The following is a 52,706-nucleotide window of genomic DNA, read 5'->3' as shown; positions in this document are numbered from 1 at the left end:
GCTCCCTGGCTGGAGCACTACAACACTCAACGCCGCCACAGCGCCCTCGGCGGGGAGTCCCCGATCAGCCGACTGGCACCAACCTGATGGCTCGGTACACCTAGAGGCCGAACGCCTCGGCGATCTCCGCGTGGTCCGCGGCCTCGGCCGTCTCCTCGGCCGTCGGCAGGGCCAGCCGGCGGCTCCCGTGCTCGGCGAGCGTGACCGTCACCTCGACCGCGCCCAGCGGGGTGCGGTACTGCACCAGGGTGCGATCGGCGTCGTCCACCGCGACCGAGCGCTCGTCCCGGAGGCGGTAGACCGTGGTGGGCCGGCCGTCGACGGCCTGCTCCCCCTCCCACCGGTACGGGCCGTCCAGGAAGGCCGCGGGCCGGTCGGGCCGCTCCGCGGCGAGGTTCTGCAGGACCTGCACCACGAGATCGAGCAGCGGCGGCTCGGGCTCACCGGACGACAGCGTCCGCCGCAGGTACGTCGCGTCGGGGGCCCCGGCGGCCGCCAGCGCCTCGGGGAGCCCGGGTACGTCGCCGGCCCAGAGGTCGTCGCGGTCGAAGAAGAGGGTGCGGGTGTCCCGGTCCTCGCCGGCCACCGTGGTCACCGCCTGGGCCTGGCCGACCGCGCGCCGGAAGTCGATCTGGCCGGTCAGCGTGAGCACCGCGTCGTCGCCGAAGGGCGCGGTCACGACGAAGTCGGCGCCGCCCTCCTCGTGGTTGCGGTGCAGCAGCTCGGCGAGGACGGCGGCGTCCTCCTCCGTGACCGGCTCCCCGGCCTGCCGCTCGCCGTCGGTGCACCCGGCCAGCAGGAGGAGGGCCAGCCCGGCCGCGCCCACCCGGGAGGCGAGCTGGCGGCGGGCGGGCATGGGGTCAGCGTAGGCAGCCGGTCGCCCCGGAGCGGGCCCGACGCGACGGGGGCATAGGAGGCTTTGCCGGCGTCTGGGGGTACCAGGACGCAGGCAAAGCCCCCTATGCCCGGTGGTGGCTCAGCGCTCGACGTCCCCGCGGATGAAGGCCTCCACGGCGTCGCGTGCCTCGCTGTCGCTGTACTGCACCGGTGGCGACTTCATGAAGTACGAGGACGCCGACAGGATCGGGCCGCCGATGCCGCGGTCCTGGGCGATCTTCGCGGCGCGGACGGCGTCGATGATGATGCCGGCCGAGTTCGGGGAGTCCCAGACCTCGAGCTTGTACTCCAGGTTCAGCGGGACGTCGCCGAACGCGCGGCCCTCGAGGCGGACGTAGGCCCACTTCCGGTCGCTCAGCCACGGCACGTGGTCCGACGGGCCGATGTGCACGTTGCCCGCGCCCATGTCGCGCTCGACCTGGCTGGTGACGGCCTGGGTCTTGGAGATCTTCTTGGACTCCAGGCGCTCGCGCTCGAGCATGTTCTTGAAGTCCATGTTGCCGCCGACGTTCAGCTGCATGGTGCGGTCGAGCTGCACGCCGCGGTCCTCGAACAGCTTGGCGAGCACCCGGTGGGTGATGGTGGCGCCCACCTGGCTCTTGATGTCGTCGCCGACGATGGGCACACCCGCGGCGGTGAACTTGTCCGCCCACTCCTTGGTGCCGGCGATGAAGACCGGGAGGGCGTTGACGAAGGCGACGCCGGCGTCCAGCGCGGCCTGCGCGTAGAACTCGGCGGCCTGCTGCGAGCCGACCGGCAGGTAGCAGACGAGCACGTCGGCGCCCGAGTCGCGCAGGGCGGCGACGACGTCGACCGGCTGCTCGTCGGACTCCTCGACCATCTCGCGGTAGTACTTGCCCAGGCCGTCGAGGGTGGTCCCGCGCTGCACGGTCACGCCCAGCGGCGGGACGTCGCAGATCTTGATGGTGTTGTTCTCGCTGGCGACGATGGCCTCGGAGAGGTCGCGGCCGACCTTCTTGGCGTCCACGTCGAACGCGGCGACGAACTCGACGTCGGACACGTGGTACTCGCCGAAGCGGACGTGCATCAGGCCCGGGACGGACGTGGTCTCGTCGGCGTCGCGGTAGTAGTGCACGCCCTGCACGAGCGAGGCGGCGCAGTTGCCGACGCCGACGATGGCGACCTTGACTGACCCCATGACTCTCCTTACTCCTGGACCGAGGTGGTCCGCTGGGCTCGGACCGGTGGTGGTCCGCTGCTGTCTCGGGCGGGCTGGCCCGCTGGTCGGTGGTGGTGGTGCATGACCGTCTGCTAGGTCGGGACGTGCTGCGCACCGGCCGGCCCGTCGTCCTCGCCCGCGCGGGGCGCCGGCCGGTCGCCGGACTCCGCCCGTTCGCTGTCGATGAGCTCGGAGAGCCAGCGGACCTCGCGGTCCACCGACTCCAGACCGTGGCGCTGGAGCTCGAGGGTGTAGCGGTCGAGCCGTTCACGGGTCCGCGCCAGTGAGGACCGCAACCCTTCGCGCTGCCGCTCCACGGTGCGCCGGCGGCCCTCGAGGATCCGCAGCCGCACGTCGCGCGCCGTGTGCCGGAAGAAGGCCAGGCGGACGCCGAAGAGCCCGCCGTCGTCGTAGGCCTCCGGGCCGGTCTGGCTGACCAGCTCGTGGAAGCGCTCCTTGCCCTCCGCGGTGATCGTGTAGACCACCTTGCCGCGTCGGCCGGTCAGCGGCGGTGCGTCGGCCGGTAGCAGGGCACGCGGCGCGGGCTCGTCGGTGGAGATCAGCCCGGCCGCCTGCATCCGCCGCAGCGCGGGGTACAGCGATCCGTAGGAGATGCTGCGCAGCCCGCCGAGCACCGCGGCGAGCTGCTTGCGCAACTCGTACCCGTGCATCGGCGCCTGGTGCAGCAGGCCGAGGATGGCGAACTCGAGCACGTCGCCCTCCCCGGTCGCGCCTGCAGTCGATGTATCGGCACGATACATCGATCGGTCCGCGCACTCCATCCCGAGGCGTGGGGCGGGTGGGTCACCCGGGGCGGGTAGCGTGCTCGGTCACCCCACGGACCAGGGCCTGGTGCGTACATTGGCCGCCGTGCCCGGACGTCGTTCCGTCGTGGACTACTCGCTGCAGCGGCGAGCCGTCCTCGCGGGAGTACGAACGGGGCGCACGGGGTTGTCCGAGGTGTGCGACGCCAGTCCGTACCTCTCGCGGGCGGCGAAGTACCACGGAGAGCCGACCGACGCCGCCTGCCCGGTCTGCCGACGTGAGCGCCTCACCCTGGTGAACTACGTGTACGGCGAGAACCTCGGGCCGGTGGCCGGCCAGGCCAAGACCGAGGCCGAGCTCGCCCGCATGGACGCCGCCCAGGACGAGTTCTCCGTCTACCGGGTCGAGGTGTGCCGCGGGTGCGGCTGGAACCACCTGGACTGCTCGTACGTCCTCGGTGCCGAACCCGAGCCGGGCCGCAGGGCCCGCCGCAGCCGGCGCCGGGCCGCTCCCGAGCGGTGACGGACCGGCCGGCTGCCGGCCCCCCACCGTGCCACCGGGCCCGCGACGGAGCGGGCCCTCTCCGCTGCCACAGCTGAAGACGAACCGCTGCGTCCGGGCAGGTGCCCGGCGTCGACCATGACAGCCCAGGAAGGGGTGTGCTCGTGCCCAGCCACGACGAGACCTCGCCCGTCGCACCGCGGGCCGGCTCGGTGCGCCGGCCGCCGGCCGCCCGTACCCGCAGCACCGGGGGCGGGGGCGGCACCGGCCGTCCCCCCGGCGGTGGTCGCCCGTCCGGCGGCGGGCGGCCGCCCGCGCGCGGCGGGACGACGGCCTCGCGCACCGGCTCGGGCCGTCCCCCGGGCCGGCCGACCGGGGCCAAGGGCAAGGCGGCGCGCAGCAAGAAGCAGCGCCGCGCCCGCCGGCTGAAGATCACCGCCGCGATCACGGGTGGGCTGCTCGCGCTGATGTGCGTCTTCGTCGGCGTGGTCTACGCCAGCACCGAGGTGCCGAGCCCCGACTCGGTGTCGACCAAGCAGACGACGGTGCTCTACTACTCCGACGGCGTGACCGAGATGGCGCGGCTCGGTGACGAGAACCGCACCAACGTGCCGCTGGCGGAGATCAGCGAGCCGGCGCAGCGCGCGGTCCTGGCCGCCGAGAACCGCAGCTTCTACTCCGATCCCGGCATCTCCTTCACCGGCATCGTGCGGGCCGCCTGGAACAACCTGACCGGCGGCTCCACGCAGGGCGGCTCGACCATCACGCAGCAGTACGTCAAGAACGCCTTCCTGACGCACGACCAGACGTTCAGCCGCAAGTTCCAGGAGCTGTTCCTGGCGATCAAGCTGGACAACAACTTCTCGAAGGAGCAGATCCTCGAGAACTACCTCAACACCATCTACTACGGCCGCGGCGCCTACGGCATCGAGGCCGCCGCCGACACCTACTTCGGCGTCCCGGCCGCGGAGCTCACCGCGCAGCAGGCCGCGGTGCTCGCCGTCCTGATCCGGAGCCCCTCCAACTACGACCCGGAGACCAACCCCGAGGGATCCCAGGACCGCTGGGGCCTGGTGCTCGACGCGATGGTCGAGGAGGGCTGGCTGTCCGCGGAGGAGCGGGCCGCCTCGGAGTACCCGGCGGTGCTGCCCAAGACCGGCTCCACGCTCGGCATGCCGGAGGGCCCCGAGGGCCACATCGTCCGGCAGGTCACCCAGGAGCTGCAGGACCGGTACGGCTACGACGAGCAGCAGATCAACGCCGGTGGCCTGCAGGTGACGACGACGATCAGCAAGCCGGCGCAGGACGCCGCCGTGGCCGCCGTCCAGGAGGTGACGGCGCCGCCGGAGCCGCAGGAGCTGCGCGAGGCACTCGTCGCCATCGACCCCCGCAGCGGCGGGGTCGTCGCCTACTACGGCGGCGAGAACGGCGTCGGCACCGACTACGCGCAGGCCAAGCGCCAGCCCGGGTCGTCGGTCAAGCCCTACGTGCTGGCCACGGCCCTCGAGCAGGGCATCGGGATCCAGGCCCGCCGCGACGGCAGCGACGACCAGGAGTTCCCCGACCGACCCGGCAAGCCGGTGACCAACTCCGGCGGTGCGAGCTGCCCGGCCTGCACGCTGACCGAGGCGATGACGCGCTCGCTGAACACCACCTTCTACGGCCTGGCCTACGAGGTCGGCCCGGAGAACGTGCGCGACACGGTCCTCGCGGCCACGGGGCTGCCGGACACGTGGGGAGGCAGCGACTTCTTCGCGGGCAAGACCGTGCTGGCCAACTCCGAGGGCCTCACCGGCTCGTCGATCGGCATCGGTGAGTACGAGATGCGCCCGTTCGACCAGGCGCAGGGCTTCGCGACGCTCGCCGCCGGCGGCGTCTTCCGCGACGCGCACTTCGTCGCGAAGGTGACCGACGGCGAGGGCGCCGTGCTGGTCGACCAGACCGCCGCCACCGACGGGGAGCAGGTCCTGCCGGGCGACGTCGTCAACGACGTCACCGTCGCGCTCAAGGACGTCGCCTCCTACTCCCGCCGGGCCCTGGACGACGGCCGCGAGGTCGCCAGCAAGACCGGCACCCAGGGGCAGGGCGAGAACAACTCCGACGCGTGGATGGTCGGGTACACCCCCTCCATCGCCACCGCGGTGTGGATGGGCAACGACTCCCCCAGCGACCCGATCGTCGACTCCCGCGGGCGGATCATCTACGGCTCGGGGCTGCCCGGCGCCATCTGGCAGCGCTTCATGGACGCCGTCCTCGCCGGCACCCCGGAGGAGGACCTGCCGGACCGGGCGCTGATCAAGGGCGACACCGGCGAGGGCGTCCCCGCACCGACGACCCAGGCGCCGCCGCCGGTGGAGACCCCGGCCGCGCCGACGACGACGAGTGCACCCACCACGACCGCCCCGCGGCCGGTGGACACCGACGGCGACGGGGTGCCGGACGACCAGGACTTCGCCCCGAACGACCCGAGCGTCCAGACGCGGCCGACCCAGCAGCCGCTCGACCCCGACGGTGACGCCGACGGTGACGGCCTCCCGAACCGGCAGGACCCCGCGCCGAACGACCCGGCCATCCCGGGCGACAGGAACAACCCCGGCGGGGGTGGCGGTGCGGGTGGCGACACCCAGCCCGGCACGCCCGGCCCGGTCGTCCCGCCGCCGCCCGGCTGACCGATCACGCACACTGCTGGCATGAGCAGCACCCCCACGGGCCCGTCCGCCACCGCGGACGGGCCCGTGGTCGTTCCACGTGGAACGACGCCGGCGTCCGCCCCGGACCGCGTGGTGCCCACCTGGACCGATCCGGTCGCGCGCCAGGCCAGCGAGGCCGTCGGCGGCCCGTGGGGCCGCTACGCCGTCACGGGCCGAGCCCTGTTCTGGACGCCGCTGCGGGTCTGCCTGCTCTTCGCCACCCTGGCGCTGGCGCTGGCGTGGGTGAAGCAGGCGCCGTGCGCCGACGGCGACTGGGCGGGCTTCGTCCAGTACACGCACTTCTGCTACTCGGACACGGTGCCGCTGTTCGGCCTGCACGGCCTGGACGACGGTGCCCTCCCCTACCTGGACTCCGCCGTCGAGTACCCGGTGCTCACCGGCGCCTTCATGGCGCTGGCCGCGGCGGTCTCGGGCGGCTACGACCGGGTGGCGGCGGCCTCGGGGCTGCTGCCCGAGGCCGCCCCGGTGCTCAGCTACTACGTGGTGACCTGCCTGCTGCTGACGGCGTGCGGGCTGCTCGTCGTGCGGGCCACCCTGGCCCTGGCCGGCCGCCGCCCCTGGGACGCGGCGATGGTGGGGCTCTCCCCGCTGCTGGTCGTGCACGCGTTCACCAACTGGGACCTGTTCGCCGTCGCGCTGGCCACCCTGGGCATGTGGGCGTGGGCGCGGCACCGCCCGGTGCTCGCCGGGGTGCTGCTGGGCCTCGGCGTCGCCGCGAAGCTGTACCCGGCCTTCCTGCTCGGCGCGCTCCTGCTGCTGTGCTGGCGGTCCGGGCAGCTGCGCCTCTGGGCGCGGACGGCGGCCGCGGCCGCGGTCGCCTGGGCGGCGGTCAACCTGCCGGTGGCGGTGCTGGCACCGGAGAACTGGACCCGCTTCTTCGCGCTCAACAGCACGCGGCCGGCCGACCCGGACTCGCTGTGGAACCTCTTCCTGCACGTGGCCGGGGACGGGTGGCTCGACGGCCCGCTGGCCGAGGGGCAGACCCCCACCGTGCTCAACGCCGCCGTCGCCGTCGTGCTGCTCGCCGGGCTCGCCGCGGTGGCCTGGCTGACGCTGGCCGCGCCGGTGCGGCCCCGGGTCGCCCAGGTCGCCTTCCTGCTGGTCGCCGTCTTCCTGCTCACCAACAAGGTCTGGAGCCCGCAGTACTCGCTGTGGCTGCTCCCGCTCGCGGTGCTGGCCCGGCCGCGGTGGCGCGCGCTGCTGGCCTGGCAGGCGACCGAGGCGCTGCTGTGGGTGCCGCGCCTGCTCTGGTACCTGGGCACGGACAACCGCGGTGTCGACGTCGAGTGGTTCTTCCTCGCCGTCACGCTCCGCGACGCGGCCGTCGTCGTCCTCATGGCGCTGGTGGTCCGGGACGTGCTCGACCCCGACCGGGACGTCGTGCGCACCAGCTGGCCGGGCGTGGACGACCCGGCGGGCGGCCCGCTGGAGCACGCCCCGGACCGCCGGGCGCTCCGCCGGTCAGCCCAGCGCGGCGCGTAGCAGCGCGATCTCCGCCGCGTGCCCCGCGGCGTCCCCCGGCGTCTCCAGGACGACCGGGCAGCCGGCCGCCCGCGCCACCTCGACCAGCACGTCCGCCGGGATCTCCCCGCCGCCCAGCGGCGCGTGCCGGTCGCGGCCGGAGCCCGCCGGGTCCCGGCTGTTGTTGAGGTGCACCAGGTCGATCCGGCCGGTGACCGCCCGGACGGCGTCGACGACGGAGCCCAGGTCCCAGCCGGCGGCCCAGCCGTGGCAGGTGTCCAGCACGAAGCCGGCGCCGAACCCGCCGATCGCCTCCCAGAGCCGGCCGAGGGCGTCGAGGTCGCGGGCCATGGCGTTGCCCCCGCCGGCGGTGTTCTCGACGAGCACGGGAACGGGGAAGCCGCCCTGCTCGGCCTGGCGGGCGAAGGTCTTGCGCCAGTTGTCGACGCCGACCGCGGGGTCGTCGCCGGCCAGCACGTGCCCGCCGTGCACCACCAGGCCGCGGGCGCCCACGTCGGCCGCGGCCCGGGCGTGCCCGGCCAGCAGGTTGCGGCTCGGTATGCGGATGCGGTTGTTCGTCGTCGCGACGTTCAGGACGTAGGGGGCGTGGACGAAGACGGCGACGTCGGAGCCGCGCAGCTCGGCGGCGTCCGGTCGCGGGCGCGGGGCCTTCCAGCCCTGCGGGTCCGCGAGGAAGACCTGCACCGCGTCGGCGTCGACCTCCGCGGCCCGGGCGAGCGGGCCGCCGCGGTCGAGGGCGCCGTCGTCGGTGAGGCCGGCACCCACGTGTACGCCGATCGGGTGGCTGCCCATGCTCATCTCCGCTTCGTCGACGAAATCCGCGTTTACCCGTATCGCCGAGGTCACATCATCGTTGAGGCTGTGACCGGGGTTACCCACCGGTGCAGCTGTGACGTCGACGTGGAGGTAGCAGAACATGGCAACGGGTCGCATCCGACGCTCGGCCCGCCGGGGCGTCGCCGTGGCCCTGCTGGGCTGGCTGGGCGTGACCGCCGCGTCGGTGGCGGCGACCCCCACCGCGAGCGCCGCCCCCACGGCGACCGTGCCGATCCGCGACCTCACCCAGCTCGTCGTGTCGATCGACCAGGGCGGCTCGGTCACCTTCGTCAACGAGCTCCAGGACAAGACGCTGCAGGTCGGTGGAGGGGGGCTGCTGCCGTCGCTGGTCAGCGTCACCGCCAGCACCGAGGTCACGCTCACCCTCCCGTCGGGGCAGCGCGAGCTGGCCCCCGGCGCGCGCGCCACCGAGCGGTTCGACCAGAGCTGCGTGGCCGGCTGCTGGCTCAGCTTCAGCTACTCGATGAGCTCGGGCGCCGCGCTCACCCAGCCGCTGGTCGACGCTGCCACCGCGCTGCTGCCGCCGCTGCCCCGGCCGCAGCCGCTGGTCGTGAACACCCTGCTGCCGCTGCCGAACCTCCCGGGGGTCAACCTGCCGCAGCTGCCGCCGGTGACGCTGCCGGCCACGCCGCCGCCGGCCGGGCCTGCGCCCGAGCCGGCGCCGGAGGCCCCGCAGGCGCCGTCGACCGGGCAGCCCGCGGCCCCGGAGGCCGGTCCGGCGCCGGAGGGCGTGGCGGGTGACCAGTACACGTACGAGACCGGCTCCGCCCCGGCCGCCCAGCTCCTGCCGGGGGCCCGCGCCGCGGCGGCCGCCGTCGACCCGTCCCGTTTCCTGGTGCCCGCCCTCACCGCCGAGGGCGCCGGGTCGGGGGGCGTCGCGGGCACCTACGACGGCGCGTCGGTCCCCGAGTTCGGGCAGCTGGCCGGGCTCAGCACGCCGGCGCCAGGTGGCGAGGGCGCCGGTCAGGTGCTCGACGCCGCGGGGGCGCAGCCGGTCGCCCTGCCCGCCGCGGCGCTCGCCGCCGTCGTCAGCCTGGCCGGGGCCACCGCGGCGCTGGTCCGCACCGCGCAGGCGGCCCGCGGGTCCCGCTGACCGCCGTCGTCCCCCGTCCGGGCAGCGCCTGGCCCGCCGGTCCCGGCCGCTGGTAGCCTGGGGACAGCGCGTTCCGGCTCATGCCGGGGCGCGCGACGCGTGTACGACCCTCCTGCTGCAGATGCCCTGCAGCCGCGAAGACCAGAGGAGGTGGGGTTCTCCGTGCGTCACTACGAATTGATGGTCATCCTCGACCCCGACCTGGAGGAGCGCACCATCGCTCCCTCCCTCGACCGGTTCCTGACCGTCGTCACCAACTCCGGTGGCACCGTCAAGACCGAGATCTGGGGCCGGCGTCGCATGGCCTACGAGATCAAGAAGCACGTCGAGGGCATCTACGCCGTCGTCGACATCCAGGCCGAGCCCGCCGCGGTGGCCGAGCTCGACCGGCAGCTGAACCTCAACGAGTCGGTCCTGCGCACGAAGCTGATGCGGCCCGAGGTCCACTGACCATGGCCGGCGAGACCGTCATCACCGTCATCGGCAACCTGACCGCCGATCCGGAGCTGCGCTTCACGCCGTCGGGCGCCGCCGTCGCGAACTTCACCGTGGCCTCGACGCCGCGGACCTTCGACCGCCAGTCGCAGGAGTGGAAGGACGGCGAGGCGCTGTTCCTCCGCTGCAACGTTTGGCGGCAGGCCGCGGAGAACGTGGCCGAGTCGCTGACCCGTGGCTCGCGGGTGATCGTCAGCGGTCGCCTCAAGCAGCGCTCCTTCGAGACGAAGGAGGGCGAGAAGCGCACGGTCGTGGAGCTCGAGGTCGACGAGATCGGCCCCTCGCTGCGCTACGCCACGGCCAAGGTCACCCGCGCCTCGCGCGGTGAGGGTGGCGGCGGCTTCAGCGGTGGCGGCGGCGGTGGCTTCGGCGGCGGTGGTGGCGCGAGCGACCCGTGGTCCACTCCCGCCGGCCCGTCGGACGAGCCGCCCTTCTAGAAGGACCTCGTCCTTCTCATCCCTCGCACGCTCGGGACGAGCCTCGGGACGAGGCCGTTCCAACATCTCACCAGGAGAACCCCGGTGCCCAAGCCCCCTGTTCGCAAGCCCAAGAAGAAGGTCTGCCAGTTCTGCAAGGACAAGGCGACCTACATCGACTACAAGGACACGACCCTGCTGCGGAAGTTCATCTCCGACCGCGGCAAGATCCGTGCCCGCCGCGTCAGCGGCAACTGCAGCCAGCACCAGCGGGACGTCGCCACGGCCGTGAAGAACAGCCGTGAGATGGCCCTGCTGCCCTACACCTCGACGGCGCGCTGATCATGAGCACGATGAAGCTGATCCTGACGCAGGAGGTCACCGGTCTCGGGTCCTCCGGCGACACCGTGGAGGTCAAGGGCGGGTACGGCCGCAACTACCTCCTCCCCCGCGGCCTGGCCATCAAGGCCACCCGTGGCGCGGAGAAGCAGGTCGAGTCGCTGCGCCGGGCGCGTGCCGCCCGGGAGGTGGCCTCGCACGAGGAGGCGCAGACCCTGGCCGGTCGCCTGTCCGGGCTCACCGTCCAGGTGCCGGCGCGCGCCGGTGACGGCGGTCGTCTGTTCGGCCGGGTCACCACCGCCGACGTCGCCGCGGCCGTCACGGCCGCCGGTGGCCCGGAGCTCGACCGCCGCCGGATCGAGCTGCCCAGCAGCATCAAGACCACGGGCCAGCACACCGTCACCGTGCGGGTGCACCCGGAGGTCACCGCCCAGCTGACGATCGAGGTCGTCGCAGGCTGACGTGCAGGACCTCCCTGGAGGGAGGTCGGCCACGAGGGGCGTCGGACAGCTGTCCGGCGCCCCTCGTCGCGTCTCCGAGCCGGCTTCTGCCGCCACGGGTCTCCGTGCGTGCCACCACGCCCTGAGGGCGTCCGGGCCTCTCGTCCAGCGTGCGCGGGCCTCGGTGGACAGGAGGGGTGCCTCTGCCGTCTCTGCCGCCCGCTGAGGGCCCGGGCGGCGCGCCCCGGGGGCCACCCGCCCCACCACCCCGGGCGCGGCCCCTGTGAGCCCGGTCCCACCGGCGGCGCACCGGCCGCCGACCCCCGCCGGCGGCCGACCGCGCACCGCTGTGACTCGTGGTGCGTGTCGCGGAAAATTCTTCCGTGGTTTTCCCCGTCCACACCCGGTGGGCAGGGTCCGTGCAGGTCAGCGGCGCTGACCGCGGGGACGGACGGTCGCTGTCCCCCGATCCCTCCACATGTCGACACGCCTCCGTCCACCGACTTGTCCACAAGTTGTGCAGATCGACGTGCACACCTGTGGTGGACGCGGTCTGCGGAGCTTCCTAACGTCCTCTCCGCCACCGAGCGGACGACCGGGATGTCGGACCCCTCCGGTAGGCAGGTGCCGAACAGACGTTCGGCACGGCGCCGTCCGCCGAGCTCGCGTACTTCCCCTGCGCGCGGTGGTGATGCGGGCGCGCCCGCAAGGAGATGGAGGTACCCCCGTGGCGGTGGCCGACGAGTTCAGCCGACCGTCCGTGACGGCGCCGGAGTACGACCGGCAGCCGCCCCAGGACGTCGCGGCGGAGCAGTCGGTGCTCGGCGGCATGCTGCTGAGCAAGGACGCGATCGCCGACGTCGTGGAGGTCTTGCACGGCAACGACTTCTACCGGCCGGCGCACCAGGTGATCTTCGACTGCATCCTGGACCTCTACGGGCGGGGGGAGCCGGCGGACGCGATCACCGTCGCCGCCGAGCTCAACCGGACCGACCAGCTGTCCAAGATGGGCGGCGCGGTCTACCTGCACACGCTCATCCAGTCCACGCCGACCGCGGCCAACGCCGGCTACTACGCCGCGATCGTGGCCGAGCAGGCGGTGCTGCGGCGGCTGGTCGAGGCCGGCACCCGCGTGGTGCAGCTGGGCTACGGCGCGGCCGGCGGGAAGGGCGACGTCGACGACATCGTCGACCGCGCGCAGCAGGAGATCTACGACGTCACCGAGAAGCGCATGAGCGAGGACTACTCGCGCCTCGAGGACGTGCTCCAGCCGACGATGGACGAGCTCGACGCGATCGCCTCCCGCGGTGGCACCGCCCGCGGCGTGCCGACGGGCATCCGCGACCTCGACGAGCTCACCAACGGCCTGCAGGCGGGCCAGATGGTCGTCATCGCGGCCAGGCCCGGTGTGGGCAAGGCCCTGGCCCTCGACACCCCGATCGCCACGCCGTCCGGCTGGACCACGATGGGCGAGATCGGTGTCGGTGACCGGGTGCTGGGCTCGGACGGCCGGCCGACCACGGTGGTGGCCGCGACCGACGTCATGACCGACCGCCCCTGCTTCGAGGTCCACTTCTCCGACGGTTCGGTGATCGTGGCCGATGCGCAGCATCAGTGGCTGACGGAGACCCGGGCCAGCCGCCGGTCCGCCCAGCAGGCGCGGACCGGCCGCAACGGGTACCGCAATCAGCAGACGTTCGCCGAGGTGCGGACGACCGAGGAGATCGCGCGCACCGTCCGGTGCGCCACCAAGGACGCCCGTCTCAACCACTCGGTGCCCAACTGCCGGCCCCTGGACCTGCCGCCGGCCGACCTGCCCATCCCGCCGTACGCGCTCGGCGTCTGGCTGGGGGACGGCACCTCCGCGGCGGCGCAGTTCACCAGCGCCGACCCCGAGATCGCGGTGTACATCGAGGCCGAGGGGCTCGTCGCCCAGCGGACCGGGGCGGACCGGCGGTACTCGTTGCGGCTTCCGGCGCAGGTCTCCGCGGAGATGCGGGCCTGCCCGATGTGCGGCGAGCTCTTCCTCCCGCGGACGTCGCAGGTGCAGACCTGCGGCAAGACGTGCGGTGGCGCGCTGCGCGCCAGTGGCGGCGTCGGTCGCACGGCCACCTGCCCCGACTGCGGTGGTCCCTCGGCCGGTCTGGCGCAGTGCCAGGCCTGCCGGAACGACCACGGCACCGTCAAGGCGCTCCTGCGCGGGCTGGGGGTGCTCGACGACAAGCACATCCCCCTCGCGTACCTCCGCGGGTCGGTGGCCCAGCGGCGGGCGCTGCTGGCGGGTCTGCTCGACACCGACGGCACCGTCACGCCGGGTGGGGCCGTGCAGTTCGCCGTCACCAACCGCCGGCTCGCCGAGGACACCCGTGAACTGGTCGCGAGCCTCGGCCACCGGGTGAAGCTGAGCACCAAGCGGGTGCGCGGGCGGACCGAGGCATCCTCGACCTGCTACACGCTCACCTTCAGCACCGACGACGAGGTCTTCAAGCTCGAGCGCAAGAAGTTGCTGCACAAGGAGCGAGGGGCGCGGACCTTCACCGCCCGCGGCGCCCGCTTCATCACCGACGTCCGGCCGGTCACCAGCGTGCCCGTGCGCTGCATCCAGGTGGACGCGCCGGACTCCCTCTTCCTGGCCGGGCGGAGCTTCATCCCCACCCACAACTCGACGCTGGGTCTGGACATCGCACGCTCGGCCACGGTGAAGCACCAGATGCCCGCGGTGATCTTCTCGCTGGAGATGAGCAAGCACGAGATCACCATGCGTCTGCTGTCGGCCGAGGCGAAGGTGCCCCTGCACCACATGCGCGCCGGCACGCTGTCCGACGAGGACTGGGCGAAGCTGGCCCGCCGGATGGGCGAGGTGGCCGACGCCCCGCTCTACATCGACGACTCGCCGAACATGACGATGATGGAGATCCGGGCCAAGGCGCGGCGGCTCAAGCAGCGCAACGACCTCAAGCTGGTGGTCATCGACTACCTCCAGCTGATGACGTCGGGCAAGCGCGTCGAGAGCCGCCAGCAGGAGGTCTCGGAGTTCTCCCGTGCGCTGAAGCTCCTGGCCAAGGAGCTCGAGGTCCCGGTCATCGCGATGTCGCAGCTGAACCGTGGCTCCGAGCAGCGTCAGGACAAGAAGCCGATGCTGTCCGACCTCCGCGAGTCCGGCTCGATCGAGCAGGACGCCGACATGGTCATGATGATCCACCGCGAGGACATGTACGAGAAGGAGTCCCCGCGGGCCGGCGAGGCCGACATCATGCTGGTCAAGCACCGCAACGGCCCGACCGCCAACGTCACCGTCGCCTTCCAGGGCCACTACAGCCGCTTCGTCGACATGGCCAACTAGCACCCAGCATGTAGGACGACGTGATTCCGTCACCGGCTACGACATGAGCGTCACCAGTAAACGACACCAATCCGTCACCAGTCGCGACGCTTGAGTGTCACCGGGTCCTGTGGACAAACGACATGGGGTGTCACTGGCGTCCTGCCGAAAGGTTCTGTTATGCCTGACCGCCCCCAACCGCGGGCGAGGCTCACGGATGCTGAGGGCAACGTCCAAGACGTCACAGATCGCCTGACGGGCGCGGACGCCTTCTTTGGCGCCTGGAAGCAGGACGTCGACACGCCTGACCCCACCGAAGCGGGCGCGTGGCAACGCACAGACGAGGGCCATGCGCCGGGTGATGGGCGCTCCGCCTACAGGGTCGTCTACAAGACGTTGCGGTTGGTGCCGTATCCGCCGGTCGAGATGACCTGGCCGAACATGCGTGTGTCTCTGTTCTGCGGCGACGTCGAGCGGGGTGGCATGCGCTTCGAGGAGACGATTCCGGGTCGGCGGCGGGACCAGCAGGTCATTCCTGAGCACGGGCGCGTACTGCATGCGCCACCAGCCAACCCCACCTACCTGAACTGTCCGAACCTGCACTTCCGAGTGGCTGGCTGGGAGGAAACTGTCAAGGCTGTGTCGGCCTTGGAAGTCATCTGGGTAGCAGATGAGCCCCACGAGCAGCCGCTCGCGTTGCTGGAGGCGGGACGAACCGCGGTCGCCCCGTTGCTTGCTCTCCTGGAGTTCGAGTTCGGACCGCGCCTTCTCTCCACGCGACTAACTGAGGAGGTTGGCGAGGCGTTCGACGACTGGCATTGGATCAGGCGCATCTACACGGGAAAGGTCTACGCCGAGTCCCAAGCGGCTTTCGTGCATCTGTCGGGTCAGGACTTCCTCGAACGTGCCCGTCCCTTGGTTCAGGTCAGCATGGACCTGCCCGCGGAGGAACGAGCCCGCCTCCGGCTGGCTTCGCGCTGGTACTGGATGGTGCAAGAGGAGATCGACCCGACACTCGCGTTCATCCAGTGGTGGATGATCGTCGAGACCTTGGAAATGCCAAAGACGACGGACGTCCGCCCAGTCAGCCTCCGCATTGCAAGCCTACTGGGATGCGATGTCGCCGCGGTGAAGCCCGTAGTTGGGCGACTGTTCGGCCTTAGGAGTCGTCTGGTTCATGGAGAAGAACGAGGCGTAAGCGCCGAGCAACTGCAAGCCGTGGAGATCATCGCAAGACTCTTGCTCGGCGCTCGCTCCGGAGTCACGAACACGCGAGATCGGGACGCAGCACAAGCGCTTCTCAGTTCGACGGCGCCCTAGGGGTGCGCGAACTCTGCGGCTGCACTGAGCGCGGGCTCTTCTTCAGTCAAATCGAGAAGTCCGGCGTTGGCGAGGCCGCCGGTGATCACACGGCGTCGTGTTTCGTTGGGTGCGGTGATCGCTTGGCCGGTGTAGGTCTGGTATGCGGCCTGATACTCGTAGGGCTTGAGGCCGCTGCGGTGAGCGTGAACCTGGGTTAGGTCACGGCGTGCTTGCACATGGTCGTGCAGGGGTTGAACCCTGCTCTCGCCGTGCTCGCGGACGATTCGCAGCCCGGCCATCCGGAGGCGCCGGTCGGCCTCCGTCAGAGCCTGCTGGAGTCGGTCGAGCGACCAGTCGAGCGCCTCAGCGAGGTGGTCGTTGAGTGTCGGTGTTGTCCGGTCGTAGAGCAGCGCGGTGACCGTGGCAGCGTCATCTGCTGCGACGGGGTCGACTTCAGCGTCGACAGCGGTCGTAGTGGTGACAGGAGGCGCCGCGAGCAGGGACCGAAGGGGCAGGCCGAGGTGGTTCGCCAGGCGGGCCAGGGTGGCTACTCGGATCTCGCCGGGGTCAGGGTCCCCGTTGAGGATGCGTTGCAGGCTCCGAACGGCGAAGTCGACGCGGAAGGCGAGTTCGCTAGGTGCCAGCCCGCTCTGCTGGAGGGCGGTGCGGATCGCGGCGACATCGAACAGCGAGTGGGGTTGGTCGTTCACTGAAGGCTCCGGACCTCGAACCCCAGCCGGTGAAGGATGCGGGTTGGGTTGCTGGTGTCGTCGTTGCGGAGGTTGCGGCCGTCGATGGGCAGGCCCAGGTCGCGGCGCGCGGCGATGAGGATTTCCAGGTGCCGTCGTTCGCCCTTGAGGTTGAGATACGAGTCGACGGCTGCGGCCCGTTCGTATCCGCGACGCACGAGTTGCGCGGCGAGCAGCGGTCTTGCCCCTTCGGGAATCGTGCGTCCCGCGATCCGGCCGGAGGACAGGGCCTTGCGAACGGTGTCAACGGTCGTGCCGTTCAGGGCGTTCGCGGTTACGCCGAGGAGGTAGAGAGTTGTCGTCGCCGCACGCTCCGGGCGGATGTACGCACGCAGGGCACGCCAGTCATCTTCCGTTGGGCGCGGTGCCTTCGTGCAGGACAGGACGCCGAGCAGCCGGTCCGGATGCGCCCGAAGGAGATGACCGCGAGCGAAGAAGGCGCTCTGCGTCGCGCGGATCGCCACAAGCATGGACGCCGTCGACGTCGCGGCGGCGGTCATCGCGTCCAGATGGGAGATGACCGCGGACTCGTCCGGCGTCACGGTCTGGGCCGCTCGATAGACCCGGACGTAGTCGCTGTCGATTGTCTGAAACCGGTGTGTCGAGTTCAGTTCGCGGCACGCGTAGCGGAAGGTCAGGAAGTCGCACTTCGGTAGGTGATCAAGGCTGTAGCCCTCGTCCAGGGCGCCGCGGGGTGTGAGGTTGACCGGCGGCTCCTTGTGCTGGTCGAGCCAGGTGTCCCAGTCGAGCGGGGTCGGGTCGATGCCTGCATCACGGAACCGCTGCGTGGCGACCGCTGCGTGGCCGGGTTCGCACACGAGCACGGTGGTCGTGGCCGTGGGTAGCAGGTCCAGGAGCCAGCCCACCACCCGTGGATGGGTCTGCTGGGCGTCGAGGACGGCGACGGTGGTGATTCCGTGCGCCGTTGCCCACATGGGTGCGTAGAGACGATGTTCGTCGTTGCGGACGCTGTTGGCTCCGACAACGCGGAAGTCCTTGCCCATGGCCTGCAAGAGGTCGAGCGCCACCCCACCGGGCCTCTTCTCGTGCGGTGAGAACTGGACCAGCACGGCATGCCGGTCGGGATGGATGCGATCCGCCAAGACGCGATGCGGGATCGTGCCGGTGGGGGCCTCGGTGATCCGGACGGTCACGCCGCCTCCTCCCCCAGCAAAGAACGGAGAGCGCGGACGTCTTCCGCGGTGAGCCCGGTGGCCTTCTTGCCCGACGGGTCGGTGCTCGGGAGGTACGCGATGTGCTTGCCGATCTGGTGCCACGTGCGGATGCTCCGTCGCGCGACCCGCTCGTTCATCCTTTCGATCACCTCGGGCTTGGTCGCGGCGAGGCGCGGATGCTGCGCCGCGGCGATCGCCTGGACGTCTTCGAGGTCGGTGATGACGTCGAAGGAGACCCACCGGGCAACGCGGCTGCGGACTTCGTCGGCCTTCTCCAGTTCGCGTCGCACATCGCACCCGACGAGAAGCATCGGGAAGGGCGCGCTCTGCCGGGCGGCCTGGTCCCACAGGTAGCGCAGTTGCTGGGCACCGGCCAGGCCGACGTGGTGGACCTCGTCGGCGATCAGGCCGATGCCGCCCTCGCACAGGCGGTCGACGAGCATGTTGGTCATCTGGCGTTCGGTGCCGCGCGCGGAGCGCTGGAACACGGCCTCGTAGACCTTGGCGGTCAAGTCTTTCGGGTTGGCGCGCAGCGGCAGGATGCAGTACCGCCAGGTGCGGCGGGATTCCGCGGCGGCGTACGCGCATGCCGTCGTCTTGCCGGTGCCTGCGGGGCCGTCGAAGCAGGTGATGTCGAGTTCCGCGTCCATGATGCGGAAGGCTGCGACGGCCTTCTGGAGGGCGAACGTCTGGCCGACATTGCCGGGGAGCGGCGGCAGGATCCCGGCCCGGCTGAGGATGGGGGTCACTGCGGTGGTCTGGCTGGTCATGAGGGTCTCCGATCGGTAGAGGTCAGAAGTCGAGGTCGTCGGTGCCGGTCCGGGCGACGACGGTGTTGCCGAGGACTTCGAACTGGGTGCGCTCACGCGCACGTTCGGAAGCCTTGCGGCGGGTCGTGCTCGGCGACTCGGCCTTCTTGCGCCGGGTCGTCGTTGGCCGTGCCCCGTAGGTGTTGTCGTCCGCGGTCGGCTCTGTGGCGGTTGCGGCAGCCTTGTGGGCTTCCACGGCGGTGGCGTCGCTTTCCGCGATCTCTTCCAGCGCCGTCCGGAAGGTCCGGATGGCCCCACGACGGTCAGCGGATCCCTGGGCTGCCTCGGCGGCATCGAGGTAACGGGTCCAGTGGGCCCGGCCGATGTAGTCGCCTTCTTGGGTGTAGACCTCGACGAACTCGACTCGGGTCGGCAGGAACCGCAGGATCACTGCGCGGCCCTCGACGATGCTGCGCCAGGGGAGCCCGAGGATCGCCTCGCCCGTTTCGGGGTCGTGCCCCTCCAGGACCCGGTCCGTCGACAGTTGGTAGAACCGGTTGTCCCACTGGACGCGGGCACGGTCGACAACGCGCGTCATCTCCTGCGTCATCGACGCGCGGATCGCCTGCGGATCGCCCTGCACCACGGGTGCGTCGTCGGCGCACCAAGCGGCGTAGGGGGTCCTACCGCCCAGGGCGCGGTGGGGCCGGTCGAAGTTGTAGTCGCGCAGCGCCTTCAACATCTCGTGCTGGAACGCCTGGATGGGCAGCAGGCCCGCGGAGGTCACGACCGGCTGCGGTTCGCGCCGCGGGTCGCGTGGCTGGTAGTCGCTGCGGTCGTAGCCGGGGAGCAGTGGCAGCACCTCGCTCTTGATGGTGCGGTGCCAGCGCTCGATCTTGCCGTTCTGCTGAGGGGTGTACGCCTCGGTGAACGAACGGCCCGTCCCTTGTTCGATGAGTCCCACGGTCATCGCGCGGGTGACCAGGTCACTCCCGCGGTCGGAGTGGAGCATCTGAGGTTGGCCGCCAACGAAGATCCCGTCCTCCGTGATGAAGCCCTCCGCCGCTAGTGCGACGGTCTCCACGGACTCTTCGGTGGTCGGGTTGTACGGGCTGATCGTGAAGGCCATCACCATGCGCGTGGCGGCGTCCAAGACCGTGGTCATCCACGGCTTGACGACCGAGCCGTCGTCCAGCCGGACCCACACCGGCAGCAGCGTGTGGTCGATAGCCCATTCGTCGTTGCGGGACTCGACGTGCCTCTCCAGGGTCGGCAGGCTTGCCCGGAAGGCTTCGTAGCCCCCGCGCGCTCCGGTCAGGAGCCGCTGGTCGTACTGCGTGGCGAAGTAGCGCTGCATCGTGCGCACTCCGATGCCGGGGTTCTCGCCCTTCTGGCACATCTGGTCGTGCAACTTGGCGACGGAGCCCTTGTGGCGCATCAACTGCACGGTGAGGTCGTCGTTCGGCTTCCACGGCGTGCGAGGGGCCTGCACGTAGCCGCGCTGGATCATCCGACGGATCCGGCGGGTCGAACATTCGAGTGCCGCCGCTGCTTTGGCGACGTCCTGGTTGCTCACAAATCCGTTCTCCTTCTGGAGCCGCAGGAGAGTCGTCAGCACGGACCGCTCCAACTCCGGGTTCTTGACGACCTTGGTGGAGGCCATCACGCGACACCGCCCTTCTCGCGGAGTGGTTCAAAGGTCGTCGGGGACAGTCGGGCAGTCAGACCGTTCAGGCCGACGAATCGTGCGAGGTGCATGCGGTTCAACGGCAGCAGTCGCACGCCCGTGAACAGGGACGGGTGCTGGGCCGCCCCCGCTGCGGCGTAGCGGCGGGCCTGGTGCAGCCAGCCCTCGGGCACCTTCCGCGTGGCGATGCGGGAGGTCTTCAACTCGTCGAAGAGCACCCGGCCGCTCTCGACGTGCTCCCAGGCGAGGTCGACGGTTCCGTCGCCGGTCTGGTACTCGACAGCAAGCAGCCGCCAAGGCGCGGTGGGAGCGAGCCGCGTCAGGTACTTGTGGGCGAGGCTCACTGCCTCCGCCGCGACCACGCGGCGACGGTTCCAGTTGGCGTCCAGCAAGTTCCGGGCCAGCCCGTGCATCCGCCCGAGCAACTCCTCGGGAGGCACGGTTGCCAGCAACGGCGCGTGTGTCGTCACCAGAGCGTGGGTCAGGACCCCGAGGTCCGAGCCGTCCCGGCCTGACAGCGAAGCGCGCAGCACGCGGCTTGGCCCGATCACAGCGACACCGCCGCGTCGAAGCGCGGGTTCTGCAGTGGCGTCCAGACGATCCGGGCGTGCCTCCGCCGCAGTCGGTGCAAGGGAGGGCACGATGGCGAGGTGGCGCCGGACGGCCCGCGCAGCCTCAACGCTGGCACCGCTGATCGAGTCATAGGTTGGATCATCGGTATCGCTCAGCGAGCGGCTGTTAGTCGTCACGCCTGCGGGGGACGCAGGCCCCCCATCGGGTGAACGCCGTGCGCCACGCTGAGCGGCAGGGCCGAGGTTGAGGTCTTCAGTCACGAGTAGGCCATCAGAAGGTCTCGGGTTGGTTCTGACCTGTGGCTCAACCGATGACACGTAGGTTATGGGGTGCAGCGAGTGCGGCGGGTTCAGGCGGTGAGCGCATTTCCGCAGGCGGAGTGCCCTACTGGCTCAACGTCTGCATGCCAGTCAGGTGAGCGATACCGATGACACTTCCGATCAGACACGTGGCGCCGGATGGCACCGAGATCCGTACGCCAGGTGATAAGCCGCTCCGTGGTGGCTCTCGGGGTGCACCGGCCATCGACGTCAACGGCAACGCACGGTGCGTCGACTGTCTGGCACTCCTGCTGCCGGACCGCGGTCGGAGCCCGTACTGCAAAGACTGTCGACAGGCGGCCATCAAGCAGGCGTGGAGGAAGCGCAACGAGACTCGCCGATCTGCTGCCGTGCGCCGGAGCCAGTTGCGCCAGGAGCCTCACTGGGAAGGCCCCGGATACACCCATGGCCGCTCGGGGCTCTACATCGACGCCGACCTGCTCGCAGACCTACGAGAGGCCGTCTCAGGGTTGCTCTCGGCTCACACAACGTGGGGGCATCTCGCAGCAGAGCCGTTCACTCCCGACAATGCCCGTCAGTATCAGCGTGCGCTAAAGGATTTGCTGGACGCGGCGTACGACGCGAACCTGTCCCTGCGGGGACCCTTCTGGCCGCGCACAGACCATGCCTCTCGGCGCCATGGCCCCCCGCAGTCGCCGCCGGGCGGTCGAGGATTGGCCCCCTCAGGGAATCCGCGCCCGGTCGAATCCTGAACCCACAGGATCCGTGTAGAAGGCGACGAGGAGGCTGCGCGCGGGCTCCTCCGCAGGGTGGGAGTAGGCCCGTATGGGGAAGCGCTCGAAGAGGGCCTTGGTCTCGTCCAAGGTCGCCTTACAGTCTGCGCAACCGTCCCGCCCGCAAGGGAGGTGGCCGAACCGCTTGTCCCAACCCATGTACAGGTAGGCCCGAGCCTCCGGGTCATCCGGAATCCTCAAGCGACGACCGCCCAAACCATCTCCTCTCGCGAACCCTTGTTGACCCTGGGCCTTCTCGTGCGGCATCACCGCGAGTTGCTACGGGACGGATCCGATGGCCGATCTGGCACGCACCCGCGCGCTGCGCGATGCCGCCAGCGCACGGAGCAGCACTTCCAGCCAGTCGTCCCCAAGGCGTTCTGCGACCACCCCCAGAATCGTCGGGTGCGTGCTGCTCGACCACAGGCTGGCGGCAATCTCCAGCATCAACCGCTCCTGCGAGGAGAACGTGGTCTCGCTGAGCATCTGGTCGAAGTCGACCTCTTGGCGCCTAGCGTCGACGTGCTTCCACACCCTGAGATCGAACGGGAACGCTTCCTCCGCGATGAGGAGCACAGCGGCGAACTCAGGGGACCGACGGGCAACCATCTTCCACTCCAATCAACTGCAGGGACGGGCAGAGGAGGACGGCGAAACTGGTCGAAGGCGCCGGAGACCCGGCCCGCACGGCAAACGCCTGCCGGGCGGAAGGGGAACGTATGTTCGAATCTGTTGGCGGTCAACGCAGGAGCCCACTGACAGGCCACATTCACCCCCTCGGGGGACATCCCGCCTTCCTCTGGCGAGTCGACTGTGGCCCAAGTGACCCGTTTGGCGGCACCGGCATGCCGCCCTGGTCGAGTACGAAGCCGACAAGACGTACAACCGATGCAGCGTGGCGGTCAGCCTCGTACCAGTCCGGCGCGGAGCACACCCGGCCCCAGGATGCGGCCATCCACCCTGGGGCCAGGCATCGCGCACGCTAATACCGGCCGCGGCGGCTCTCGCGCCAAGTCGGCGGGACGCCCCGGACACGGCGCCGCCACCCGTTACACCACCGCGGGCAGGATCCTGGCGACAACCTTCTCGATGACCTCGGTGATGCCTGCGGCGCGCAACGCCGACCGCACTGCGGCCCGCGACTTCTTGAAGTCGGTGTCAAGGGCCACGGTCGCATACCCCGCTGCAGCGACGGATGGCTTGTGCGAGTCGCTAGTGCGGGCGTTGTGCGGTGGGACACCAACCAGTGCCTGACCGCCCGGGCGCGGGACCAGGCCGAGCCGATTTCTAGCGAGTTCCCCGAGCCCCCGCCGATCCACCAGCCCCTGGTCCTGGCCGCCTCTCAGGGGCGCTGCCACGTCCCGACGGCTCTACAACCAGCCGAGCGTGCTCCTCCGTCGCCTGACCGCCCAGTCGTGGCGTAACGGGAAACTGTCGGAGTCGGCATCTAAGTTCATTGCGTGGCTGGGGGCGCGGTTCCGGAGTGGGTGCACCTGTCGTCACCCAGCCCTGGCCGACCGCTCGTCACCACCGTCGAACGCGTGGCGCATCGGCTCCGGCAGGCAGCGGTACGGCTCCAAGACCTAAGCAGCGACTCCACGTTCGGCGACCGCTTCGCTCCTCATCGTGCGGGCCTTGGTTACGTACCTCCCGGGGCTGACGGATCGCTGCGCTCGGCGTGGGCGCTGATCGGCGAGTGGCTGACTTGCGCAGCGGTCGGTGCTTCATCCGCCGATGAGGGGATCGTGGCCGCGCACGAGTGGTTCTGGACGGGCGGCTCGGTGACCGCCCTCAACGAAACCGAGGTGGATCTGCGGCCCGCGATGGGTTCCCTCGACTCTGAAGCGATCCATGCACTCATGCCCTACTTGCTGGATCCCATGGCCGCCGCCACTAGGCGCGACGCCCTCCGTGACGCCGACGTGCTGCCCGAGCGGCACCGGCGGAAGCGTCGTGGCGTGTACTACACGCCCGGAGATGTTGCCTACTTCATGGTCAAAGAGATTCTGGACCTCGACGACTCGTCGCGGCAGTGCTGGGTCGACCCGGCATGTGGCAGCGGCGTCTTCCTGCGGGCGGCGCTACTCGCATCAGCGGAGTGCGGTCACAGCACCCCAACCCTCCTCGGTGTCGACATCGACCCGTTCGCGGCAGAGGCGGCCTCGTTCGTTCTAACTGCCGCCGACCTACGGGTCCACCCGTCGGGAGACCCGCCGTGGGTACGTTGGCATCGGTTTCGAAAGAACCTCGCGACCGGTGATGCGCTGATGATCGCGACGGCGAGGCCAGAAGCGCCACATTCACAGGAGGGCTTGCCGGTTGGCACTGCCCGAGTACCGCAGCCGGAAGCCGGACCCTTGGGCGTGCATGGCCCGTGGCGCCTCGACGACGTTTTCCCGGAGGCGCTCGCGTCCGGTGTCGAGCGGATCATCGCGAACCCGCCCTACGCACCCCTGTCGGCCTCCGCGCCGCGGCACCACGTAGCGACTCTCCGACCAGTGACGGGAACTAAGGGCGCCCGAGACGTGTCGTCAATGTTCGTCGAGTTGTCGCTCCAGTTGCTTTCGTCATCCGGTCGGATGGCAGTCGTCCTACCGCTCGCACCTGTAGCGTCAACGCAATCGCCGTATCCCGAACTGCGTGAATCGCTAACTGCCACAGGCGGACGACTGCAGATGTTATCGTTCGATCGCGCGCCCGACGCCTTGTTCGGCGATGACATCAAGACTCGCAACGCGATCGTTCTACTCGATCGTTCGGCACCTCGCGACGTGGTGGCGACCCCCCTCACGAGATGGACAAGCCATAGCCGAAACGCGGCCCTGGGATCGTTGATGAGGGTCTCAGTCGCCGACATGCCCACAGTGCCGTCGCTCATCCCGAAGATCGGGTCGGATTGGGAGCAACGACTTTTCGCGGATTGCATAACGTCGCAAGGCGGACTTGGAAAAGTCCTTGCGGCGCGCTTCACTGCGCCGCTAGCCGAGGTCGCCATGGAGACAGCCGAACTCGCCATCGCGCCGACCGCCTACAACTTCCTGAACGTCATGCGGGAACCCTCGCGCGCCGTGGCAGATGGACATGACAGTGCAAACCCGTTTCTCATCTTGAGGTTCACGACGGACACCGAGGCAGCGGCGGCTTACGCGCTGATGTCAAGCCGTCTTGCGATGTGGCTATGGCACGTGACAGGTGACGGCTTCCACGTCACACAACGACTTACCAGCCTGCTGCCGTGGCCAAACAACGCGGCCTCTACTGCCGCGTTGGCGGAAATCGGCGACCGGCTTTGGAAGGCAGCGTCGCAACAACCTGTCATCAGCCGCAACGGCGGAAGGACTACTGTTGCCTACCCGACCTGGCCGGAGGCCGCCCTCCTCGACGAGATTGACATCGAGTGTCGCGGACTGCTTCCTGCGCTCGACACGGGACACTTGTCGCGCTGGCATGGCGCGCTGATGGCGGTGGACCGTCCCAGAACCCGAACGTCCCAGAACCGAGAGAGAGCCCAGTGAGCCTAGTAGTCACCCCGGAGCAGCGCGCGGCGAGCGCCCTGACAAAGGAGGAGTGGCGGGAGTACACCAAGACGGTCTGGAGCATCGCCAACGTCTCGGACGCTGAACACCCCGCCGTCTTCCCCCCCGAGATCCCGCGTCGGCTCATCAAGTTGTTCTCCTTTGTCGACGAGATCGTGCTCGACCCGTTTGGTGGGACAGGAACGACTGGTGTGGTTGCGGCGGAACTTGACCGCCACGGGATTTGCATTGACCAGAGTCAGCCCTATTACGACCGCATGTTGCGCGAGAAGGCGGCGCTCAACGGCTCGGGCTATCGGTTCACGCCGACTCTCGGCGATGCACGTCGGTTGGACCTTGCTGACGAGAGCGTTGGGCTCGCTATAACGAGTCCGCCGTATTGGAACAAGGCGGATTACGGCGACGGCGAAGCGAACCTAGGAAACATGCCTGGGTACTTGTCCTTCATCGAGTCGCTGCGGCCAGCCTTCGCTGAGGTTTTTCGCGTGCTCGCGCCGGGCCGTAAGTTCTGTGTCAACACGGCAAACGTGAATCAACACACGGATCATGGCCTGCTGACATTCCCACTCGCGACGGACCTCGTGATACTGCTGCGCCAGTTGGGCTTCGTCCTGATCAACGAAATCATCTGGAACAAGGACGGCACTGGCGGTAGGTGGGGTTCAGCGAACGGGCAGCGACCGATCTTTGGGAGTTACCCGTACCCGCCAAACTTCCTCTTCAAGAACGTGCACGAGTACGTCATCATTGTCGCGAAGCCGCCGACGAAGAAGTCAACCGGAAAGACGGTGCTTCCGTACGATGAACTGATGGCTTTGCCACGCTGATGACAGGAGATCAAACATGGTACTTGGTGGCCTCGACCTACTGACGGGGACTGAACCATGCCTCGTCGCGATGGTCCCTGGAGCGGGCGGCCGGTGGCACCAGGTCCATTTTAATGTCGACGTGGCGAGACTGTTCTTCGGGCTTAAGGCGGACGACCAGCGATCCATCACGCTGGAGAAGGTCGGCGCGGACGGGAGATTGCTCGCACGGCATAGTCGCGAACTGGTCTATCCTGAGAGCAACCGCAACTCGCGTATCGAGTTCGACTTCGGCTCGCCGAAACCCGACTATCCCGCCAGTGGTCGGCCTGTCATTGTCGTCGTGCAGGCGGACCATAAAACATACAGGTATCGGACCCTAATGCCGGGCGACCCGGGGCATCAGGAAATGATGGGGCTGGTATCCACTGGCCAAAGCGTCGGACGCACGATGAAGGGCGTTCGGCGCCGCATCGTGACGCTAGACGACGTCGAAGCAGCCTGGAGCGGCGCGCGCCTACGAGGGTCAGCGGGCTAGCGAGGCGTCGCAGGGAACCGGTCATGTTCTAGGCGTTCCCGGGTCGCTGAAGATGCCACCGCGCGTGGATGCATCGCCGCCTGGGCGTCCTCGCGCATGCCCGTCCAGCCGGGGGCGTCGGGTGAGAGGGCGCCGTCTGCTTCGGCGTCGTGAGTGGCGTGGGCTCCATGTCCGGTGCCCAGCCGGTTGCGTCGGGGTTGTCCACGTCGCGAGCGTCAAAGATGACGGTCACGGCGGTGTCGTCCGTCGCGCGACGAGGCGCGTAATAGCGGGGGATCGCCACGACCCCCTGGCCGATTGCCGGAGGTCGCGCCAGCATCTCCGCGGCGGACGGGCGCACAAGACCCGGCGTCCGCTCCCGTGTCGAGGCGGTGCTACGCCGCCGCCTGGGCGTCCAGCCGGGGCGTCCAGACGGCCGGTGGTCGTGAGGAACGGCGTAGTGCGGGTCGTGTGCGGCTCTCTTCACCCCGCCCGGTTACGTTGTCCGCGTGGCCACCTTTGTGATGTCGACGAACTGCCGCGTCTTCGCGCAGATCGATCAAGGCTTCATAGCCTGGAAGCGGCAGACCGGCGAGGCTGACTTCATTGGCCGCATGCAGCCAGGCGACTTCCTCGTCGCAAAGTTCGCTCAGGACGCGGTGTACGGCGAGGAGGACGCCGCAACACAACGCGCCTACTGCGAGAACCTCGGAGTCGACTTCGACACGATCGTGGCTGCATACGAGACGTTGATCCAAGGCGGCAAGGGTGCCGTTCCCTACGTGCTCCGGGTCGTCACCGCGCCACATGACGATGACGCCTCCGGCGAACCAATGGTCCGTGTCTCCGTCGACGTCGAAGACCTCGATGAGCCAATCAGCACACAGGAGTTCCTTCGCCTGCGCGCCTTGCCGGATGCTATCGCGGCCCAGTTCAAGGGCACGGTTGGCAGGGGAAGGCATATCCAAGAGATTGATGGAGACGGTCTCGTCGCCGCCGTCCGGGCGGCAGGCAGAACGACGGACCGGGACCATCTCCTCCGGCGGTTCTCGCTCGTCGACGCGCAGACGCCAGAGGATGCCGTCACCCGGCTGACGGCGGCGGGGCGGCACCCACGCGAAGGAGATATGGCGTTCCTTGTGACCCGAGCCATGATGCCGGGACTGTGCAGCGCCGAACCCAGCGGAGCACTGGTTCCGGCGCATGCTCCGATCGCTCAGTCCCCGGAGTCGGCTCTAGCCCTCCTGGAGGACGCGCAGCGACGAGCGTCGGCGAATGATCCGTTCGCGCCGCGGCAGGCTCTAGCAGCGATGTCACAGATCCGAGGATTCCTGGATGAGGACGATCGCGTGCTGGCCATCGACGACTACACCCGCTTCTATGACCGTTACCGCTTGTTGAGCGTCAAGATTACCCAGGCGCTTGCCCTCGCGAAAAAGCCGTTACCAGCAGACGTCCAGAAACAGGAGGTCGACCAGCCCGCGTCAGATGGGAGCACCGAGGTCGACGATGCCGCGACGTTGGCCGGTCTATCCGTCGAAGCGGTAGTCGCCTCCCTGCCGGAGGGGTTCTCCATCGACCGAGAAGTGATTGCTGCCGCGGTCACGGCCCTGCGGGCGGGAAAGCACCTGCTGCTCGGCGGCCCACCAGGGTCGGGGAAGACCACGCTTGGGGAAGCGCTTTGCCGCGCAGTCGTCGGCGCAGTGAACTACTCTGTCACGACCGCAACAGCCGACTGGACGACGTTCGACACGATCGGTGGATACATCCCCACCGAGAGCGGCAACCTCCGCTTCACCCCGGGCGTCGTTCTGCGAGCGCTACGAGACGGCCACTGGCTACTAATCGACGAGGTCAACCGAGCGGACATCGATAAGGCGTTCGGTCCACTCTTCACAGTCTTGTCGGGTGGCGACAGCGCCGCCGCGGGACGCCGGTCGATCCTCCCGTATACGGATGACGGCATGTCAGTAGCGATTGAGTGGGTTGCGTCGCGTGAGGGCAGCGCTGCCACGTATCCACTGACCGGCTCGTGGCGGTTGATCGGAACGCTGAACGTCTCAGACAAGGCAAGCCTTTTTAGACTCTCCTTTGCATTCCTCCGTCGATTCGCCGTTATTGACGTCCCTCTTCCAAAGGAGGACGAGTACCGCAACTTGCTGACTGCGTGGCTCGCTGAAGCCCCCGAGCAGGACCGAGAGCCGATCGCCGAGGCGCTGCTGAACGTCTGTTGCAGCGGCCCCGTGCCGATCGGTCCCGCCATCGCACAAGATGTGGCTCGATTCGTCGTCGAAGCGTCGGCTCCCACCGCCAGCGGTGCACCTTCGTTCGACGTGGCAACGACAGCGCTCGCCGCTGGTATCCGCCTACTAGTTGTGCCGCAGTACGAAGGGGCACCGCCCGCCGACGGTAAGGCCCTGGTTGCGCTGCTCGACAAGAGCCTGCCGTCGCTCGATGCTGACGCCCGGGCACAACTCGTAGAAGCGCTCGAAGAAGTCGCCCTGTCGTGAGTTACGTCGACACCTCCTTGGCCGTGGAGGTACGGGCGGGTCTCCTCGACGAAGTCCTTGCAAACCTCCCCGCATTCCTGAGCGGAGCATCAGTTGAACGTGCTGGGCCCGTCAACGCTGCAGCAGAACTACTAAATCTTCCGGCGGGGGACCTACGCCGAGTCATTGCGACGCATGCTGTCCTGTCGGCGCCTGTCCGCGCCTTAATGGACGACCTTGCCTTGGGGTTGCGCCGACCGCTTACGTCATCGGTCCGGCCGCGTGTCGCGACCCGGGCGGTTACGTCTGCGATCGACTGGGCGGCGACAGTCCGGTACCGAGCGACATCAAACCCACTTGGCGATGTCTGGGTGACGCGCCCCGCAAACCGGGTGTTCGACATCGACGAGAACCGCGCGCTTTCGTGGCTACTTGCCACAATCCAAGAGCGCGCGGACGTGGCCGGTACGGCTGACCGAGATGCCTCTGCTCCGTGGCTTCGTGAGATCCGAGAGACCTCGGAGACCGTTCGCGCCAAGCGCAGGACGGCCTGGCTGGAGTCTGTTCCTGCTACATGGCCGGGAGACGCCGTGTACCCCCGGCTGAACGCGGATCGCGGCGGCTTCTATCGGTTGCGCGTCGCGACTGCGACTCGTTACCTGCGGCGACTCCTCATCGATCCAGACCCAGCCGATGTGGTCAAGGCGCTATGCGAGCGCTACTTCGAGCCGTCCCGCGATTGGCAACTATTCGAGATCGCCGTTGTCCTCCGCATCTGTCGGCACTTCGAGGCTGCGTACGTGCGGGTGGACCGTCCGAGTCTGCTTATCGGTGGACGGGGCCCCTTCGCCTCTTACCGAAGCAGGACGGATGGGCGCGAGATCCGTATCTGGTACCAAGCGTGGCCCCCGTCGACTGCGCCATCGGAGTTAAACGATGCGCTCACTCACTATGCCATAAGCAGCGCTGGAACACGGCCAGACATCGTCTGTGAAGTGCTGCTGAACGGGAAGCCCGCGCGCGCGATCGTGCTTGAACTGAAGGCTTCGCGATCAGCCTCGTATCTCGCGGCCGGTCTGTCCCAACTACTGGGGTACCTCCGGGATCGCCCAGCGTTGACGTCGACCGAGTCGTCAGGGTGGCTCGTCCCGCTCGACGGATTGTCGTTCACCGAGAGGCCCGCCGAGGGGCGCTCCATGTGGGTCGTCGATGCTTCGGTGGTGGCGGAACGCCTGATAGACGCGGTCGGATGACCGTCACTGGAAAGCGGAGCAAGCGTGATTTCACGGCCTCAGGCGGGGTCGGATCCAAGATCCGCGACCTTCGAGTGGAGCGCCCTCGACGCCATACCCCTGCCGCCGCATCACTCCAACAGCCTTGACTCCCATACGGGCCGCGGGCCGTACCAAGCGTCGTCAAGATAGGAACGTGAGCATAGCGCAGATTGACGGCGTCTCAGGAGACAGCCAGTGACTTCCCGGCGTGATGAGGGCCAGGAGCCCGGGAGACCGCTTGCCCCAGGGGTCTACATCTCCGTGCACCGCGCTGCCGGTGTTGACCCGGCGCCGAACGCGGTCATCAAGACATGGCAGGACGCCGAACGCTTGGCTGCCTCACACATGCGACGGCTCGGCTTCGAGGACGCGCGTGTCACCGCCACGGGCGCGGATGGTGGGATCGATGTCTGGGCCACCGGCGCGGTGGCCCAGGTCAAGTTCCAATGGTCCAAGACAGGCAGACCCGCTGTGCAGGCACTGCACCGCGTGGCAACGGCACACCAAGCCGAAGCGCTGTTCTACGCAATCGACTACACGCAGCAGGCCCTCACGTACGCCAACAACACTGGCATCGCCCTCTTTCTCTTCGATAGCACCGGCGACGTTGCACCCATCACGAAGGCTGGTCATGCGCTCGCAGCGCGCTCCGCGTCTTCAACGCCGAAGATCGGATTCCTGGCGCGGGGTCGGGCTGATCGTTACCGGTACGAAGCGGAAGCACTTCGCAAGAAGTTGGGCTCCCTTACCGCGCGGATGCAGAAGCAGACCCAGGCGCGCGCTCCGAAGAAGCGCGCGGCTGCGGGTCAGGCCGCCGCTGCGCTACTCAATGCTGGCCAACTGCTGGACAAGATGGAGGTCCTTCCACCGCAGGACCGTCGTCGCGAGGACTATCTCAATGTGGCTAGAGGCGCCCTTGCCATGGCAAAGAAGTGGCTGTGAGGCCCAGTCGCCCTCCAACGTCAGCGGGTGCAGCGGAGGAGCCCCTGGTCATTCGCCTGTTGAGGGTGCTCGTGTCACGACGACAGCACCCGTCACCGGCCCTGTGGATAAACGACACGCCACTGTCACCGGTGTCGCATCCTGTCGCGGGCGGTGACAGTTCCGCGTCGGCCCACACAGCATGTGCTCGAGGCCCAGGACCGCATCGCATCGGTCCTGGGCCTCGCGCCGTCTGGTGGCCGGCCGGCGGGGATGGGGGCCGGGCTACACGTCGCGGGGTGGGCGTCGAACAGCCCCGACGCCAACCGCTGGTTCTTCGAGGAGCAGCTCCCGCTGCGCGGCCGCGATGCAGGCGCAGGGGCAGGTCGCCGCCTTCCTGGCCGGGGCGAGGTCGTGGATCCCGACGCCGACTGGCCTGTCCGGGAGGTGCCGATCAGCTACCCGGACTCGCTGCGGTCGCTCGACGTGCCCGGCCAGGGGTGAGGCGCTGACCGCTGAACGCCAGGAGCCCAGAACCACGACGGTTCTGGGCTTCGGGCGTTCAGCGCTGCGCGGGGCTCAGGCGGCGGCCTGGCGCATCAGCTGGCGGCGGACCTTCTTGCCGCCGGTGGTCATGCGGACCAGCTTGACCACCTGCGCGGGGGCGTTCTTCGGCGTCGTCTCGGCGAGCCAGCCGTTGGGCAGCGAGAGCCGGATGACCTTGTGCCAGGCGCTCGCGACCTGCTTGTACAGCGGGGCGGAGTGGTAGGTCAGGCCGTACCGGTCGAAGATGTCCTTCACCTTCGGCGCGATCTCGGCGTACCGGTTGCTCGGGATGTCGGGGAACAGGTGGTGCTCCACCTGGTGGCTCAGGTTGCCGGTCATGATGTGCATGGCCTTGCTGCCCGAGATGTTCGCCGAGCCCAGCATCTGGCGCAGGTACCACTCGCCGCGGGTCTCGCCGTCGATCGAGGTCTTCTCGAAGGTCTCGACGCCCTCGGGGAAGTGCCCGCACATGATCACCGAGTGCGACCACAGGTTGCGCACCACGTTGGCGGTGAAGTTCGCGGCCAGGGTGGGCACGAACGACGGGCCCGACAGCAGCGGGTGGACGACGTAGTCCTTGGTCATCTGCTTGCGGATCTTCTTCAGCACGTTCTTGGCGTCGGCCCGGAACTTCGGGTTCTGCCGGCGCTTCTTGGTCGCCAGGTTCTTGCCGAGCTCGAGGTCGTAGGCGGCGATGCCGTACTCGAAGAAGCAGGCGTTGATGAAGTTCCAGAGCGGCTGCGCCAGGTACAGCGGCACCCACTTCTGGTCCTCGTCGACGCGCATGATGCCGTAGCCGAGGTCGTTGTCCTTGCCGACGACGTTCGTGTACGTGTGGTGCAGCTCGTTGTGCGAGTGCTTCCACTGCTCGGCCGGGCTGGCCATGTCCCACTCCCACGTCGTGGAGTGGATCTTCGGGTCGCGCATCCAGTCCCACTGGCCGTGCAGGATGTTGTGCCCGATCTCCATGTTCTCGAGGATCTTGGCGACCGACAGCCCCACGGTGCCCAGCACCCAGGCCGGCGGGAACTTGGAGAACAGCAGGACCGCGCGGCTGCCCAGCTCGAGCTTGCGCTGCACGTCGATGACCGTGCGGATGTACTTGGCGTCGTCCTCGCCGAGGCTGTCGCGCACCTCCTGGCGGATGGTGTCGAGCTCCTTGCCGATGAGCTCGACGTCCTCGGGCGTGAGGTGGGCGATCGGGTTCTCGGGCTTCTTCTGCAGGACGGTCATCGTGTGCGCTCCTCGGTCGGGGGGCTGGGTCAGTGGTCGATGGCGCAGGCGCCGGCGGCGGCGCTGACGCAGGTCTGGATGAGGACGCCGTCGCCGACGTCCTCCGCGGTGGTGATCTCTCCGTTGCGCAGGTCGCGGACGGCGCCCTCGCGGAGGGGCAGCACGCAGCCGTAGCAGATGCCCATCCGGCAGCCGCTGGGCATGAGCACCCCGGCCTCCTCGGCGGCGTCGAGGATCGGCGTCGCGCCGTCGGCCTCGACGGTCGTGCCGTTCTTCGTGAACGACACCGTGCCGCCCTCGCCGGTGACCAGGACGCGCGGCCGGAAGCGCTCCGTGTAGAGCCGGTCGGCGATCCCCACCGACGCCCAGTGCTCCTCGAGCGCCTCGAGCATGCCCACCGGGCCGCACGCCCAGGTGGCGCGCTCGTGCAGGTCGGGCACGAGCTCGGCGATGGACCGGGCGTCGAGCATCCCGGCGCTGTCGGTGTGCTGCTCGATCAGCCGGATCCGGCCCTCGGCGGCCATCCGCCGCAGCTCCTCGCCGAAGACGACGTCCTCGGCGGTGGGCGCGGAGTGCACCAGGACGGTGTCGGCCAGCCGGTCCACGGAGTTGCGCAGGATCCCCATGACCGGCGTGATGCCGGAGCCGGCGGTGACGAACAGGGCCTTCGCGGGCACCTGCTCGGGCAGGCAGAACTCCCCGGTGGCCTGGTCGAGCTGGACGACCGTGCCCGGCTGCACCCGGTGCACCAGGTGGTTGCTGACCTTCCCGTCCGGGATGGCCTTGACCGTGATGGTGAAGCAGCCGTCGGCGCGGTCGAGCACCGAGGTGATCGAGTAGGCGCGCCACTGGCGGACGCCGTCGATGTCGATGCCGATGCGCACGTACTGGCCGGGCACGTGCGGCAGCCAGTCGCGTCCCGGGCGGATGACGATCGAGGCGGCGTCCCGGGTCTCCCGGTGGACGGCCTCGATCCGGCCGCGCAGCGCGGCCCCGGAGCGGAGCGGGTCGAACAGGTCGAGGTAGTCGACCGGGAGCAGCGGGGTGGTCGCCAGCTCGGCGAACTTGAGCACCCGGTCGCGCAGCGCGCTCCGCGCCGGCGGGCGTGGCGCGGCGGGGCGCGGAGCGGTTGCGGTCATGGTCTTGAGCTTTCCCAGCCGGGCGACCAAATACCTGTGCCGTGGACGTGAATCGGGCGGTAGCTTCTGTTCCCTGAGAACAAAGGAGCCGTGATGCCGGTAGACCCTGCACCGTTCCCGGAGGCCGTGGCGGAGGCGATGCGCGCCGATCTGCCGGCGGTGGCCGAGCGGGCCGTCGAGGAGATCATCGTGGGCGTCCCGAGCTACGCCGACGCCTTCCTCGGCCCGATGGGCCGGAAGATCTCGACCGCGGTCGAGATGGCGCTGCGGGGGTTCCTGCAGGTCGCCGTCGACGGGGGCGGCGTGGACGCCGGCACCCCGGGCGGGCCCGTCGTCGAGGCCGCCTACGCGCTGGGGCGCGGAGAGGCGCGCAGCGGCCGGTCGATGGACGCGCTGCTGGCCGCATACCGGGTGGGCGCACGCGTCTCGTGGCGGGACATGAGCGCCACCGCCGTCCGCGCCGGGCTGGACCCCATGTCGCTGGCCCGCTTCGCCGAGCTGGTGTTCGCCTACATCGACCGGCTCTCCGCCGCCAGCGTCGCCGGCCACGCCGACGAGCTCGCGTCCAGCAGTCGCGAGCGCCAGCGCCTCCGCGAGCGGCTGGCGCGCGGGCTGCTCACCGGCAGCCCGCACGCCGAGCTCGCCGAGATGGCGCAGCGCGCCGAGTGGACCCCGCCTCGCACGCTGACCGCCGTGCTGCTGCCCGAGGGGCGCGTGCGGGGAGCTCTGGTCTCCCTGGACCCCCGCACCCTGGTCGCGACCGAGGACCTGCCGGGGACGGACGCCCCGCGGGAGCTGTCGGTGCTGCTGGTCCCGGACGCGGAGGGCGCCGCCCGCGGCGCGTTGCTGCGCGGTCTGGCGGGTCGTCGCGCCGTGGTCGGCCCCGCCCGGCCGTGGTGGGGTGTGCAGGCCTCGTACGGCCGGGCGCTGCGGGCGCTGCGGCTGGACGTCGTCGCGGAGGACGACGGGCCGCTGGACACCGATGCGCGGCTGGCGGAGCTGGTCCTGCGTGCCGACGAGGAGGCGCTGGCCGACCTCCGGGCCCGGGCGCTGGCCCCGCTGGCGACGGTGGGGGAGACCGCGCGCGAGAAGCTCACCGAGACGCTGCGGAGCTGGCTGCTCCACCACGGTCGGCGCGACCAGGTGGCTGCCGCGCTCTTCGTGCACCCGCAGACGGTGCGCTACCGGATGACCCAGCTGCGCGAGCTCTACGGGCCCGTGCTGGAGGACCCGCAGACGGTCCTGGAGCTGACGATCGCGCTCGGGGTGGCGCCACCGTCGACGGATCCGGGGTGACCGCGCCGCCCGCGGGTGCGGTGCGGTTTCACGGGAAACAGCCGTCCGCACCGCGTGCGGGGGCGACCCCGCGGTCGGTCCGCGGGCCGCGCGGTGGACCGCGAGGTCGGCTGCCGTCCCGCGAGGTCCGGATCTCCGGAAGGCTGGCGCGGTGACCGTCGACCTCGGCGCCGCCGCCGCCTTCCTCGCCACCGCCGGGCGGGTGCTCGACCGCCGTCGCTTCGAGCTGCTGTTCGCCGGCGGGTCGCCGGAGCCGGTGCTGGCCGCCGTCGACGGGTACCGCAACGCCGACGGCGGCTACGGGTGGGGGCTGGAGCCCGACCTGCGCTCGGCGACCAGCCAGCCGGGCGGCGCGCTGCACGCCCTGGAGGTGTTCGCCGACGTCGTCCCCGCGACCACGCCGCGTGCGGGCGAGCTCTGCGACTGGCTGGCGGCCGTGAGCCTGCCCGACGGCGGCCTGCCGTTCGCGCTGCCGGTGCCCGACCCGGCCGGGTGCGCGCCGTTCTGGGTGCGGGCGGACCCCACCCGATCCTCGCTGCAGATCACCGCCGTCGTCGCCGCGACGGCGCACCAGGTCGCCGCCGGGGACCCGACCGTGGCCGGGCACCCGTGGCTGGACCGGGCGACCGGGTACTGCCTGGATGCCGTCGGCCGGCTCGGCGGCGGCACGCACGCCATGGAGCTGGCCTTCGCGGTGCGGTTCCTCGACGCCGCGGCCGTGACCCGCCCGGAGGCCGGTGAGCTGGTCGATCGGCTGCGGCCGCACGTGCCGGCGGACGGGCTGCTGCACGTGGCCGGGGGTGCCCCGGACGAGCACATGCGCCCGCTGGACTTCGCCCCGCTGCCCGGTGGCCCGGCCCGGTCGCTGTTCGCCCCCGGGGTGGTCGACGCCGAGCTCGACCGGCTGGCCGCGGGCCAGCGGGACGACGGCGGGTGGACCGTCGACTTCGACAGCTGGTCCCCGGCCGCCGCCCTCGAGTGGCGCGGACACCGGACCGTGCAGGCGCTCCTCCTGCTGCGCGCCAACGGCCGCCTCTGACCGCCCGGCGTTCAGGCGGGTCGGAGGACCGCCACCAGGAACTCGGAATCAGGCGTGAACGGCCGGAGGTCCCAGGTCGAGAGCAGCAGGTCCGGCGCCCAGCCGGCCGCCCGCGCGTCGTCCAGGAACTCGTCGAAGGCGTAGCCGCGGCCGGCACCGAAGCCGATGGCCGCCCGGCCGTCCGCCGCGATGTGGGCGCGCAGCCGGCGCAGCACCGCGCCGCGGGTCGACGGCGCGAGGAACGCCATCACGTTGCCGGCGCTGACGATCGCGTCGAACGGCTCGTCGATGCCCTGCGCCGGGAGGTCCAGCTCGGCGAGGTCGCCGACCAGCCACCGCGGCCCGGGGTGGTCCTGCTCGGCCGCGGCGATCAGCACCGGGTCGACGTCGACACCCACCACCCGGTGGCCGACCTCGTGCAGGTGGGCACCCACCCGGCCCGGCCCGCAGCCGGCGTCCAGCACCCGGGAGCCGCGCGGCAGCATCGCGTCGACCAGCCGGGCCTCGCCCACCAGGTCCATCCCCTGCTCCGCCAGCGTGCGGAACCGCTGCACGTACGCCGCCGAGTGGGACGGGTCCTCCTGCGTCATGCGGGTCCAGGCGCTGGGTTCGGGGCGTTCGGCCATGCAGCCGTTCTACAGGGCGGCCCGCCCGGTGCGCTCAGCGACCGGAGGGCAGCTCGTCGAGCAGGACGCCGGGGTTGAGCACGCCGGCCGGGTCGAGGGCCGACTTCGCCGCCCGCAGTGCCAGCGCGAACGGCTCCGGGCGCTGCCGGTCGTACCCGGGGCGGTGGTCGCGGCCGACCGCGTGGTGGTGGGTGATCGTCGCGCCCAGGCGGCCCAGCACCTCCGAGGCCGCCGTCTTCACCTCGTCCCACATCGCCACCTCCGCGCCGGGCCGCCCGGCGGCGAGGACGGTGAAGTAGGGCGCGGCGCCGTCGGGGTAGACGTGGGTGAGCCGGCAGTTGAGCAGGCCGGGTGCGCCGGTGACCTGCTCGACGGCGGCCCCCACCTCGGCGCGCACCGTCGCGTGGAGCTCCTCGAGCCGGTCCCAGGTGCAGGCGGTCTCGAAGGTCTCCACGAGCGCGCTCATCCGGGCGAGCCCGTCGCGGACGTAGGGCATGCGCAGGAAGCTGCTGCGCCAGGCGCCCGCGGCCGCGTCTCCCCCGCCCGCCGGGTCGGCGACGCGTCCCCCGTGCGCCCGCGCCAGCTCGGTCAGCTCGTCCAGGCGGCCCGCCACGGGGTGCACGGCGGACTCCACGCCCAGCACGAGGACCCACTCCCCCGACGATGCGCCGGCCAGCGCGGCCTCGCCCGGGTCGAGCAGCCGGCAGTTCGCCGGGTGCAGGCCGGCCTGCGCGATGGCCCGGACGGCGGCGAACGCGGCGGCGCCGTCGGGGAACGTGGCCGACGCCGAGGCCTTGAACCGTGGCCGGTCCTGGAGCCGCATCCACGCCTCCGTGATCACCCCGAGCGTGCCCTCCGAGCCGAGGAAGAGCCGGTCGGGCGAGGGGCCGGCGCCCGATCCGGGCAGCCGCCACGACTCGCTGACGCCCACCGGCGTGACCACCCGCAGCGACTCGACGAGGTCGTCGACGTGGGTGTGCAGGGTCGCGTAGTGGCCGCCGGCCCGGGTGGCCAGCCAGCCGCCCAGGGTGGAGAACTCGAAGCTCTGCGGGAAGTGCCGCAGGGTCAGCCCGTGCGGGCGCAGCTGCGCCTCGAGCACCGGGCCCAGCGCGCCGCCCTGGATCCGGGCGGCCCGGCTCACCGGGTCGACCTCCAGGACGCGCTCCAGCCCGGTGAGCTCCAGCGCCAGCCACGGCCGGTCGCCGCGGTACTCCACCCCGCCGACCACCGAGCTGCCGCCGCCCACGGGCACGACGACGAGGTCCGAGGCGGCGGCCCAGTCGAGGAGGTCGACGACCTCGGTCTCGGTGGCGGGCCGGGCGACGGCGTCCGGGGCGCCCGCGAGGTCCCCCGAGAGGGCCCGGACGACGTCCCGGTAGGCCTTGCCGAACGCGCGGGCGGCGCGCGCTCCCGGGTCGGTGGTCACCGGCAGGGCCGGTGGCGGGCTGATCCGCGTCGGCGGGAGCTCGAGGTCGCGGACGTCGGGGACCGGCCGCGGGCGCGCGGGCAGCCCGGGGAGCAGCCCGGCGAGCGCGGCGCACTCGTCGTCGGGCAGCGCCTGGTCGGTCGTCCCCCAGCCCCACCAGGAGCGCGTCGCCGTCGTCGTCATGCAGGGGGCCTCCAGTCGGGTGGGTCGGCGGGCTGCAGCGCCGGGTCGTCGGCGGCCAGCGTGCGCACCGGGCCGGGCGGCGTCAACGGGCCCTCGAAGCGCACGGTCACCCGGCCGAGCCCCCGTCCCCACACCCAGCCGGCCCCGTGCTCGTCGTGCCGCACGTCCTGCCCCGGCCACCAGCGCTTCTCCACCGGCAGTGGCGGCTCGTCGGCTGCCTCCTGCTCGGGCGCGACGGCCTCGTCCGGCTCGTCCTCGTCCGTGGTGAAGAGGTCGCCCTGCGCGTAGAGCGACAGCCCCGAGACGCCGACCCCGAGCAGGCGCAGCCCCCCGCCCGTACCGGCCTCGGTGAGCAACCGGCGGGCAGTGGTCGCGATGACCCGGGGGTCGTCCGTCGGCTGCGGCAGCGTCTGAGAGCGGGTGATCGTCGTGAAGTCGTAGCGGCGCAGCTTCAGCGTGACCGTGCGCCCGGAGTAGGCGGCGGCGCGCAGCCGGCTCCCCACCCTGGCCGCCATCGAGTCGATCTCCCGGTTCAGCACGGCGACGTCGGTGAGGTCCCGCTCGAAGGTCTCCTCGTGCGACACGGATTTCACCTCGCGGTCGGGGACGACGGCGCGGTCGTCCTCGGCGCGGGCCAGGGCGTGCAGCCCGGCGCCGTGCGCCCGGCCGGCCAGCGCGATCAGGTCGGGCAGGGACTTGGCGGCGAGGTCCCCGACCGTCCGCACGCCGACCTGGTGCAGCCGCTCCGCCGTCGCCGGCCCGACCCCGCCGAGCCGGGTGACCGGCAGCGGGTGCAGGAGGTCGAGCTCGCCACCCGGGGCGACGACGACGAGGCCGTCCGGCTTCTGCAGGTCGGAGGCGATCTTGGCCATGAGCTTCGAGCTGCCGATGCCCACCGAGCCGGTGACCCCTCCGGTGGCGCGCGCGATCCGCTCCTTGAGACCGGCGGCCAGTTCCGTCACACCGGAAACCGAGAGGTCGTGCCCGGCCCCGGCGGCGAGGTCGACGTAGGCCTCGTCGATGGACACGGGCTCCACGAGCGGCGACAGCTCGCGCAGCAGGTCCATGACGACGTCGGAGGTGCGCCGGTAGGCCGCGAACCGGCCACCGAGGAACGCCGTCCCCGCTGGGCAGCGCCGCCGGGCCTCCGCGGTCGACATCGCCGACCGCGCCCCGTAGGCCCGCGCCTCGTAGGACGCGGTGGCGACGACACCCCGGCCACCCACGCCGCCGACGACGACCGGCCGGCCGCGCAGCGAGGGCTTGTCCCGCTGCTCGACCGCGGCGAAGAAGGCGTCGAGGTCCAGGTGCAGGATGCTCGCCTCCCGCCTCATGCCACCGATGATCGCCCGGACCGTGGGCCCGGCGGGAACCGCCCCCGCTCAGACCAGGACGGCCCAGCCCTCCCGGGCGTGGGCGGCGCGCCAGAACTCGAGCTCGTACCGGGTGGCGACGGCGAACGCGGTCAGCATGGCCGGCTCCTGGCCGGGAGCGGAGCGTGCCGCGGCGTCGGCCAGCCGCCGGGCGGTGACCGTGGCCTCCTGGAACGGGGCGGCGTCGTAGGTGGCGACCCACCGTCGGTAGGGGTGGTCAGGTGCCGCCCGCGCCACCGGGGCCAGGCGGGCGCCGACGTCGGCGTACACCCAGTAGCAGGGCAGGACGGCCGCGGCGGCGACCGGGTACGGCGCGGTCGCCGCCGTCGCCACCAGGTAGGAGGTGTACGCGAGGCAGGTCGGCGACGCGACCGGCGCACCGTCCGGCTCCCCGAGCAGGTCGGTGCCGAGCAGGTCGGCGTGCAGCTCGGTCTCCACCGCCCCGCAGGTCTGCGCCGAACCGGCCCAGAAGGCCGCGGCCTGCGCGTCGGGCGCGCGGGCCGCCAGCAGCGCCAGCGCGCGGGCGTAGCTGCCCAGGTAGACCGCGTCCTGCTCCAGGTAGTGGCGGAAGACCTCCGGGGCGAGGGTGCCGTCGGCCAGCTCGGCGAGGAAGGGCAGCTCGTCGATCGCCCGGCGGAGGTCCGCCGTCGCCGCCCAGGCGCGCTCGCTGAAGCCGGTCACGCCGGCCAGATCCCGGCGAAGTGGTGCACCGGGCCGTGGCCGGCGCCGATCCGCAGCGCGGCGCCCCCGGCCAGCGCCCGCTGCAGGTAGTCGCGGGCCGGTTCCACCAGGACCACCCAGTCCGGGGGCTCGCCGGCGCGGGCGGCGAGCGCGGCCAGCGCCGAGGAGAGCGTGCACCCGGTCCCGTGGGTCGCCGTCGTGTCGATGCGCGGCCGCCGGGTCTCCGTGGTGCCGGCGGCGCTGGCGAGGACGTCGACGCTCTCCGGGCCGCCCAGGTGACCACCCTTGATGAGCACCGCGCGCGGCCCCAGGGCCAGCAGCGCCCGCGCCTGCTCGTGCAGCTCGTCGACGTCGCGCGCCGGCTCGGTGTCCAGCAACGCGGCGGCCTCCGGCACGTTGGGGGTGATCAGGTCGGCCAGCGGCAGCAGTTCGGTGCGGACCGCTGCCACCGCGTCGTCGTCGATCAGCCGGTGGCCGCTCGTCGCCACCATCACCGGGTCGCAGACGACCGGGCCGGGGAGCCGCTCGGCCAGCACCGCGGCCACCGCGCGCACCACGTCGGCGCTGCCCAGCATCCCGAGCTTGGTGGCGTGCACCTCGACGTCGTCGAGCAGGGTGTGCAGCTGCCGGGTGACGAACTCCGCCGGTACCGGGTGCACGCCGTCGACACCGCGGGTGCTCTGCGCGGTGAGGGCGGTGAGCACCGCCGTCCCGTACGCGCCGAGGGCGCTGAACGTCTTCAGGTCCGCCTGGATGCCGGCGCCGCCGCTGGGGTCGCTGCCGGCCACGGAGAGCGCGGTCGGCGTCATCGCGCGCCCACCGGGGCGAGCTGGGCGCGCAGCGCCGCCGCCGCGGCCCGCGGATCGGGTGCCGCGCAGATCGCCGAGACCACGCAGACGCCGTGCACGCCCGTGGCCGCCGCCGCGGCCGCCCGGGTCGCGTCGATGCCGCCGATCGCCACGGTGGTCAGCCCCGCGGCCCGTGCGGTGGCGGCCAGCTCCCGGACGGTGGCCAGGCCCAGCCCCTGACCGGCCTCGGGTTTGGTCGGCGTCGCCCACACCGGGCTGAGGCCGACGAGGTCGACGGTGCCCGCCGGCAGGCGGAGCGCGGCGGCGAGGTCCTCGGTGCTCTCCACGGAGAGGCCGACCAGCCGATCGGGCCCGAGCGCCGCCCGCACCTCGGTCACCGGCAGGTCCTCCTGGCCGACGTGCACACCCGAGGCGCCGGCGAGCAGGGCGACGTCGAGGGCGTCGTTCACCACCACCGCCACGTCCGGCCGGTCGGCGAGCGCGGCCTGCACCGAGCGGGTCAGCGACAGCAGCTCTCGGCGGGGGGCGTCCTTGTCGCGCACCTGGACGGCGGTGACGCCACCGGCGACCGCGGCGCGGACGACGTCGGCCACCGGTCGCGGCCGGCACAGCTGCGTGTCGGTGACCAGGTAGAGGGTCGGGTCGAACGCCGGGCGCATCAGGCGCTCCGCACGTCCGCGCGCGCCAGGTCCTCGGGGCCGACGGCGTCGAGCGCGTCCAGCCAGGCCGCCGCGAAGGTGCCCGGCCCGGCGGCGCCCGCCGCGGCCCGCTCGGCGGCGAGGGCGACGTGCGCGTGCGCGGCCACGGCACCGGTGAAGGGGTCGCCGGTCGCGGCGACGTAGGCGGCGACCAGCGCCCCGAGCGCGCACCCGGCGCCGGTGGTGCGGGTCAGCAGCGGTGAGCCCCCGCCCACCCGGATGGTGCGTGCGCCGTCGGTGATCAGGTCCACCTCGCCGCTGACCGCGACCACGCCGCCCGCCCGCCCGGCGAGCCCTGCGGCGGCGGAGGCGGCGTCCTCGGCGCCCGCGGTGCTGTCCACGCCGCGCCCGCCGGAGCCCGCCCCGGCCAGCGCCATGACCTCCGAGGGGTTGCCCCGGACGACGGCGGGGCCGAGCGCCACCAGCTCGGCCGCCAGCGCCGTCCGGTAGCCGAGGCCGCCGACGGCGACCGGGTCGAGCACCCACGGGGTGCCCGCCGCCCCGGCCGACCGGGCGGCCAGCCGCATCGCCTCGGCGGTGCGCGCGTTGACGGTGCCGACGTTGACCAGGACGGCGGAGGCGACGGCGGCGAAGTCCCCCGCCTCCTCGGGCGCGTCGACCATCGCCGGGGCCGCGCCGACCGCGAGCAGGGCGTTGGCGGTGAGCGTCTGCACCACCGTGTTGGTCAGGCAGTGCACCAGCGGCGCGGTCCCGCTCAGCGCCGCTCGGGCAGCGCGCAGGTCGACGACTTCCACAGCATCGGACATGCCGGTGACATCCCTTCGCCAGTGCGAACTGGAGCAGGTTCGGCGGGTGTGATCTCAGTCCCGGGCGGGACACCCCGTGCCACGTACAGGGCCGAACCTAGCAGGAGGTAGCGTCCCCGGCCGTACCGCGGGAGCCCGCCGGAGCGGGCTGAGAGGGCGGCAGCGGCCGCCGACCGTTCGAACCTGTCCGGGTCATACCGGCGTAGGGAGGCTGTCGATGCGTGCCGTGCGTTTCCACGAGGTGGGCCGTCCACCGCGGGTCGAGGAGCTCGACCCGCTGCGGCCCGGGCCCGGCGAGGTCCTGATCGACGTCGCGGCCGCCGGTGTCTGCGGGACCGAGCTGCACTTCCTCGACGGGCTGCTGACCCCGGCGCGGACGCCGATCACCCTGGGCCACGAGGTGGCGGGCGTCGTCGCAGAGGTGGGCGAGGGCGTCTCCGACGTCGCCGCGGGAGGCCGCGTCGCGGTGCACTACCTGCACGCCTGTGGCCGGTGCCGGTGGTGCCGCAGCGGCGACGACCACCTCTGCGACGCACCCCTGGGGTTCCTCGCCTTCGCGACCGACGGCGGCTTCGCCGAGCAGGTCGTGGTGCCGGCGTCGGCCGTGGTGCCCGTCCCGCCGGAGGTCGACCTCTCGACGGCAGCGGTGCTGTGCTGCAGCGCGACCACCGCGCTGCACGCCGTCGAGGTCGCCGGCGTGCGGCCCGGTGACACCGCCGTCGTCTACGGCGTCGGGGGTGTGGGCCTGGCGCTCGTCCAGGTGCTGCGCGAGAGAGGTGCCCGGCCGATCGCCGTCGCCCGCAACGCAGACCGCCTCGCGCTGGCCCGCGAGCTGGGCGCCGAGGTGACCGTCGACGCGGGCGTCGAGGACGTGGTCGCGGCTGTCCGCGCCGCCACCGGAGGTGCGGGGGCCGACGTCGTCGTCGAGCTGGTGGGCACCCGCGAGACCAGCGCGAACGCGCTCGCATCGCTCGGGAAGCAGGGGAGGCTCGTCTACGTCGGCTACAGCTTCGACCGGATCGGGCTCGACCCGCTGTCCCTCGTCGTCCCCGAGCAGCGGATCCTCACCTCCGTCGGCAACCGGCGCTCCGAGCTGGTGGCGGCCCTCGACCTGGCCGCACGGGGCCGGCTCCGCACCACCGTCACGGAACACCCGCTCGCGGACGCTCCTCGGGTGCTGGAGGACCTGCGGGCCGGCCGCGTCGTGGGCCGGGCGGTGCTCGTGCCGTGACGGGCGGCGACCGGGAGCGATGAGTTCCCGCGCCCCCCGCGGTCGTGTGCACGAGGGCCGGTCGTCCCCGGAGCGCCGACCGGCCGATGAGAGGGAATGCGGATGACCGGGAACGGGGACGGCGCGGGCGGTCGCGACGTCGAGCGGTGGGTGGCGACGACCTACGGCGGCCTCGCCGACCTGCTGGCCGCCGACCCGGGCGCCTGGGACGGACCGTCGCTCTGCGCGGGCTGGCGGGTCCGGCACGTGGTGGCGCACGTGACCATGCCGGTGCGGCTGACGCCGGAGCGGTTCGGCGCGGAGATGGCCGCCGCGGGTGGCGACTTCGGCCGTCTCTCCGACACGGTGGCGGCCCGGGACGCCGCCCTCCCGGCCGCCGAGCTCCTGGCCGCGCTGCGCTCCCCGGTCCTGCACCGGTGGCAGCCGCCGGGCGGGGGCGCCCCGGGGGCGCTGACGCACGCCGTCGTCCACTCGCTCGACGTGACGCTGGCCCTCGACCGGCCGCCGGTCGCGCCGGCCGGCGCGGCGCTCGCCGTCCTCGACCAGCTCGCCGCCGCGGACGGCTCGCTCTTCGGCGTCGACCTGTCCGGTGCGCGGTTTGAGGCGACCGATGCGGCGCGGGCCTGGGGCGACGGCGCGGTCGTCGGGGCAGGCACCGGCCGGCTCGTCGCGCTGCTGGCCGGGCGCACGCTGCCGGACGGCCAGGCCCTCCGCCGTCGCTGACCCCGCTCAGCCCTCGGTCAGGGCGGCGGTGGGCAGCCAGTCGGCGTCGAGGAGTTCGGCGATCTCCTGCAGCGAGGAGGTGTCCGCCCCGGCCGTGGAGCCGCTGACCGCCAGCCGCTCCACCATCACCCGCGCGACCTGCTCCTCCACCGTGTCGGCCGCGAACGCCACCCGCCACGGCGAGGAGCGACCGTCGCGATGGGTCCGCCCGGTGACCTGCCGCGCCTGGATGCCGGAGAATCGCGGCTGGTGGAACAGCCCCACCCGCGGCACCTCAGATGCCGTGGACCCGCCGGGCAGCAGCTCACCGGCGTGCAGGCTGATCGAGGCGGTGACGGTGAAGACGCAGACCGCGGCCTCCCCGCGCTGGAACCGCAGCCGCTCGGCCTCGACGTCGAACCGGTCGCGGCCGTAGATGGACGCCACCGGGATGCCGGCGTCGAGCAGCGCCTCGCGGATCGGGTCGGCCGCCGTCTCCACGAACTCGACCGACACCGCCACCTGGCGCTCGGCCTCCACCTGCGCCTTGACCCAGTCGACGGTGGCCTGGACGCGGATGAGCCCGGCCTTCTGGCGGAACCGCAGCAGCGCCGCCCGGCCGCGGGCGGTCTGCCGGCCGCGGCGGGCCAGTTGCATCTCGGCGCGGAACTCCGACCACTCGGCCTCGTACTGCGCCCGCTCGGCCGGGGTGAGCAGCACCGGGGTCCCGGTCACCGAGACCGGCCCCCAGGGGGCCGGGCGGTGCAGCGTGGCGGGCGGGTCGGCGTCGGCGAGCCAGGACTGCAGGCGGGCCAGGTCCGCGCGGCGCTGGTCGGCGTCCTCGGTCCACTGCCAGCCGTAGCGGCCACGTTCCACGTGGAACGTGTGCCGCTCGAGCGCCTTCGGGAGGTCGGCCCACTCCTTGATCGGCTCCCCGTGCCGGGCGGCGAACTCGGGCGCGAGGTAGGGGAGTTCCAGCGGCGTGTGCGCCGGGGTCGCGGTCGCGGCGAGCACGTAGGGGGTCTCCTTGACGCGGGCGGCGCCGGAGACGGCCTTCCAGTGCTTCCACCGCTGCGTCGTCGTGTGCCGCACCATGTGCGCCTCGTCGGCGACGACGACGTCGAACCGCAGCTTCGCCACCTTGCCCAGCCGGTCCCACGTGGTGACGCACCAGCGCAGGCCGCCGTCGCCGAAGCCGGCGATCGAGCGCGCCCAGTGCGGGATGGTGATCGCGGCCGGCCGGTCGGCGATGACCAGCACGGTGCGCACCGGCCGCTGCGCGGCGATCTCGTGCACCGCGAGGATCGCCGTCCCGGTCTTGCCGACGCCGGGGTCGTCGCCGAGAAGGAAGACGCGGCCGCCCGCGGCGGCGTGCGCGGCGACGACCGCGGCGCCCGCCTCCTGCTGGGGGCGCGGCACGAGCGCGGGGCTCACCGGCAGCGGGCGCGGCTCCTCGTTGAGCTCGTCCTCGAGGAAGCGCTCCAGGCTGTAGGCGGGCGGGTCGTAGGCCGCGAGCTCGGGCGGCAGCGCCGCCCCCACCCACACGTGCGCCTGCAGCCCCGGGTGCCAGACGGCACCCGGCGCGGGGGCGCGGAAGGGCACGGCCAGCACCCACACCCGCTCCCCGGGGCCGGCGGTGGGCAGCTCCGGGGCGGCCTTCCGCGCTGCCGGCTTCCGCGCGGTCGCCTTCCGCGGGCTCGCCTTCCGCGTCGTCGCCGTCGCCGTCGTCCGTCGGGTGCGCGTGCTGCTGCTCGCGCTCCGGCGCCGTCCTGGCATCTGCATCCCCCCGTCGATCCCCCGGCACGGTAGAGGCCGGGGACGACGGCCCCGGGCAGGTGGCGGGCGCGCCGTCGGCCGATCGTCACGAGATCGACATGCCACCGGGCGGCCCCGGTGCGGTAGACCGGTCAGCGACAGCAGCCGGTGCGCTCGGCCCCGCCGTCCACCGGCCCGGACCTGACGCGCGGGCAGCGCTGCCCGCGCCGGAGGACCCCATGACCAGAACCCTGCGCCTCCTCCTCGCCGCCCTCGTCGCCGTGGCGGCGGTCGTCCTGCAGCCTGCGGGCGCCTCCGCCGCCGAGCGGACGGTGACCTACACGGTCTCCACGCAAGGGGCGGTCGCCGGCGACCTCGGCTACTTCACCGACGTCGCGCGGGACGCCCTCACCGATCCCCGCGGGTGGAGCCTCGGCGGCACCCTGGCGTTCGAGCAGGTGGACTCGGGGAGCGACTTCGACCTGATCCTGGCGTCGCCGACGGTGGTCGGGAACGCGGCACCCGGCTGCAGCGCCCAGTGGAGCTGCCGGGTCGGGCGCTCGGTCTACATCAACGACGACCGCTGGCGGTTCGGCACGGACGCCTGGCCGCACAGCCTGGAGCTGTACCAGCGCTACGTGATCCTGCACGAGGTCGGGCACTGGATCGGCATCCCGCACACCGACTGCCCGACCGCCGGACGCACCGCCTGGGTCATGCAGCAGCAGTCGATCTCCCTGCAGGGCTGCCGGGCCAACGTGTGGCCGGTCATCGCCGAGCGGGAGGACGCGGGGTCGCGCATGGGGGTCTCGGTCACCTGGTCGGGGGTCGAGGCCCGGTACCGCGAGCTGGGGCAGGGCGGCAGCCTGCTGGGGCTGCCGGTGACCTGGGAGCACGTGGCTCCCGACCAGGTGGGCCGGTACCAGCACTACAGCCGCCCCGACGGCGGGTCGATCTACTGGACGCCGTCCACCGGGGCGCACGAGATCTACGGCCAGATCTGGCAGCGCTGGGCCCAGCTGGGCTGGGAGCAGGGGCCGCTCGGCTACCCGGTGACCGGTGAGCTCGGGACGCCGGACGGGCACGGGCGGTACAACCACTTTTCCCGGCCCGGCGGTGCCTCGATCTACTCGACCCTGGCGACCGGCACGCACGAGATCTACGGGGCGATCCGGGCGCGCTGGGCCGAGATGGGCTGGGAGCGGGGGCCGCTGGGCTACCCGGTGACCGGTGAGCTGGGCACCCCGGACGGCGAGGGGCGGTTCAACCACTTCTCCCGGCCGGGCGGCGGCTCGATCTACTGGACCGAGGACACCGGCGCCCACGACATCTACGGGGCCATCCGGGCGCGGTGGGCCGAGATGGGCTGGGAGCGGAGCCTGCTGGGTTACCCGGTGACCGGTGAGCTGGGCACCCCGGACGGGCGTGGTCGCTTCAACCACTTCTCCCGGCCGGGCGGTGCCTCGATCTACTGGACCGCCGAGACCGGGGCGCACGAGCTCTACGACGACATCCGCACGCGCTGGGCCGAGTCGGGCTGGGAACGGGGGCCGCTGGGCTACCCGACGAGCGGGATCTACTCGGTGGAGGGCGGCAGCCGGGCCGACTTCGAGAACGGGTACATCACGCTGGACGGCGACACCGGCGAGACCGAGGTCGTGCTGGACTGACGCGGGGCCGCGCGGCCCCGCGACCTCTGGTGGAATCGCCCGGTGACGGAGAACGCCGAGGATGCCCTGCACGCCCGGACGCTGGGTGAGGCCGGCCCGCCCGTGGTCTTCGTGCACGGCCTGTTCGGTCAGGGGAAGAACTGGACGACGATCGCGAAGGGCCTGGCCGACGACCACCGCGTGACGCTGCTGGACCTGCCCAACCACGGCCATTCCCCGTGGACCGACCGGGTCGACTACGTGGACATGGCCGAACTGGTCGCCGCGGAGCTCGAGTCCTTCGGCGAGCCGGCCACGCTGGTCGGCCACTCCATGGGCGGCAAGGTCGCGATGCAGCTCGCGCTGCGCCGCCCCGAGCTGCTGCGGGCGCTCGTCGTCGTCGACATCGCCCCTGTCGAGTACCCGCTGACGGGTGGCCGCACGCAGGACCCCGACGAGGAGGCCTCCCCGTTCGCCGCCTTCATCGCCGCGATGCGGGCGATCGACCTGGAGGGGCTGGAGTCCCGGTCCGACGCCGACGCCGCCCTGCGCGCCGCCGTCCCCAGCCGGATGGTGCGCAGCTTCCTGCTGCAGAGCCTCAGCCGCCAGGAGGAGGGCGACGGTTGGCACTGGCGGCTGAACCTCGAGCTCCTCGAGCGGGACCTCGGCGAGCTGCGCGGCTTCCCCGAGCCCCCGCCGGGCGCGACCTTCGACGGGCCGGTGCTGTGGATCGCCGGCGCCGACTCCCACTACGTGCTCCCCGAGGACCGGCCGCACATGGATGCGCTGTTCCCCGCGACGCGGCTGGTGAAGGTGAAGAACGCGGGGCACTGGGTGCACTCCGAGCAGCCCGAGGTCTTCCTGGAGACGCTGCGGCGTTTCCTCGACGCGGTGGAGCGGTGAGCGTCACCCGCTCGCTGTTCCTCTTCGCCCTGGCGGCGCTGGCCGAGATCGGGGGCGCCTGGCTGGTCTGGCAGGGGGTCCGCGAGCACCGCGGCTGGGCGTGGATCGGCGCCGGGGTGGTCGCGCTGGGCCTGTACGGCTTCGTGGCCACGCTGCAGCCCGATGCGAACTTCGGCCGGATCCTCGCCGCGTACGGCGGCGTCTTCGTCGCGGGGTCGCTGGCCTGGGGCATGGTCGTCGACGGGTTCCGGCCCGACCGGTACGACGTCGCCGGCGCGCTGATCTGCCTCGTCGGCGTCGCGGTGATCATGTACGCCCCGCGCGGCGCGTAGCGGACGGCGGCGGCGCCGCCGGTGGATCAGGGGCCGGCGCGGCTGCGGATCCCGGTCCCGTCGGGCCGGTAGGTGCGCCACCGGCCGGTGCCGGGGTCCCGGGCGATGGTGAAGCCGCCTTCGTGGCAGCTGGTGTGGTGCCGTTCGCAGAGCAGTGCGCCGTTGTCGCAGCTGGTCGGCCCGCCGTGCGCCCAGTGCACCACGTGGTGGACGTCGCACCACTCCGGCGGGGCGTCGCACCCGGCGAAGACGCAGTGCGCGTCGCGGACCTCGATGGCCCGGCGGATCGCCGCCGACGTGGTGCGCTGCGCCCGGCCGACGTCCAGCGGCAGCCCGTCGGGGCCGGTGATGACGCGGGCGACGCCGGCGTCGCAGGCCAGCCGGCGGGCGGTCTCGGGGTTGATCGGGCCGGCCCAGCCCAGCGAGCCGCCGGAGACACCGGGGGCGCCGCGGGCGGCGCAGAGGGCGAACCAGTCGATCGTGACGCGCACGTGCGGCCGCTCCCCGCGCACGGCCGGCAGCGATCCGCCGTCCAGCGCCCCGCGGGCCAGCGCCACCAGCGCGTCGGCCTGCCGCTCGGCGTGCGAGCGGGTGTCGCCGGCTGGGCGGTCGCCGTTCATCAGCGCGGCCAGGGCGGTGTGCACGTACTCCCCGCCCACGGCATCCAGCTCACCGCGCAGGTGCACCCGCCCGTCGAGCCCGGGTGCCGGGGTGAACCGGCGGCGCACGTCGGCCGCGTCGTCCAGGGTGCCGTCGGGGTCCACCCCGGCGACCCACTCCTTCACCCCGCGGGCGGTGTCGTGCGGGGCGGTGGCCCGGGCCAGGTCGGCCAGGATGCCGTCGGTCTCACCGAGGTCGATGCCCAGTTCGGCGGCCTTGGCGATCCGGCCGGGCGTCATGGCCTTCGTGATGACCCGGGCGTGCGCTGCGCTGATCGCCCCGGCGGCGAACGCCGCCGCGGTCTCCGGGAACTGCTCCAGCCGACGCCCGGTGGACACCGTCGCGGAGGCCAGCTCCGGCGCCATCCGGCAGGAGCCGCGCAGCCGCGCCTGCATGGACACCGCCCCGTCGCGGCGGTAGGCCTTCCGCCGATCGGCGGCCCGCACCGCGGTGGTCAGCGCCGCGGTGACCCGGTTGACCGTGGTGCTCAGCTCACCGACGAGGTCCAGCAGGAGGTCATCCGACAGCTCGCCCAGATCGACCGCGGCCAGCTCGTCGAGGGCCGACCGCAGCTCGGACACGTGCGCTCCCTCCCGCGAGGACCTCGACCGACACCCCGACAGCAGGGGTGGGGTACGACAGAAACCGCAGGTCGGGACGGCGATCGCGACGTCGGCGGACCGCGGCCGCGACGTCGGCCACTGCGGCCGGCGTCGGGACGGGGCGAGCCCGGGACCTCTGGCGCGGTCAGCCGGTGAGGTCGTGGACGAAGGTCAGCGCCCGCTGCCAGAGCAGTTCGGTGGCACCTGGGTCGTACGGTGGGCAGGCTCGGGTCGGTGAAGAGGTGGCCGGTCCCCGCATAGTCGAACGTCTCGACCCGACCGCCGCGACGGGTGGCGTCCGCCGCCACGGCGTCGATCCACTCCTGACGACGGAAGGGGTCGTCCAGGCTGTAGTGGATCTGCACGGGTAGGTCCGTCGGCCAGTCCGCGACGCCCAGCAGCTCCAGCGGCAGCGCGCCGGAGAGCAGCAGCAGCCCGGCACAGCGGCGGCGGGTGGCGACGTACTCGGCCATACCGGCGCCGTTGGAGAACCCGGCCGCGACGAAGCCGTCGGGCAGGTCCGAGACGCCGTCCAGCGCGGCCTGCATGAGGGCAGGGAAGCCGACCTGTTCCGTGTAGGCGATGCCCTTCTCGTAGTCGTCGAAGACCAGCCTGTCGTACTGGTCGACCACCGAGACCTGGTGGCCGGCCGCGCGGAGGCGGTCGGCGGCCTCGCTGATCCCGGCGCGGACGCCGAGGGCTGAGTGGAACAGGGCGATCGTCGTCATGGCAGAACTGTGCGGCTCTCCCGGTGACACCGTCCTGTCACCGTCTCTGCGACGATCTCCGGGTGAACCGCACCGACCGGTTGCACGCGCTCAGCGAGGAGCTGCGCCGGGCCGGGCCCCGCGGTCGCACGGCGGGTTGGCTCGCCGGCTGGCTGGAGGTGTCGGTCCGGACCGTCAAGCGCGACGTCTCCGCGCTGCAGCAGGCCGGTGTGCCGATCTGGGCGACGGCCGGTCCCGGTGGCGGGTACGTGCTGGACGCGGCGGCCACCCTGCCGCCGGTCAACCTCACCCCCGCCCATGCGGTCGCGGTGGCCGTGGCGCTGGCCGGGGCGCCGGACGCGCCGTTCGCCGTCGACGGCCGCGCGGCGCTGCGGAAGGTGCTCGACGTGATGGGCCCGACGGCCCGCTCCGAGGCCGAGCGGCTCGCCGGTCGGGTGTGGGTCCGGGGCTCGTCCGCAGCCCGCCCGAGCGCCGCCGCCGTGGTCGAGGAGGCGCTGGCCCAGCGCCGCGTGGTCGCCCTGCGCTACCAGGACCGCCACGGGACGGTGACCCGCCGACGGGTCGAGCCGCACCTGATCGCCCGCACCGGCGACCGCTGGTACCTCGTCGCCTGGTGCCGCGAGCGGGACGCGCCCCGCTGGTTCCGCTGGGACCGCATCGAGAGCGCTGCGCTGACGGCCGAAGCCGCACCGCCGAGAGACCCGGCCCTCTACGGCACCCCGCCGCCGGACGCCCACCCCGTCGGGCAGCACGCCCGCTGACCCGCAGAGGGGCGCCGCCGACGGTGTCGGACACGGTCGGGGCGACGGGCGGGTGGGTCCGGAGCGCCGCACGTCTGGAGCCCGGGCCGCGCCGCTGCCATCCTGGCCGGGTGCGGCAGGAGTCGGTGGTGCACCGCCCGCACCCGGCGCTGCGCCCGCACGTCTCGGCCGCGCTCGGCTACCGGCACGAGGGCTTCCCGCCCGGTGAGCACCTGGGCCTCCCCTCCCCCTGGCTGACCGTCGTCCTCACCCTCGAC

At 71.8% G+C, this 52,706-nt stretch carries 48 protein-coding genes and 2 riboswitches; of the genes, 26 read left to right on the top strand and 22 right to left on the bottom strand.

All coding sequences use genetic code 11. From position 1 onward, the window contains the following. Positions 1 to 87 (top strand): integrase core domain-containing protein (locus tag E9565_RS08815; RefSeq protein ID WP_236834679.1); only part of this gene is annotated, 87 nt, incomplete at its 5' end. A gap of 13 nt (positions 88 to 100) precedes the next feature. Here the strand turns inward: E9565_RS08815 and E9565_RS08810 are convergent. The 3 genes from E9565_RS08810 to E9565_RS08800 all read right to left on the bottom strand — a co-directional run bounded on the left by E9565_RS08810 (position 101) and on the right by E9565_RS08800 (position 2,790). Beyond that, positions 101 to 856: a hypothetical protein gene (locus E9565_RS08810; RefSeq protein WP_236828671.1), complete on the bottom strand. Its 756-nt coding sequence runs from the start codon at positions 854 to 856 to the stop codon at positions 101 to 103. 120 nt (positions 857 to 976) lie between these two features. Continuing rightward, positions 977 to 2,056, bottom strand: coding sequence for an inositol-3-phosphate synthase (locus E9565_RS08805; protein ID WP_236826524.1), 1,080 nt, complete (start codon positions 2,054 to 2,056; stop codon positions 977 to 979). 113 nt (positions 2,057 to 2,169) lie between these two features. Beyond that, on the bottom strand, positions 2,170 to 2,790 hold the full coding sequence (locus tag E9565_RS08800; RefSeq protein ID WP_236826525.1) for a PadR family transcriptional regulator: 621 nt from the start codon (positions 2,788 to 2,790) through the stop codon (positions 2,170 to 2,172). Positions 2,791 to 2,947: 157 nt separating this feature from the next. On the opposite strand from E9565_RS08800, the gene E9565_RS08795 reads away from it, so the two are divergent. The 3 genes from E9565_RS08795 to E9565_RS08785 all read left to right on the top strand — a co-directional run bounded on the left by E9565_RS08795 (position 2,948) and on the right by E9565_RS08785 (position 7,536). Further along, positions 2,948 to 3,364, top strand: a complete 417-nt coding sequence (locus E9565_RS08795) for a DUF5318 family protein (RefSeq protein ID WP_236826526.1) — start codon at positions 2,948 to 2,950, stop codon at positions 3,362 to 3,364. Between the two features lie 143 nt (positions 3,365 to 3,507). Continuing rightward, positions 3,508 to 6,012, top strand: coding sequence for a transglycosylase domain-containing protein (locus E9565_RS08790; protein ID WP_236834676.1), 2,505 nt, complete (start codon positions 3,508 to 3,510; stop codon positions 6,010 to 6,012). A 21-nt stretch (positions 6,013 to 6,033) separates the two neighbouring features. Further along, positions 6,034 to 7,536 carry a glycosyltransferase family 87 protein gene (locus tag E9565_RS08785; RefSeq protein WP_236834673.1) on the top strand — a complete coding sequence of 501 codons (1,503 nt, stop codon included), beginning with the start codon at positions 6,034 to 6,036 and terminating at the stop codon, positions 7,534 to 7,536. Here E9565_RS08785 and E9565_RS08780 read toward each other — a convergent pair. Next, complete coding sequence (locus tag E9565_RS08780) at positions 7,516 to 8,334, bottom strand: deoxyribonuclease IV (protein ID WP_236834671.1); 819 nt, start codon at positions 8,332 to 8,334, stop codon at positions 7,516 to 7,518. The genes E9565_RS08785 and E9565_RS08780 overlap by 21 nt on opposite strands. A gap of 118 nt (positions 8,335 to 8,452) precedes the next feature. Between E9565_RS08780 and E9565_RS08775 the strand changes: the two genes are divergently transcribed. The 7 genes from E9565_RS08775 to E9565_RS08745 all read left to right on the top strand — a co-directional run bounded on the left by E9565_RS08775 (position 8,453) and on the right by E9565_RS08745 (position 15,798). Next, positions 8,453 to 9,466 carry a hypothetical protein gene (locus E9565_RS08775; RefSeq protein WP_236834669.1) on the top strand — a complete coding sequence of 338 codons (1,014 nt, stop codon included), beginning with the start codon at positions 8,453 to 8,455 and terminating at the stop codon, positions 9,464 to 9,466. Positions 9,467 to 9,628: 162 nt separating this feature from the next. After that, positions 9,629 to 9,916, top strand: a complete 288-nt coding sequence (rpsF, locus tag E9565_RS08770; protein ID WP_236826531.1) for a 30S ribosomal protein S6 — start codon at positions 9,629 to 9,631, stop codon at positions 9,914 to 9,916. Positions 9,917 to 9,918: 2 nt separating this feature from the next. Then, positions 9,919 to 10,398 (top strand): single-stranded DNA-binding protein, encoded by a 480-nt coding sequence (locus E9565_RS08765; RefSeq protein WP_236834666.1) that lies wholly within the window; start codon positions 9,919 to 9,921, stop codon positions 10,396 to 10,398. An 84-nt stretch (positions 10,399 to 10,482) separates the two neighbouring features. Beyond that, entirely contained in the window at positions 10,483 to 10,719 is a 237-nt protein-coding gene (rpsR, locus tag E9565_RS08760; RefSeq protein ID WP_073422051.1) for a 30S ribosomal protein S18, read from the top strand. Between the two features lie 11 nt (positions 10,720 to 10,730). Continuing rightward, positions 10,731 to 11,177 (top strand): 50S ribosomal protein L9, encoded by a 447-nt coding sequence (rplI, locus tag E9565_RS08755; RefSeq protein WP_236826533.1) that lies wholly within the window; start codon positions 10,731 to 10,733, stop codon positions 11,175 to 11,177. Between the two features lie 706 nt (positions 11,178 to 11,883). Continuing rightward, entirely contained in the window at positions 11,884 to 14,499 is a 2,616-nt protein-coding gene (gene dnaB / locus E9565_RS08750) for a replicative DNA helicase (RefSeq protein WP_236834663.1), read from the top strand. A 159-nt stretch (positions 14,500 to 14,658) separates the two neighbouring features. Then, entirely contained in the window at positions 14,659 to 15,798 is a 1,140-nt protein-coding gene (locus tag E9565_RS08745) for a hypothetical protein (protein ID WP_236834661.1), read from the top strand. Here E9565_RS08745 and E9565_RS08740 read toward each other — a convergent pair. The 6 genes from E9565_RS08740 to E9565_RS08715 form a co-directional block, all read right to left on the bottom strand. Continuing rightward, positions 15,795 to 16,490, bottom strand: a complete 696-nt coding sequence (locus E9565_RS08740) for a helix-turn-helix domain-containing protein (protein ID WP_236834658.1) — start codon at positions 16,488 to 16,490, stop codon at positions 15,795 to 15,797. The two genes, E9565_RS08745 and E9565_RS08740, sit on opposite strands and share 4 nt — an antisense overlap. Then, positions 16,487 to 17,683, bottom strand: a complete 1,197-nt coding sequence (locus E9565_RS08735; protein ID WP_236834656.1) for a hypothetical protein — start codon at positions 17,681 to 17,683, stop codon at positions 16,487 to 16,489. Before E9565_RS08735 ends, E9565_RS08740 begins: the two co-directional genes overlap by 4 nt. Continuing rightward, positions 17,680 to 18,474 carry an ATP-binding protein gene (locus E9565_RS08730; RefSeq protein ID WP_236834653.1) on the bottom strand — a complete coding sequence of 265 codons (795 nt, stop codon included), beginning with the start codon at positions 18,472 to 18,474 and terminating at the stop codon, positions 17,680 to 17,682. Before E9565_RS08730 ends, E9565_RS08735 begins: the two co-directional genes overlap by 4 nt. 22 nt (positions 18,475 to 18,496) lie before the next feature. Next, complete coding sequence (locus E9565_RS08725; protein WP_236834650.1) at positions 18,497 to 20,116, bottom strand: hypothetical protein; 1,620 nt, start codon at positions 20,114 to 20,116, stop codon at positions 18,497 to 18,499. After that, positions 20,116 to 20,889 carry a hypothetical protein gene (locus E9565_RS08720; protein WP_236834648.1) on the bottom strand — a complete coding sequence of 258 codons (774 nt, stop codon included), beginning with the start codon at positions 20,887 to 20,889 and terminating at the stop codon, positions 20,116 to 20,118. Before E9565_RS08720 ends, E9565_RS08725 begins: the two co-directional genes overlap by 1 nt. Positions 20,890 to 22,046: 1,157 nt before the next feature. Further along, positions 22,047 to 22,343 (bottom strand): hypothetical protein, encoded by a 297-nt coding sequence (locus E9565_RS08715; RefSeq protein ID WP_236834646.1) that lies wholly within the window; start codon positions 22,341 to 22,343, stop codon positions 22,047 to 22,049. A gap of 965 nt (positions 22,344 to 23,308) precedes the next feature. On the opposite strand from E9565_RS08715, the gene E9565_RS08710 reads away from it, so the two are divergent. From E9565_RS08710 to E9565_RS08680, 7 genes are all read left to right on the top strand, one after another. After that, a complete protein-coding gene (locus E9565_RS08710; RefSeq protein WP_236834643.1) occupies positions 23,309 to 25,282 on the top strand; it encodes an N-6 DNA methylase in 1,974 nt (657 codons plus the stop codon). Next, positions 25,279 to 26,130 (top strand): site-specific DNA-methyltransferase, encoded by an 852-nt coding sequence (locus E9565_RS08705; RefSeq protein WP_236834640.1) that lies wholly within the window; start codon positions 25,279 to 25,281, stop codon positions 26,128 to 26,130. Before E9565_RS08710 ends, E9565_RS08705 begins: the two co-directional genes overlap by 4 nt. A 121-nt stretch (positions 26,131 to 26,251) precedes the next feature. Next, positions 26,252 to 26,647: a hypothetical protein gene (locus E9565_RS08700; RefSeq protein ID WP_236834637.1), complete on the top strand. Its 396-nt coding sequence runs from the start codon at positions 26,252 to 26,254 to the stop codon at positions 26,645 to 26,647. 488 nt (positions 26,648 to 27,135) lie between these two features. Next, entirely contained in the window at positions 27,136 to 29,136 is a 2,001-nt protein-coding gene (locus E9565_RS23165) for an AAA family ATPase (RefSeq protein ID WP_236834635.1), read from the top strand. A gap of 371 nt (positions 29,137 to 29,507) precedes the next feature. Continuing rightward, positions 29,508 to 30,368, top strand: a complete 861-nt coding sequence (locus E9565_RS08690) for a hypothetical protein (RefSeq protein WP_236834634.1) — start codon at positions 29,508 to 29,510, stop codon at positions 30,366 to 30,368. A 282-nt stretch (positions 30,369 to 30,650) separates the two neighbouring features. Further along, positions 30,651 to 31,331, top strand: a complete 681-nt coding sequence (locus E9565_RS08685; protein ID WP_236834632.1) for a restriction endonuclease — start codon at positions 30,651 to 30,653, stop codon at positions 31,329 to 31,331. A 183-nt stretch (positions 31,332 to 31,514) separates the two neighbouring features. After that, the gene (locus E9565_RS08680) at positions 31,515 to 31,814 is read left to right on the top strand and encodes a hypothetical protein (protein ID WP_236834630.1); all 300 of its coding nucleotides are present in this window, start codon (positions 31,515 to 31,517) and stop codon (positions 31,812 to 31,814) included. A 75-nt stretch (positions 31,815 to 31,889) separates the two neighbouring features. Here the strand turns inward: E9565_RS08680 and E9565_RS08675 are convergent, their stop codons facing one another. Next, positions 31,890 to 33,089 (bottom strand): acyl-CoA desaturase, encoded by a 1,200-nt coding sequence (locus tag E9565_RS08675; RefSeq protein WP_236826536.1) that lies wholly within the window; start codon positions 33,087 to 33,089, stop codon positions 31,890 to 31,892. Positions 33,090 to 33,118: 29 nt separating this feature from the next. Next, the gene (locus E9565_RS08670) at positions 33,119 to 34,228 is read right to left on the bottom strand and encodes a ferredoxin reductase (RefSeq protein WP_236834628.1); all 1,110 of its coding nucleotides are present in this window, start codon (positions 34,226 to 34,228) and stop codon (positions 33,119 to 33,121) included. Between the two features lie 93 nt (positions 34,229 to 34,321). Between E9565_RS08670 and E9565_RS08665 the strand changes: the two genes are divergently transcribed. Both E9565_RS08665 and E9565_RS08660 read left to right on the top strand, forming a co-directional pair. Next, on the top strand, positions 34,322 to 35,524 hold the full coding sequence (locus tag E9565_RS08665; RefSeq protein ID WP_236826538.1) for a CdaR family transcriptional regulator: 1,203 nt from the start codon (positions 34,322 to 34,324) through the stop codon (positions 35,522 to 35,524). A gap of 151 nt (positions 35,525 to 35,675) precedes the next feature. Further along, positions 35,676 to 36,563, top strand: coding sequence for a hypothetical protein (locus E9565_RS08660; protein ID WP_236834625.1), 888 nt, complete (start codon positions 35,676 to 35,678; stop codon positions 36,561 to 36,563). A gap of 11 nt (positions 36,564 to 36,574) precedes the next feature. Here the strand turns inward: E9565_RS08660 and E9565_RS08655 are convergent, their stop codons facing one another. The 7 genes from E9565_RS08655 to thiM all read right to left on the bottom strand — a co-directional run bounded on the left by E9565_RS08655 (position 36,575) and on the right by thiM (position 43,126). Beyond that, on the bottom strand, positions 36,575 to 37,189 hold the full coding sequence (locus tag E9565_RS08655) for a bifunctional 2-polyprenyl-6-hydroxyphenol methylase/3-demethylubiquinol 3-O-methyltransferase UbiG (RefSeq protein WP_236826540.1): 615 nt from the start codon (positions 37,187 to 37,189) through the stop codon (positions 36,575 to 36,577). 34 nt (positions 37,190 to 37,223) lie between these two features. Further along, positions 37,224 to 38,798: an FAD-binding oxidoreductase gene (locus E9565_RS08650; protein ID WP_236826541.1), complete on the bottom strand. Its 1,575-nt coding sequence runs from the start codon at positions 38,796 to 38,798 to the stop codon at positions 37,224 to 37,226. Then, entirely contained in the window at positions 38,795 to 40,132 is a 1,338-nt protein-coding gene (locus E9565_RS08645) for a DNA polymerase IV (RefSeq protein ID WP_236834623.1), read from the bottom strand. Before E9565_RS08645 ends, E9565_RS08650 begins: the two co-directional genes overlap by 4 nt. Before the next feature lie 48 nt (positions 40,133 to 40,180). Beyond that, positions 40,181 to 40,852, bottom strand: coding sequence for a TenA family protein (locus tag E9565_RS08640; protein WP_236826543.1), 672 nt, complete (start codon positions 40,850 to 40,852; stop codon positions 40,181 to 40,183). Then, positions 40,849 to 41,661 carry a bifunctional hydroxymethylpyrimidine kinase/phosphomethylpyrimidine kinase gene (thiD, locus tag E9565_RS08635; RefSeq protein ID WP_236826544.1) on the bottom strand — a complete coding sequence of 271 codons (813 nt, stop codon included), beginning with the start codon at positions 41,659 to 41,661 and terminating at the stop codon, positions 40,849 to 40,851. Before thiD ends, E9565_RS08640 begins: the two co-directional genes overlap by 4 nt. After that, positions 41,658 to 42,320, bottom strand: coding sequence for a thiamine phosphate synthase (thiE, locus tag E9565_RS08630; protein WP_236834620.1), 663 nt, complete (start codon positions 42,318 to 42,320; stop codon positions 41,658 to 41,660). Before thiE ends, thiD begins: the two co-directional genes overlap by 4 nt. Then, positions 42,320 to 43,126: a hydroxyethylthiazole kinase gene (gene thiM / locus E9565_RS08625; RefSeq protein WP_236826546.1), complete on the bottom strand. Its 807-nt coding sequence runs from the start codon at positions 43,124 to 43,126 to the stop codon at positions 42,320 to 42,322. The genes thiE and thiM overlap by 1 nt, the downstream gene beginning before the upstream one ends. Further along, a riboswitch (TPP riboswitch) is annotated at positions 43,120 to 43,213 on the bottom strand. It overlaps the preceding gene by 7 nt. A gap of 33 nt (positions 43,214 to 43,246) precedes the next feature. Further along, positions 43,247 to 43,349: riboswitch (TPP riboswitch) on the top strand. On the opposite strand from thiM, the gene E9565_RS08620 reads away from it, so the two are divergent. Both E9565_RS08620 and E9565_RS08615 read left to right on the top strand, forming a co-directional pair. Further along, positions 43,344 to 44,357, top strand: coding sequence for an alcohol dehydrogenase catalytic domain-containing protein (locus E9565_RS08620; RefSeq protein WP_236826547.1), 1,014 nt, complete (start codon positions 43,344 to 43,346; stop codon positions 44,355 to 44,357). Its footprint overlaps the riboswitch before it by 6 nt. Positions 44,358 to 44,459: 102 nt before the next feature. Then, complete coding sequence (locus E9565_RS08615) at positions 44,460 to 45,080, top strand: maleylpyruvate isomerase family mycothiol-dependent enzyme (RefSeq protein ID WP_236834618.1); 621 nt, start codon at positions 44,460 to 44,462, stop codon at positions 45,078 to 45,080. Between the two features lie 6 nt (positions 45,081 to 45,086). On the opposite strand, the gene E9565_RS08610 is transcribed toward E9565_RS08615, so the two are convergent. Beyond that, on the bottom strand, positions 45,087 to 46,835 hold the full coding sequence (locus E9565_RS08610) for a DEAD/DEAH box helicase (protein WP_236834616.1): 1,749 nt from the start codon (positions 46,833 to 46,835) through the stop codon (positions 45,087 to 45,089). A gap of 218 nt (positions 46,836 to 47,053) precedes the next feature. Between E9565_RS08610 and E9565_RS08605 the strand changes: the two genes are divergently transcribed. Genes E9565_RS08605 through E9565_RS08595 form a run of 3 tightly spaced genes read left to right on the top strand, consistent with a single transcriptional unit; the run spans position 47,054 to position 49,698 of the window. After that, complete coding sequence (locus E9565_RS08605) at positions 47,054 to 48,484, top strand: DUF3152 domain-containing protein (RefSeq protein ID WP_236834614.1); 1,431 nt, start codon at positions 47,054 to 47,056, stop codon at positions 48,482 to 48,484. Positions 48,485 to 48,526: 42 nt separating this feature from the next. Beyond that, positions 48,527 to 49,366 (top strand): alpha/beta fold hydrolase, encoded by an 840-nt coding sequence (locus E9565_RS08600; protein WP_236834612.1) that lies wholly within the window; start codon positions 48,527 to 48,529, stop codon positions 49,364 to 49,366. Next, positions 49,363 to 49,698: a YnfA family protein gene (locus tag E9565_RS08595; RefSeq protein ID WP_236826552.1), complete on the top strand. Its 336-nt coding sequence runs from the start codon at positions 49,363 to 49,365 to the stop codon at positions 49,696 to 49,698. Before E9565_RS08600 ends, E9565_RS08595 begins: the two co-directional genes overlap by 4 nt. Positions 49,699 to 49,724: 26 nt before the next feature. On the opposite strand, the gene E9565_RS08590 is transcribed toward E9565_RS08595, so the two are convergent. Together E9565_RS08590 and E9565_RS08585 are read right to left on the bottom strand one after the other, a co-directional pair. Then, positions 49,725 to 50,939, bottom strand: a complete 1,215-nt coding sequence (locus E9565_RS08590; protein ID WP_236834610.1) for an HNH endonuclease signature motif containing protein — start codon at positions 50,937 to 50,939, stop codon at positions 49,725 to 49,727. Beyond that, positions 50,846 to 51,718 (bottom strand): dienelactone hydrolase family protein, encoded by an 873-nt coding sequence (locus E9565_RS08585; RefSeq protein WP_308196107.1) that lies wholly within the window; start codon positions 51,716 to 51,718, stop codon positions 50,846 to 50,848. Before E9565_RS08585 ends, E9565_RS08590 begins: the two co-directional genes overlap by 94 nt. Before the next feature lie 32 nt (positions 51,719 to 51,750). Here E9565_RS08585 and E9565_RS08580 point away from each other — a divergent pair, with 32 nt between their 5' ends. Then, complete coding sequence (locus E9565_RS08580; protein ID WP_236834606.1) at positions 51,751 to 52,449, top strand: YafY family protein; 699 nt, start codon at positions 51,751 to 51,753, stop codon at positions 52,447 to 52,449. The last annotated feature ends 257 nt before the right edge of the window (positions 52,450 to 52,706 follow it).

The sequence above is a fragment of the Blastococcus sp. KM273129 genome, assembly GCF_021698995.1.
In the GTDB taxonomy this organism is placed as follows: Bacteria; Actinomycetota; Actinomycetes; order Mycobacteriales; family Geodermatophilaceae; genus Blastococcus.
Note: the sequence above shows the minus strand (reverse complement) of the source record. Positions and strands in the feature narration are given on the sequence as shown.

Coding starts and splice junctions, on each gene's coding strand:
- thiM (WP_236826546.1), bottom strand. CDS start 43,126: ATGTCCGATGCTGTGGAAGTCGTCGACCTGCGCGCTGCCCGAGCGGCG.
- thiE (WP_236834620.1), bottom strand. CDS start 42,320: ATGCGCCCGGCGTTCGACCCGACCCTCTACCTGGTCACCGACACGCAG.
- E9565_RS08620 (WP_236826547.1), top strand. CDS start 43,344: ATGCGTGCCGTGCGTTTCCACGAGGTGGGCCGTCCACCGCGGGTCGAG.
- E9565_RS08765 (WP_236834666.1), top strand. CDS start 9,919: ATGGCCGGCGAGACCGTCATCACCGTCATCGGCAACCTGACCGCCGAT.
- E9565_RS08675 (WP_236826536.1), bottom strand. CDS start 33,089: ATGACCGTCCTGCAGAAGAAGCCCGAGAACCCGATCGCCCACCTCACG.
- E9565_RS08610 (WP_236834616.1), bottom strand. CDS start 46,835: ATGCCAGGACGGCGCCGGAGCGCGAGCAGCAGCACGCGCACCCGACGG.
- thiD (WP_236826544.1), bottom strand. CDS start 41,661: ATGACGCCGACCGCGCTCTCCGTGGCCGGCAGCGACCCCAGCGGCGGC.
- E9565_RS08805 (WP_236826524.1), bottom strand. CDS start 2,056: ATGGGGTCAGTCAAGGTCGCCATCGTCGGCGTCGGCAACTGCGCCGCC.
- E9565_RS08665 (WP_236826538.1), top strand. CDS start 34,322: ATGCCGGTAGACCCTGCACCGTTCCCGGAGGCCGTGGCGGAGGCGATG.
- E9565_RS08785 (WP_236834673.1), top strand. CDS start 6,034: ATGAGCAGCACCCCCACGGGCCCGTCCGCCACCGCGGACGGGCCCGTG.
- E9565_RS08670 (WP_236834628.1), bottom strand. CDS start 34,228: ATGACCGCAACCGCTCCGCGCCCCGCCGCGCCACGCCCGCCGGCGCGG.
- rplI (WP_236826533.1), top strand. CDS start 10,731: ATGAAGCTGATCCTGACGCAGGAGGTCACCGGTCTCGGGTCCTCCGGC.
- E9565_RS08730 (WP_236834653.1), bottom strand. CDS start 18,474: ATGACCAGCCAGACCACCGCAGTGACCCCCATCCTCAGCCGGGCCGGG.
- E9565_RS08725 (WP_236834650.1), bottom strand. CDS start 20,116: ATGGCCTCCACCAAGGTCGTCAAGAACCCGGAGTTGGAGCGGTCCGTG.
- E9565_RS08810 (WP_236828671.1), bottom strand. CDS start 856: ATGCCCGCCCGCCGCCAGCTCGCCTCCCGGGTGGGCGCGGCCGGGCTG.
- E9565_RS08615 (WP_236834618.1), top strand. CDS start 44,460: ATGACCGGGAACGGGGACGGCGCGGGCGGTCGCGACGTCGAGCGGTGG.
- E9565_RS08655 (WP_236826540.1), bottom strand. CDS start 37,189: ATGGCCGAACGCCCCGAACCCAGCGCCTGGACCCGCATGACGCAGGAG.
- E9565_RS08650 (WP_236826541.1), bottom strand. CDS start 38,798: ATGACGACGACGGCGACGCGCTCCTGGTGGGGCTGGGGGACGACCGAC.
- E9565_RS08775 (WP_236834669.1), top strand. CDS start 8,453: ATGGCAACGGGTCGCATCCGACGCTCGGCCCGCCGGGGCGTCGCCGTG.
- E9565_RS08745 (WP_236834661.1), top strand. CDS start 14,659: ATGCCTGACCGCCCCCAACCGCGGGCGAGGCTCACGGATGCTGAGGGC.
- E9565_RS08605 (WP_236834614.1), top strand. CDS start 47,054: ATGACCAGAACCCTGCGCCTCCTCCTCGCCGCCCTCGTCGCCGTGGCG.
- E9565_RS08780 (WP_236834671.1), bottom strand. CDS start 8,334: ATGAGCATGGGCAGCCACCCGATCGGCGTACACGTGGGTGCCGGCCTC.
- E9565_RS08645 (WP_236834623.1), bottom strand. CDS start 40,132: ATGAGGCGGGAGGCGAGCATCCTGCACCTGGACCTCGACGCCTTCTTC.